Source organism: Pseudoalteromonas phenolica (genome assembly GCF_044788725.1).
GTDB lineage: Bacteria > Pseudomonadota > Gammaproteobacteria > Enterobacterales > Alteromonadaceae > Pseudoalteromonas > Pseudoalteromonas phenolica_C.
The window spans coordinates 1,671,755-1,729,425 of sequence record NZ_CP173161.1 but is presented as its reverse complement, the minus strand read 5'-3'; the positions used below and the strand labels follow the sequence as shown (position 1 = coordinate 1,729,425).

At 39.6% G+C, this 57,671-nt stretch carries 51 protein-coding genes and 4 tRNA genes (2 of these 55 running past the window's edge); 21 read left to right on the top strand and 34 right to left on the bottom strand.

Going from position 1 to position 57,671, the window contains the following annotated elements; translation table 11 throughout:
* On the top strand, positions 1-319 hold the 3' portion of the coding sequence (locus ACH784_RS07945; protein ID WP_404395224.1) for a SufE family protein. Its footprint begins 86 nt before the window's first position; 319 of the gene's 405 nt are visible here — the last part of the coding sequence; its start codon lies beyond the left edge, outside the window; the stop codon is at positions 317-319.
* On the opposite strand, the gene tcdA is transcribed toward ACH784_RS07945, so the two are convergent.
* The 7 genes from tcdA to ACH784_RS07910 form a co-directional block, all read right to left on the bottom strand.
* Entirely contained in the window at positions 316-1,113 is a 798-nt protein-coding gene (gene tcdA / locus ACH784_RS07940) for a tRNA cyclic N6-threonylcarbamoyladenosine(37) synthase TcdA (protein WP_404394849.1), read from the bottom strand. The two genes, ACH784_RS07945 and tcdA, sit on opposite strands and share 4 nt — an antisense overlap.
* Before the next feature lies 1 nt (position 1,114).
* Complete coding sequence (locus ACH784_RS07935; protein ID WP_404394848.1) at positions 1,115-1,774, bottom strand: pseudouridine synthase; 660 nt, start codon at positions 1,772-1,774, stop codon at positions 1,115-1,117.
* Entirely contained in the window at positions 1,767-2,525 is a 759-nt protein-coding gene (gene kdsB / locus ACH784_RS07930; protein WP_404394847.1) for a 3-deoxy-manno-octulosonate cytidylyltransferase, read from the bottom strand. Before kdsB ends, ACH784_RS07935 begins: the two co-directional genes overlap by 8 nt.
* Complete coding sequence (locus tag ACH784_RS07925) at positions 2,513-2,710, bottom strand: Trm112 family protein (protein WP_130253800.1); 198 nt, start codon at positions 2,708-2,710, stop codon at positions 2,513-2,515. The genes kdsB and ACH784_RS07925 overlap by 13 nt, the downstream gene beginning before the upstream one ends.
* Positions 2,700-3,680 (bottom strand): tetraacyldisaccharide 4'-kinase, encoded by a 981-nt coding sequence (gene lpxK, locus ACH784_RS07920; RefSeq protein WP_404394844.1) that lies wholly within the window; start codon positions 3,678-3,680, stop codon positions 2,700-2,702. Before lpxK ends, ACH784_RS07925 begins: the two co-directional genes overlap by 11 nt.
* Before the next feature lie 2 nt (positions 3,681-3,682).
* The gene (msbA, locus tag ACH784_RS07915; RefSeq protein ID WP_404394843.1) at positions 3,683-5,431 is read right to left on the bottom strand and encodes a lipid A export permease/ATP-binding protein MsbA; all 1,749 of its coding nucleotides are present in this window, start codon (positions 5,429-5,431) and stop codon (positions 3,683-3,685) included.
* Positions 5,432-5,552: 121 nt separating this feature from the next.
* Positions 5,553-7,787 (bottom strand): DNA internalization-related competence protein ComEC/Rec2, encoded by a 2,235-nt coding sequence (locus ACH784_RS07910; protein ID WP_404395222.1) that lies wholly within the window; start codon positions 7,785-7,787, stop codon positions 5,553-5,555.
* A 27-nt stretch (positions 7,788-7,814) separates the two neighbouring features.
* Between ACH784_RS07910 and ACH784_RS07905 the strand changes: the two genes are divergently transcribed.
* Entirely contained in the window at positions 7,815-8,321 is a 507-nt protein-coding gene (locus ACH784_RS07905) for a DUF2062 domain-containing protein (RefSeq protein ID WP_404394841.1), read from the top strand.
* Between the two features lie 57 nt (positions 8,322-8,378).
* On the opposite strand, the gene ACH784_RS07900 is transcribed toward ACH784_RS07905, so the two are convergent.
* From ACH784_RS07900 to ACH784_RS07800, 21 genes are all read right to left on the bottom strand, one after another.
* The gene (locus ACH784_RS07900; protein WP_404394840.1) at positions 8,379-10,106 is read right to left on the bottom strand and encodes a DUF3466 family protein; all 1,728 of its coding nucleotides are present in this window, start codon (positions 10,104-10,106) and stop codon (positions 8,379-8,381) included.
* An 11-nt stretch (positions 10,107-10,117) separates the two neighbouring features.
* Complete coding sequence (locus tag ACH784_RS07895) at positions 10,118-12,028, bottom strand: ABC transporter ATP-binding protein (protein WP_404394838.1); 1,911 nt, start codon at positions 12,026-12,028, stop codon at positions 10,118-10,120.
* 1 nt (position 12,029) lies between these two features.
* Positions 12,030-12,257 carry a glutaredoxin family protein gene (locus ACH784_RS07890; RefSeq protein WP_404394836.1) on the bottom strand — a complete coding sequence of 76 codons (228 nt, stop codon included), beginning with the start codon at positions 12,255-12,257 and terminating at the stop codon, positions 12,030-12,032.
* Positions 12,250-14,361 carry a bifunctional 23S rRNA (guanine(2069)-N(7))-methyltransferase RlmK/23S rRNA (guanine(2445)-N(2))-methyltransferase RlmL gene (rlmKL, locus tag ACH784_RS07885; protein ID WP_404394834.1) on the bottom strand — a complete coding sequence of 704 codons (2,112 nt, stop codon included), beginning with the start codon at positions 14,359-14,361 and terminating at the stop codon, positions 12,250-12,252. The genes ACH784_RS07890 and rlmKL overlap by 8 nt, the downstream gene beginning before the upstream one ends.
* A gap of 68 nt (positions 14,362-14,429) precedes the next feature.
* The gene (locus tag ACH784_RS07880; RefSeq protein WP_404394832.1) at positions 14,430-14,957 is read right to left on the bottom strand and encodes a cell division protein ZapC domain-containing protein; all 528 of its coding nucleotides are present in this window, start codon (positions 14,955-14,957) and stop codon (positions 14,430-14,432) included.
* Positions 14,958-15,079: 122 nt separating this feature from the next.
* Positions 15,080-16,090: a quinone-dependent dihydroorotate dehydrogenase gene (gene pyrD, locus ACH784_RS07875; protein WP_404394831.1), complete on the bottom strand. Its 1,011-nt coding sequence runs from the start codon at positions 16,088-16,090 to the stop codon at positions 15,080-15,082.
* Between the two features lie 80 nt (positions 16,091-16,170).
* Positions 16,171-21,009 (bottom strand): NAD-glutamate dehydrogenase, encoded by a 4,839-nt coding sequence (locus tag ACH784_RS07870; protein ID WP_404394829.1) that lies wholly within the window; start codon positions 21,007-21,009, stop codon positions 16,171-16,173.
* A 200-nt stretch (positions 21,010-21,209) separates the two neighbouring features.
* On the bottom strand, positions 21,210-23,540 hold the full coding sequence (locus ACH784_RS07865) for an RND family transporter (protein ID WP_404394828.1): 2,331 nt from the start codon (positions 23,538-23,540) through the stop codon (positions 21,210-21,212).
* Positions 23,540-24,538 carry a WD40/YVTN/BNR-like repeat-containing protein gene (locus ACH784_RS07860; protein WP_404394826.1) on the bottom strand — a complete coding sequence of 333 codons (999 nt, stop codon included), beginning with the start codon at positions 24,536-24,538 and terminating at the stop codon, positions 23,540-23,542. The genes ACH784_RS07865 and ACH784_RS07860 overlap by 1 nt, the downstream gene beginning before the upstream one ends.
* Positions 24,539-24,638: 100 nt before the next feature.
* A complete protein-coding gene (locus ACH784_RS07855) occupies positions 24,639-26,006 on the bottom strand; it encodes a DUF1329 domain-containing protein (RefSeq protein ID WP_404394824.1) in 1,368 nt (455 codons plus the stop codon).
* A gap of 11 nt (positions 26,007-26,017) precedes the next feature.
* Positions 26,018-28,129, bottom strand: a complete 2,112-nt coding sequence (locus ACH784_RS07850) for a DUF1302 domain-containing protein (protein ID WP_404394823.1) — start codon at positions 28,127-28,129, stop codon at positions 26,018-26,020.
* Positions 28,130-28,446: 317 nt separating this feature from the next.
* Positions 28,447-28,668, bottom strand: coding sequence for a DUF2835 domain-containing protein (locus ACH784_RS07845; RefSeq protein WP_404394821.1), 222 nt, complete (start codon positions 28,666-28,668; stop codon positions 28,447-28,449).
* Positions 28,669-31,266 carry an aminopeptidase N gene (pepN, locus tag ACH784_RS07840; protein ID WP_404394820.1) on the bottom strand — a complete coding sequence of 866 codons (2,598 nt, stop codon included), beginning with the start codon at positions 31,264-31,266 and terminating at the stop codon, positions 28,669-28,671. It abuts the gene before it with no gap.
* A gap of 41 nt (positions 31,267-31,307) precedes the next feature.
* Entirely contained in the window at positions 31,308-32,768 is a 1,461-nt protein-coding gene (gene nhaC / locus ACH784_RS07835; protein WP_404394818.1) for a Na+/H+ antiporter NhaC, read from the bottom strand.
* 279 nt (positions 32,769-33,047) lie between these two features.
* Positions 33,048-35,084 carry a carboxy terminal-processing peptidase gene (gene prc, locus ACH784_RS07830; RefSeq protein WP_404394817.1) on the bottom strand — a complete coding sequence of 679 codons (2,037 nt, stop codon included), beginning with the start codon at positions 35,082-35,084 and terminating at the stop codon, positions 33,048-33,050.
* Between the two features lie 10 nt (positions 35,085-35,094).
* Positions 35,095-35,748, bottom strand: coding sequence for an RNA chaperone ProQ (gene proQ, locus ACH784_RS07825; RefSeq protein WP_404394816.1), 654 nt, complete (start codon positions 35,746-35,748; stop codon positions 35,095-35,097).
* A gap of 14 nt (positions 35,749-35,762) precedes the next feature.
* Complete coding sequence (locus ACH784_RS07820) at positions 35,763-36,041, bottom strand: hypothetical protein (RefSeq protein WP_404394815.1); 279 nt, start codon at positions 36,039-36,041, stop codon at positions 35,763-35,765.
* Positions 36,041-36,499 (bottom strand): GAF domain-containing protein, encoded by a 459-nt coding sequence (locus ACH784_RS07815; RefSeq protein ID WP_404394814.1) that lies wholly within the window; start codon positions 36,497-36,499, stop codon positions 36,041-36,043. The genes ACH784_RS07820 and ACH784_RS07815 overlap by 1 nt, the downstream gene beginning before the upstream one ends.
* A gap of 130 nt (positions 36,500-36,629) precedes the next feature.
* On the bottom strand, positions 36,630-37,004 hold the full coding sequence (locus tag ACH784_RS07810) for a hypothetical protein (RefSeq protein ID WP_404394812.1): 375 nt from the start codon (positions 37,002-37,004) through the stop codon (positions 36,630-36,632).
* Positions 37,005-37,160: 156 nt separating this feature from the next.
* Positions 37,161-37,251, bottom strand: a tRNA-Ser gene (locus ACH784_RS07805).
* 40 nt (positions 37,252-37,291) lie between these two features.
* Positions 37,292-37,382, bottom strand: a tRNA-Ser gene (locus ACH784_RS07800).
* Between the two features lie 264 nt (positions 37,383-37,646).
* On the opposite strand from ACH784_RS07800, the gene ACH784_RS07795 reads away from it, so the two are divergent.
* From ACH784_RS07795 to ACH784_RS07775, 5 genes are read left to right on the top strand one after another with little or no spacing between them, the layout of a single operon-like run.
* Positions 37,647-38,315, top strand: coding sequence for a Bax inhibitor-1/YccA family protein (locus ACH784_RS07795; protein WP_404394810.1), 669 nt, complete (start codon positions 37,647-37,649; stop codon positions 38,313-38,315).
* Between the two features lie 54 nt (positions 38,316-38,369).
* Complete coding sequence (tusD, locus tag ACH784_RS07790) at positions 38,370-38,723, top strand: sulfurtransferase complex subunit TusD (protein ID WP_404394808.1); 354 nt, start codon at positions 38,370-38,372, stop codon at positions 38,721-38,723.
* On the top strand, positions 38,720-39,079 hold the full coding sequence (tusC, locus tag ACH784_RS07785; RefSeq protein WP_404394807.1) for a sulfurtransferase complex subunit TusC: 360 nt from the start codon (positions 38,720-38,722) through the stop codon (positions 39,077-39,079). The genes tusD and tusC overlap by 4 nt, the downstream gene beginning before the upstream one ends.
* The gene (locus ACH784_RS07780) at positions 39,076-39,342 is read left to right on the top strand and encodes a hypothetical protein (RefSeq protein WP_404394806.1); all 267 of its coding nucleotides are present in this window, start codon (positions 39,076-39,078) and stop codon (positions 39,340-39,342) included. The genes tusC and ACH784_RS07780 overlap by 4 nt, the downstream gene beginning before the upstream one ends.
* Before the next feature lies 1 nt (position 39,343).
* On the top strand, positions 39,344-39,673 hold the full coding sequence (locus tag ACH784_RS07775) for a TusE/DsrC/DsvC family sulfur relay protein (protein ID WP_404394804.1): 330 nt from the start codon (positions 39,344-39,346) through the stop codon (positions 39,671-39,673).
* A gap of 60 nt (positions 39,674-39,733) precedes the next feature.
* On the opposite strand, the gene ACH784_RS07770 is transcribed toward ACH784_RS07775, so the two are convergent.
* Positions 39,734-40,972 carry an amidohydrolase family protein gene (locus ACH784_RS07770; RefSeq protein WP_404394803.1) on the bottom strand — a complete coding sequence of 413 codons (1,239 nt, stop codon included), beginning with the start codon at positions 40,970-40,972 and terminating at the stop codon, positions 39,734-39,736.
* Between the two features lie 9 nt (positions 40,973-40,981).
* Complete coding sequence (locus ACH784_RS07765) at positions 40,982-42,364, bottom strand: amidohydrolase (protein WP_404394801.1); 1,383 nt, start codon at positions 42,362-42,364, stop codon at positions 40,982-40,984.
* 439 nt (positions 42,365-42,803) lie between these two features.
* Between ACH784_RS07765 and ACH784_RS07760 the strand changes: the two genes are divergently transcribed.
* Positions 42,804-43,166: a DUF3718 domain-containing protein gene (locus ACH784_RS07760; RefSeq protein ID WP_404394799.1), complete on the top strand. Its 363-nt coding sequence runs from the start codon at positions 42,804-42,806 to the stop codon at positions 43,164-43,166.
* An 80-nt stretch (positions 43,167-43,246) separates the two neighbouring features.
* Here ACH784_RS07760 and ACH784_RS07755 read toward each other — a convergent pair whose 3' ends face one another.
* Positions 43,247-43,942, bottom strand: a complete 696-nt coding sequence (locus ACH784_RS07755) for a DUF445 domain-containing protein (RefSeq protein WP_404394798.1) — start codon at positions 43,940-43,942, stop codon at positions 43,247-43,249.
* Positions 43,943-44,099: 157 nt separating this feature from the next.
* Here ACH784_RS07755 and ACH784_RS07750 point away from each other — a divergent pair, with 157 nt between their 5' ends.
* A complete protein-coding gene (locus ACH784_RS07750) occupies positions 44,100-44,957 on the top strand; it encodes a fructosamine kinase family protein (RefSeq protein WP_404394796.1) in 858 nt (285 codons plus the stop codon).
* A gap of 82 nt (positions 44,958-45,039) precedes the next feature.
* Complete coding sequence (locus ACH784_RS07745) at positions 45,040-45,243, top strand: CPXCG motif-containing cysteine-rich protein (protein ID WP_404394794.1); 204 nt, start codon at positions 45,040-45,042, stop codon at positions 45,241-45,243.
* A gap of 25 nt (positions 45,244-45,268) precedes the next feature.
* Here the strand turns inward: ACH784_RS07745 and ACH784_RS07740 are convergent, their stop codons facing one another.
* Entirely contained in the window at positions 45,269-45,898 is a 630-nt protein-coding gene (locus ACH784_RS07740; RefSeq protein WP_404394792.1) for a riboflavin synthase subunit alpha, read from the bottom strand.
* A gap of 136 nt (positions 45,899-46,034) precedes the next feature.
* Between ACH784_RS07740 and ACH784_RS07735 the strand changes: the two genes are divergently transcribed.
* From ACH784_RS07735 to ACH784_RS07720, 4 genes are all read left to right on the top strand, one after another.
* The gene (locus tag ACH784_RS07735; protein ID WP_404395221.1) at positions 46,035-47,384 is read left to right on the top strand and encodes an MATE family efflux transporter; all 1,350 of its coding nucleotides are present in this window, start codon (positions 46,035-46,037) and stop codon (positions 47,382-47,384) included.
* On the top strand, positions 47,362-48,363 hold the full coding sequence (locus ACH784_RS07730) for a DUF3080 family protein (RefSeq protein WP_404394791.1): 1,002 nt from the start codon (positions 47,362-47,364) through the stop codon (positions 48,361-48,363). Before ACH784_RS07735 ends, ACH784_RS07730 begins: the two co-directional genes overlap by 23 nt.
* A gap of 102 nt (positions 48,364-48,465) precedes the next feature.
* Positions 48,466-48,542 (top strand) — tRNA-Val (locus ACH784_RS07725).
* An 18-nt stretch (positions 48,543-48,560) separates the two neighbouring features.
* Positions 48,561-48,637: transfer RNA gene (locus tag ACH784_RS07720), tRNA-Val, on the top strand.
* 10 nt (positions 48,638-48,647) lie between these two features.
* Here the strand turns inward: ACH784_RS07720 and ACH784_RS07715 are convergent.
* Both ACH784_RS07715 and msrA read right to left on the bottom strand, forming a co-directional pair.
* Complete coding sequence (locus ACH784_RS07715; RefSeq protein WP_404394789.1) at positions 48,648-49,337, bottom strand: YoaK family protein; 690 nt, start codon at positions 49,335-49,337, stop codon at positions 48,648-48,650.
* Positions 49,338-49,427: 90 nt separating this feature from the next.
* Positions 49,428-50,621 carry a peptide-methionine (S)-S-oxide reductase MsrA gene (msrA, locus tag ACH784_RS07710; RefSeq protein WP_404395220.1) on the bottom strand — a complete coding sequence of 398 codons (1,194 nt, stop codon included), beginning with the start codon at positions 50,619-50,621 and terminating at the stop codon, positions 49,428-49,430.
* 220 nt (positions 50,622-50,841) lie between these two features.
* Here msrA and ACH784_RS07705 point away from each other — a divergent pair, with 220 nt between their 5' ends.
* The 7 genes from ACH784_RS07705 to asnB all read left to right on the top strand — a co-directional run.
* Positions 50,842-52,356: a leucyl aminopeptidase gene (locus ACH784_RS07705; RefSeq protein WP_404394787.1), complete on the top strand. Its 1,515-nt coding sequence runs from the start codon at positions 50,842-50,844 to the stop codon at positions 52,354-52,356.
* Positions 52,357-52,497: 141 nt separating this feature from the next.
* Positions 52,498-53,145 carry a 5-oxoprolinase subunit PxpB gene (pxpB, locus tag ACH784_RS07700; protein WP_404394785.1) on the top strand — a complete coding sequence of 216 codons (648 nt, stop codon included), beginning with the start codon at positions 52,498-52,500 and terminating at the stop codon, positions 53,143-53,145.
* Positions 53,145-54,080, top strand: coding sequence for a biotin-dependent carboxyltransferase family protein (locus tag ACH784_RS07695; RefSeq protein WP_404394783.1), 936 nt, complete (start codon positions 53,145-53,147; stop codon positions 54,078-54,080). The genes pxpB and ACH784_RS07695 overlap by 1 nt, the downstream gene beginning before the upstream one ends.
* A gap of 4 nt (positions 54,081-54,084) precedes the next feature.
* Positions 54,085-54,813, top strand: a complete 729-nt coding sequence (locus ACH784_RS07690) for a DUF969 domain-containing protein (RefSeq protein ID WP_404394782.1) — start codon at positions 54,085-54,087, stop codon at positions 54,811-54,813.
* On the top strand, positions 54,810-55,832 hold the full coding sequence (locus ACH784_RS07685) for a DUF979 domain-containing protein (RefSeq protein ID WP_404394780.1): 1,023 nt from the start codon (positions 54,810-54,812) through the stop codon (positions 55,830-55,832). The genes ACH784_RS07690 and ACH784_RS07685 overlap by 4 nt, the downstream gene beginning before the upstream one ends.
* The gene (gene pcp, locus ACH784_RS07680; protein ID WP_404394778.1) at positions 55,825-56,508 is read left to right on the top strand and encodes a pyroglutamyl-peptidase I; all 684 of its coding nucleotides are present in this window, start codon (positions 55,825-55,827) and stop codon (positions 56,506-56,508) included. Before ACH784_RS07685 ends, pcp begins: the two co-directional genes overlap by 8 nt.
* A 218-nt stretch (positions 56,509-56,726) precedes the next feature.
* Positions 56,727-57,671, top strand: partial view of an asparagine synthase B gene (gene asnB / locus ACH784_RS07675; protein WP_404394776.1) — the 5' portion only. Its footprint extends 717 nt past the window's final position; 945 of the gene's 1,662 nt are visible here — the first part of the coding sequence; its start codon is at positions 56,727-56,729; its stop codon lies off the right edge, out of view.

The window sequence follows — 57,671 nt, the reverse complement described above, 5'->3', positions numbered from 1 at the left end:
CCTACCAGAAATGCCTGAGCTACTGAAAACAGATGATGTTTTGATTAAAGGCTGTGAAAGCAAGGTTTGGCTAAGAGTTGAGTTAAGTGATGATCAAATACTAGTGTTGATTGGTGATTCGGACACGCGTATTGTCAAAGGTCTGATGGGTCTAATTATGATTATGCACCAAGGCAAAACGCCAGAGCAAAGCGTAAAAATTAATGCCTATGACGAGTTTGAGCAGTTGGGCTTGATCAAGCATTTAAGTCCATCAAGAGGCAATGGTATCAAAGCCATTGCTGATACCATTCATGAACGAGTAAAACAGTGGCTTTAAGCCGCCACTGTTTTTTTCTTTTTCTCTAGATATTTTTTTATCGCTTTTGATGAAGCGAAAAAGCCAAAACTGGCTGTGACCATAGTGGCAGAGCCAAACCCTGTCGCGCAGTCCATATTCTTTGCACCCTCAGAGCCCTGCTTCGCTAAACAAACTTCACCATCAGCTGTGGGATAAGCCAATTGCTCAGTTGAATATACACAGTCTACAGCAAACTTGCGCTTAGGATTCGTGGTGAAGTTATACTTTTTACGCAATAAGTAACGAACTTTAGCCAGTAACGGATCTTGTGTCGTTTTTGCCACATCACCATATAAAATCTGGCTTGGATCGATTTGGCCACCTGCACCACCTGTTGTAATAACTGGGATCTTGTTTCTTTTACAATGTGCGATCAACGCTGCTTTTTCATTTACCGCGTCAATACAGTCAATAACATAATCAAAGCCAGTAATATATTCACGAATATTCTCTAGCGTTAAGAAATCATCTATGAGTTGAACATCGCACTCTGGATTAATTTGTTTAATGCGGGTGGCCATAGCTTCGATTTTTTGCTCACCCACAGACTCAGTTAATGCATGGATCTGTCTATTAATATTAGTCACACAAATATCATCCATATCAATCAGCGTGATTTTACCAACGCCTGTGCGCGCTAGAGACTCAGCAACCCAGCTACCAACACCACCAATGCCAATGACACAAAAATGTGCTTCACCTAGCCAAGTTAAAGCTTGTGCACCATATAAACGGCCAATACCACCAAATCGTAATTGTTGCTCTTCTGTCATATTACCAATCTAAATTCAAAGGTGCTTTCCATTGCTGAAAAGCATCTGATGTTACGAGTTTACTAAACTCTTTACCTGGATCAGGCAAATAAGAAAAATATTTATCTTGTCCTTGCCATTGAAAAGACAAAGCAAAGGCATGTAAATATACCCTATCGGAAGACGAGCCAGTATATGCTGTATCGCCCAATATTGGGCTTGAAATGCTTTTCATCGCGACTCGCAGCTGGTGTGTTTTACCTGAATACGGCTTCAATATCACCCCTCTCAAACCTTCACCGAGACTAGTTGAGTAAAACCGCGTGACCGCAGGGTTCTTTGATGTTTTCTCAAGCTTATAGGTACCGCGCCTTGACGCTGACATATCACCTTTTATCCAGCCTTGTTTCTTCTTCGGCTTGCCTTCAGTGATAGCGAGATAAAATTTATCCACCAATCGATTCGAAAACAACTCTGTTAACGTAGCTGCTGCTTGGCTAGATTTTCCTAAAACAATTAGACCTGAAGTGACTTTATCTAGCCTATGAACTGGATAGAATTTGCATGCTTGCTGTGCTTCTAAAAGCGCAACAAAACCTGCACCTTGCTCAGAGTGAAAACTAAGTCCAGCAGGTTTTGCCGCTACGATAAAATCCGCTTCGTCAGAAATAACTTTAAGCATTGCCACTCAGAATATTATTAACTCGAGCCAAGTCTTCAGGGGTATCAACACCTGCAAAAACAGGTTTACACGCTTTGGTGATTTTTATTTGATAACCGTGGTACAAAACACGCAACTGCTCAAGTGACTCTTGAACTTCTAATGGCGAGACAGCAAGATTAAGATACTCAGAGATAAAACCCGCTCTGTAAGCGTAGATACCAACATGTCTTTGAAAATGCTGCAAAGGAATGGCTTCTTTTTTCGCTAACATGCTGTCTCTTTGAAACGGTATTGATGCACGAGAAAAGTATAAGGCATTGTTATTCACATCTTGAACAACCTTTACCGCATTCGGGTTGTAAACCTCTTCTTCGTCTGCAATATCCACGCTAAGTGTCGCCATTGGCGCTGTAGAGTTAAATAAGAGCTCTGCAACTTGGTCGATATTTTCAGCTTCTAAAAGCGGTTCATCGCCCTGAACATTGACGATGATTGTATCTTTATCTAGTGATAATTTTTCAACCACTTCAGACAAACGCTCAGTACCTGACTGATGGTCTTCTCTAGTCATCAATACATTGTCTGTAAAGTTTTTTGCGCTTTCAAACACGGCTTGATGATCTGTAGCGATATAAACCGCAGCAGCTTTTGATTTGCACGCTTGTTCATAAACTCTTTGGATCATTGGTTTACCACAGATATCGGCCAAAGGTTTGCCTGGTAAACGAGTCGACGCGTAACGCGCAGGAATAACGACTACGAATTCCACTGCTCTACCTCATCAGCAGAAAGCTCACGCGCTTCATTTTCTAATAGCACTGGAATATCATCATTTATAGGGTATGCAAGCTTAGCCGCGGTGCTGATCAACTCTTTATTTTCTGCATCGTACTGTAACTTTCCTTTTGTTACCGGACACGCGATGATCTCAAGTAATTTTCTATCAAATGCCATGTGTAATACCCTTTTCTTTTAATAATTGATTAATCTGTTCAATCAATTCTTTGGTTGGTGTGGCGTCTACTTTTAAGTAATACCAATTATTTTTAGCAAACTGCTGACATTTTACGGCATCTTTTTCCGTCATAAATACAGCGTTTGATTCTGTGTCTGTAAAGTCTTGCTCAGTATATGCATGATGATCACGGTAATGCTTACATTCAACAAGCTTTTTACCGAGTGCTTCAAGGCTTTTTTCAAATCGCTGCGGAGAACCAATAGCACTGACTGCAACCCCTTCACTCGGTGTATTCTCAGCGAACGCTTTATTTTTTACGCTATAGAAACCTGAAGCCGCTAATTGATATGAGAAGTGACTATCACCGCCATTCTCTATTGCTAAATCAACAGTGTTAATACGCGAAGGTAATTCTCGTAATGGCCCCGCAGGAATTAAAAAACCGTTACCAAAGCGTCTTTTCGAGTCGATAATACAAAACTCAATGGCTCTTGGCATTTTATAATGCTGCATACCATCATCAGAAACAATCACATCTACTTTGTATTTTTCTTTAAGTATTTTGTAACTCGCTTCTCTATCTGAACCTATCACTAACGGGCATTGCAAGCGATTATAAATTAAGAAGGGTTCATCACCGGCTTCTTCTACACTTGATGTACTTGATAACTCATATGGGTATACAGGTGCTTTAGCGCCATACCCACGGCTGATCACACCGACTGTGAGCCCCATACTCTCTAAATGCGGTACTAGCCATAATACAAATGGAGTTTTACCATTGCCGCCAATACCTATATTGCCAACCACTATAATTGGAATATCAGCCTCAAATGATTTTACAATACCGAGTTTAAACAGCAGTTTTCTAAAACTTGATAGCAGAAAAAAAAGGCCACTTAATGGCGCGAGCAGCCAAGTGATCAGTGATTTTTTTTTATACCAAGATGATTCTATATAGCTCATACTTATTCGCCATATTGCATTTGGCAAAGCGCAGCATAGGTGCCTTTTTGAGCAAGTAAAGATTTATGATCGCCCTGCTCAATCACTTTGCCTTTATCAAGTACATAAATACAATCAGCGTTTTCTATCGTCGATAATCTATGAGCGATAACAATAGACGTTTTTTCTTTCATTAGTTCATCAAGGGCTGCTTGAATTAAACGCTCAGACTCAGTATCGAGTGCTGAAGTTGCTTCGTCTAGAATTAAAATCGGTGCATCTTTAACGATTGCGCGTGCAATTGCAATACGTTGTCTTTGACCACCAGACAACATCACCCCATTTTCACCTACCACTGTTTTAAGACCTTGCGGTAAGTCTTTTACAAACTCCCAAACATGGGCTTTTTTGGCTATTTCGGTGATTTCTTGTTCGGTCAAAACTCTATCAGCACCATAGCAAATATTGTTTGCTAGCGTATCGTTGAACAACACTACTTGCTGCGAAACAATCGCAAATTGAGCTCTCAGATCTTTAAGCGGGTAATCTGAAATATTGTGATCATCTAATAAGATTTCACCATCTTTAAAATCGTAGAAACGAGGCAGTAGAGATGACAGTGTCGATTTACCAGAGCCTGAACGACCAACTAACGCGATATTTTCACCTGCTTTTATCTTTAACGACAAGTTGCTTAAAACTGGCTCATCCTTCGTAGGGTAAGTAAAGGTAATGTTGTTAACTTCGATATTACCTTGCGCTTTTTCAAGCGCGCGTGTGCCCGTATCTTTTTCAATGTCTAAATCTAAAATTTCAAAGATGCTCTGCGCCGCAGTTATACCACGTTGCAATTCAACATTCACATTCGCCAGTTGTTTGAGTGGCTTTAACATCATCATCATCGATGATAAAAGAACCACAAATGTGCCAGAAGTAATGGTATCGATAACACTTGGCATCGCAATAATGGCTAAAATTAATGCCATCGCCCCCGCGGCTAAAAACTGAATAACAGAGACACTAATTGCCCGTGTTGCATCCATTTTCACTCGTTGCTGACGGTTTTGATTATTTACTTGGGCGAAATTGGCAATTTCTTTATCTTGACCGCCATAGCCATGAATGACTTTATGGCCTGCCAACATTTGTTCTGAGCCCCGTGTTACCCCACCCATCGCGTCTTGAATATTTTTTGATATTTTCCTAAAACGCTTTGCGACCACAGCCACAATAACAGCAACAATAGGAATAACGGTTAAAAATATTGACGATAGCTTCCAGTTCGCTTCGAACATAACGTACAGTAAGAAAACGACAAACGCGCCTTCTCTTATAATAACCTGTAGAGCTCGAGTAATCGCTTGTTGAACTTGTTCCGTGTCAAATGTGATCTTAGATATCAGTTCACCATTAGAGTGCTGATCATGAAATGAAACTGGTAAAAACAGCATATGCTCAAATAATTGTTGTCTTAGTTTTTGCACTACCCTTGAGCCCACATAGCTCAAACAATAAGAAGCCATGTAATTAAATACACCGCGACCTAGCACAAGCACAATTACAACCACGGGGGCCCAAGTTAATACTTCTGTATTTCTTGATGTTAAACCATCATCAATAAACGGCTGCATTAAGCGAATGAACTGGGCATCCATCGCCGCGTAACCAAGCATACCAATGACTGAGAATATGGCTGCTAATTTGAAATCATAGGTATATGAAAAAAGACGTTTATAAATTTGCTTTGCATTATGCTTGGCACTGGTTTGCATGGAAGCTCTCAACTACTTAAAAAACCTTGCTATTGTACTGTTCAATAGCACAAAACTAAATGCTCTACTGTAAATAACATGAGCTTAAGATAATTTTACGTTCCGATAAGAATTTTAAGTACTAAAAACCTGTGTGATGCTTTAGCCAAAAAAGGTTCTCTTCACGCAAACGTTTAATATGGTATCCATCTTGATAAAACTCAATGGTGATCTGCCCAGATAATGCTGTATCAATTAACTTTATTTGCCTAGAAGCATATCTATCTATTACTTCGCTATGAGGCAAACTCCATGCTGAGTAGTAATTTCTTGAGACTATGCCGTATGTAGGTTTTACGGCCTCCAAAAAAGAAGAGCTTGAGGATGTTTTACTCCCGTGGTGAGGAACTAAAAGAATGTCTGAATGTAATAGCTCATCATACTCGTGAACAAGTCGCTGTTCAGCATCTATTTCAACATCTCCAGTTAATAAAACCGAGCCGCCCTTTCCTTGCAATTTAACAACGCATGAATTGTTATTATCGGATTGCATATCATCTATCGGCCAAATAGTTTCTATGCTCACATTACCTAAAGAGATGGACTTTAATTGGCAAAAGCTAAATGGTTGTTGATTATGAAATATTGCTAAAGAACCAAAGTTATCAAATTGCTTGAGCTCATCAATGCCTCCTGCGTGGTCTTTGTCAGGGTGACTTATGATTGTATATTTTAGATTTAAATCTCTCGCTTTAATTTCAGGCAATACCACACGCTCAAATAATGAATAGTAGTTAAAATATTTCGCCCCAAGATCATAGAGAAACGCTTGCTTATCAGATGTGACAAGTACTGAAGTTCCATGACCTACATCAAAGAAGTCAACTTGCCACAAAGGCCGTGGCACTAGAAAGTATGATGCTAATGTTATGGTGGGGATCAAAAGAAAACGCCGTAAAAATGACGAAAATAACATAGCAATGCAGAAATAAATCAATACCACCAATATTGAAGGTAATTGAGGGCCTGCTAGCCAAGCCACATCTAAATAATTTTGAGTGACATATTGAAATGCAAAGAATAATAAGTCATCCACATAAAGAAAATCAGTATTTGGAAACAATCCGGCGAGCAAAATACAGGCTATGAGATAAGGAAAAATAACAAAACTTAATAATGGGATCAGCACGAGATTTACAACTAAACCTGCAATACTTACTCCTTGAAAATACATCAGGCTTAAAGGGGCAAGCGTTATCATTAATGAAAGTTGAATTAAACAAAGTCTTAAAAAAGAGTTAGATAAAAGCCTGTTTGAAGCAGTCCATTTAAGTACAAGCACAACGGTTGTAAAACCCACAAAGGATAAAAACAAACCTGGGTCTAATATTGAAAATGGATCAATCAATAAAATTGCCGACAATGTATAAGTTAAAGTTTGTGGCAAGCTCACTTTTTTATGTAAAAAGTAAATAAGCGAATAAATTGCTGCCATAAACCAAGCACGCAACGCAGAAACCGGAAACTCACACAGATAAATATATATGAACGCAATAAATAAGCTGAATGCGCAGTAAAAGTAATTTAAGTTAAGTCCTTGCAGTGTAATATTGGCCTTTATTTTTAATAAAAACCAAACGATGATCTTTGCTAGAGAAAAACATAACAAAAAAACGATTCCTACATGCATACCTGAGATAGCCAATATATGGCCAATTCCCAGCTGGATTACCTGATTTTTAGTTTCAGCTAATACTTTAGATTTATCCCCTGTCGACAAGCCATAATATAACCAACCTAGATTTTTATTTTCGAAAACCTTTACCAGTTCTTGTTTATAAGATTGACGAAGTTCTAGGGAAGATTTTTCATGCTTTATTACTTCTATCACTTTCCCCTTGAAATGTAGTTTGTTTCTAAAAGCATACTTTTCGACATCAAAACTATGACGGTTCATTCTTGAACGAAATTTTCTAAGCTTTACCTTTAGGACTAATAAATCGCCTGTTTCAAATATGTATTGGTCATCGTCTTTTGATAATTGAGCATGCACTGTCTGATAAAATGGTACTGATTTGCCGTCTAATTCATGAATTTCAATAAGAGATAATGAATTTGGAGGATTTGAAATGACCTTTGCCACTTTTGCCGTAATTTCTGCAGGCCCATTATCAATGGTGTTTTCAAACTGATAACTATAAAAAAGCGAAAAATGTATTGTTACGACGAAAATAGCAAAAATAAACGCTAACAATAGATTTAAAATGGGCTTAAAATAGCAACACAATACGATGAGGAATATCAGTGAGCTGTAGAACTGCCAAGTGTTAAAGTAAAATACCGCTTGAACACAGCCGTACAGAAATCCCCAGCACATCAACAATGAAGTATATGGTTGCTTGTTATGCCAAAAAAAACGATCCAAAAGTTCTTACCCGATCACAACAAGGTTAAACAACAAAAGTCTTTGAAGATTTTTGGCAGTTTGCTCCACGATGCAAACCTTTGGCATCTAAATCGTCGCTCTGCTAGAGGCGCTTTTTCAGTCGGTTTATTCTTTGCATTCATCCCTGTTCCTTTTCAGATGGTACTTGCTGCAGCCTGTGCAATTCCTTTTCGTGTCAATCTGCCTTTATCTGTGGCACTTGTTTGGTTAACTAACCCTTTAACAATGCCGCCAATTTTTTACTGCTCTTATAGAGTAGGTGTGTTCGCTTTAGGTCAAGAAACCCAACCTTTCCACTTTGAAGCAAGCTGGGAGTGGTTAGTTGAAAGTCTTTCAACTATTGGACCTGCTTTTATGGTTGGCTCTTTAATATGCGCCTCAATCGCGGCATTAATTGGTTATTTTGGTATTGATTGGCTATGGCGTCATTCAGTTAATAAGGCTTGGAATGCGAGAGGCCAATAAATTGCTTGTTAAATTATAGACATAAAAAAAGCCCTTTCGGGCTTTTTTTATGTCTAGTTATACCGTTTTTCTTCTTCTCATCCATAGTAATGGAAGAGCTAATAAAGATAAGAAACTGAAACTGGCTGATTGTCTCTCGTAAACTTCTGCTTCCGGAGGTGTACATTCATCGGGCGTGCCTCCTGCAATTGGCGTAAGAAGAACAGGAACAGTAACTGCTTCTAACTCAACCTCGCCATCTGAATCTTTCATCACCTGACCAAGTCTGTCTTTACGTTCAACTGTTTTAGTCGCAATCGCATAGATTTTACCAGAGTCAGTAATTTTTGTAGCTTCAGCTATGGTATAAGGGAAAGCTTCACCATTGTCTGCTTTACAAGGAAGCAAATCATTAATATTAGTCACTTTGTCATCACCAATATTAAAAATAAACGCTTCATTCTTAGGTACAGAGGTATTTTTTTCTATCTCACCTTGCCCTACAACTTGTCCTTCGTTGTTTATATCTCTAACCGTTGTCTCAGAACCATTAAAAAACGCAGGGATTTCGTTGTAACTACTTGTATTAATGTCATAGTAGAAGCCAACTTTTTTGCGAACCACTGAGCCATACTGTTCATAATAGTTTCCGATTACGACATTATTATCATTGATATCTATGGCTTTACTGCCTTGAATATAAGTCTCATGTTGATGGATTCTAACAAATTTACCATCCTTATAATAACCAGCCTGTGGATAAGAGTATTTATTATCTCCCTCTTCATTCCTAGCGTCAGAGTAGCCGACAGCAATACCATTTTTGTTTGTTGCTAATGCTAGAGAGTTGAATGCATCTTTTTCATCTTCTTGTCTAGTGATACCTAAACCAAGTTTTGACTTATTGATAACATTAAAATTGGCATCTAATTCCCACTGGTACGCTTCAGTATTATAAAAATTACCTCTTAAGTAATTCCATACACACACACTTACCGGCTCATCAACTCCATCACAGTTCTCATCATAGTTAGTTTGACGGTTTTCAGGAACCGAAATACTACTACTCCCAACAGCGATATAGTTACCAGAATCTAATTTCACAATATCTGTTGCGATTGAATAACCACCGTAAGTAGAAAACTCTGGCTCAAGAATTACACGTTCGCCATTAGGCGAGATAACAAGACCACGTGAAGGCCATTCTCTTACAAAAACGGTTTTATCTTCTTCACCTTCTTTAGAAAAAATCTCTTTCTTGTAAGGTGCTGAGCCCCAACCTGCTATTACAGAGTCTTCAGTGATAGCTGTTAAGTAATTTGCTACAGAACGAGAATATGTACCAGAAAAATCTGTTATCTCATCAAATAATACTAATTCATCTGCTGAAGTTGCAGAAATCTTTAGACCAATCCTGTCGTTGAGTTTCTGAAATTCGTATCTAGAATCCCTACCAGCAATATAGCTAAGCATAAAAGCTTTTGCATCCGCATTTGTGTCCGACACACCATTTTTAATATCCTCAAGAGTAAAAGTGACTTCTTGATTAATTAATTTCTGGGCATCAACATATCTATTGTAAGAATCAATAAGTGAACCATCTTCAAAATCTAAATAAGTTACATCAATAGGAATATCAAATAAGTAACTTGCAGCGCCAATAATGTCACCGGCTTCATTTACATCAGAAATAAATGTATTTTTACTATTCTGATGGCGTGGCAACTCAGTTAATTGGTAAGTAGCAGCAAAAGCAGTGCCACTTAATAGCGACAAAATGCTTGCGGCTAATATTGTTCTTTTCATTTTAATCCTTACTACTGATTCTGTAATTCTTCTAACTCTTCCCAGCGGGCATAAGCGGTTTCAAGCTCAGACTCTGTTTCAGCTAATTGGTTCAATGCAGCTTGCGTTTCCTGTTGAGGGCGCTTAAAAAACTCAGGGTCGTTGACTAGAGCTTGTTGTTCTTCAAGTGCAAGTTCAAGGGCTTCTACTTTACTAGGCAGTTGTTCTAATTCAAGTTTTAATTTGTAACTTAACTTGCTACTTTTGTTATTAGACTTTTCTTTTTTTACTTCTTTTGCAGCCGTTACAACTTGCTGCTTTTCTAATTGTTTTCTCTTTTCATCAAGCTCGGCTTTATACTCTTGATAGTCTGTATAACCACCAACAATATCAATCACTTCACCATCACCTGAAAACGCCCAAACGCTATTACAGGTGTTATCGATAAATTCTCGGTCGTGACTCACAATCAGGATCGTGCCTTGATACTGGTTTATAATGTCTTCTAACAGTTCGAGCGTTTCAATATCCAAGTCATTGGTCGGTTCATCCAAAACAAGGACATTGGAAGGTTTCAAGAATAGCTTTGCTAATAACAAACGATTTTTCTCGCCACCTGACAGTGCTTTAACTGGCGTTCTAGCTCGAGCTGGCGGAAATAAGAAGTCTTGAAGATAACCCAGCACATGTCGGCTACGACCGCCCATCATGACTTCTTGCTTGCCTTCTGCAACATTATCTTGAACCGTTGCCTCTTCGTCTAACTTCTCTCGATATTGATCAAAATAAGCAACTTCAAGGTTTACGCCCTGTTTGACACTGCCTGATACAGCTTCAAGTTGACCGAATAGCAATTTAAGTAAAGTTGTTTTACCAACACCATTTGGTCCAATTAAACCGACTCTATCCCCGCGCATAACAAGGGTAGAAAAATCATTGACGATAGGTTTATCTTTAAAAGCATGCTTCAAGTTTTTAGCTTCAAACACAAGCTTACCAGAGCGATCTGCTGTTTCGATGTTGAAGTCAGCTTTACCAACTTGTTCAACTCGCTGTTTTCGCTCTACACGCAGTGCTTTTAATGCTCTAACACGGCCCTCATTACGAGTACGACGAGCTTTAATACCTTGTCTGATCCAGGCTTCTTCTTCAGCCAACTTTTTATCAAATAGTGCATTTTGCGCTTCTTCAACTTTCAAGTCATGCGCTTTTTGCTCAAGGTATTTTTCGTAGTTACCAGGGTAAGAATTTAACTTACCTCGATCTAAATCTAGGATACGTGTTGCAATACTGCGGATAAATGCCCTATCGTGCGAAATAAATACAATACCGCCTTTGAAATCTTTTAAAAACTGCTCAAGCCAAATAACACTGTTCATATCCAAGTGGTTCGTTGGTTCATCAAGTAGCAGTAAGTCAGGTTCACTCACAAGTGCTTTTGCCAGGGCAACCTTTCTTAACCAACCACCAGATAGCTTTTCTAATCGCATATCAGGAGTCAGCTCTAACTGTGCTAAAACCAACTTTATTCGGCTTTCAAAGCGCCAACCATCTTGGGCTTCAATACGAGAAGATAGTTTCTCAAACTTATTTAACACAGACTCAGAATAATCTGTTTGCATTTGCTCACTGACATGGTGGTATTCAATCAGTAAATTAGCAATGTCAGGAATACCATTCGCGACATAATCAAAAACCGAACCTTCAGCACCTTTTGGTGGATCTTGCTCTAGTCGAGAGACTTTTAAATCACCAACTTGGTTAACTTCACCATCGTCTAGTTGAACTTGTCCATCAAGTACTTTGAGTAAAGTTGATTTACCTGCGCCGTTACGACCAACAATACAAACGCGCTCACCGGCTTCAATAACAGCATCGGCATTATCTAATAATGGGTGTGTACCAAAAGCTAACTGTGCTTTTGCAATTCTGATTAAATCCATCTTAGTTTATAAACTCTTTTAATTTTTGCTCGTCGAATGGCCAACCTAGCTCTTGGTTGTTTTTATTTGCCACAACAGGAATTGTGAACTGATATTTTTCTACCAACTCTGGCTCGTCGACAATATCTCTTAAAATTATTTGCTCAGACTGTAACTGAGCATTCAATAACGCAAGGGCTTGCTCACATAAATGGCAACCCTCGGTGTGATAAAGGGTAAACTTATCCATGTGTGATCAACCAACTATTATGGATCTGTTTGTTACGTTTAAAGTCAGGTGATAACGTCTTATCAGAAATATTCACAGCCTTCAGACCTAAACCCATTAAAGCGACTTCATCCATTTTAAATCCACGCTTATTGTTCGAGAATAATAAAGTGCCTTTCGGGCTTAGAATTTTTTTCACCCACTCCATCAATTTGATGTGATCTCGCTGCACATCAAACTCTGCTTTCATACGCTTCGAGTTAGAGAAGGTCGGTGGATCTAAAAAGATCAAATCATATTGACCTTGTGCGTGTTCTAGCCATTTTAAGCAATCTGCTTGTTCAAATCTAAAGCGAGGGTTTTTGAGATTGTTTAGTGCAAAGTTTTCTTCAGCCCACTTTAAATAGGTTTTTGACATATCAACAGTTGTGACCGATTTGGCTCCACCCACTGCAGCATGAACTGACGCACTACCTGTGTAAGAGAATAAGTTCAATACACGTTGACCCTTTGCATTTTGCTGAATGTAGCGACGTGCCAGACGATGATCTAAAAATAAACCTGTATCTAAATAATCGAACAAGTTTACTTTAAACTTCGCACCAAACTCTTCAACAACATCAACCCGATTTTGCTTATCAAAACTGTTGTATTGCGAGTCTCCTTTTTGCTTTTTACGAACCTTAACGGCAATATTCTCAGCTGGAATATTAAGTTGTTCTGACGTTAAGGTGATCACATCCTGAAGGCGTTTTTGCGCAACCGTATCATCAATTTCTTTAGGCGCTGCATACTCAAAGATAACAGCTGAGTCGTTATATATATCAACAGCAACATTGTATTCAGGAATATCAGCATCATATAAACGATATGCGTTGATGCCCTCTTTTTTTATCCAAGACTTAAGCGCGTTTTTGTTTTTCTTTAAACGGTTTCCAAAAGCTGAAGAACCTTCAAAGTTAAGTCCTGTTTTTTCTTGGCTCTGACTCACCTGTTTTTCGTTTACGTCGTAAAGATACAGCGCAACGTCTAATGGACCATTTTTAAATTTATAGGTTTTTGATTTAGCTAACTTGAGAAGTTTGAAAAGGCTTTCATCTGTACCAAGAAGTGCAAGTTGCCAATTTTGGAAGTACTTTTTAAACCCTAGACCCATATTTCTGTATAGATTTATAAGTTCAGCCATCGCACCTAAACGTTCACCATAAGGTAAGTTACTTAATACAACCCCAGAACGCTTGGCAACTTGAGACAATTTATTCGCATCTTTAACACTAAAGTCAATGAGGTTTTCAACGCCAGCTCTACGCGCATTTTGCTGCGCGACATTGATCACTCTCTCATCGAAATCAGAGCCCATGATCCATAGGTTGTTTTCTGTTACTTCACTTTTTAAAGCCTGTTTGATTTCGTCAAATTTTGCAGGTCTGAAGCTTGGCAAGTTTTGGAATGCAAATTTACGATTAATATTTGCAGGCACCTTGTTTGCCATGCCAACTGCTTCAATCAGTAAAGTGCCAGAACCACAACATGGATCAAATAGAGGCTGGCTTACATCATTCAACCAGCCACTTCGCTTAACCAATGCAGCCGCTAAGTTTTCGCGAATAGGTGCTTTACCCTGCCGAGTTCTATAACCTCTGTCTGATAATCGGGGGCCAGAATAGTCGAGATAAAGCATACAGTGGCTTTTATGTAATTTAGCAACAATACGAATATTTGGTTCAGCTTTATCTACGTTCGGACGTTGCTCAAATAAGTCGTTGAAGTAATCAACTACGGCATCTTTAATCACTAAGCCTGAGAATTGAGTATTTTTTAAAGCCTGGTTTGTGCCATTGAATTCAATCGCAAATGTTTGTTTAGGGCCAAAAAACTCTTGCCAAGGCTGGAAACGTGCAAATTTATATAAATCTTCTTTGGTGTTTATTTCAGAATTTTCTTCTAAAAGCAGCATGACACGTGTTGCAAAACGTGTGATTAAACAAAATCGTTGTGCTTGACTGTTATCCGCCTCAAACTTTACCGAACCAACAGACTGTTTGATAACCTCTAAGCCTTGCTCTTTGATTTCATCTACTAATAAATTTTCAATACCAATTGAAGTAAGTGCGATAAATTGCAATGTTTTAACCCTATATACTTTAATGGTCGAAAGTATATCACAGGTTGTTTGTTGCTTGCCTTGTTGAGTTAAGCTGTTTTGGTAATTTTGTCAGCTAACATGAGAGGTTGAATACGATTATTTAAAACGCGAATTGCTTGAAATGGCTCTAAACTGAGATGTTCATCCAGTTTAAATTCAGCATTTAAACTGATACACAGTGAGCTTTCAGCGTCACACTCAACGATAAAAAATTCACCGGTTTGCTCAGATGAACTAAGCGCTATAATGGCTTCAGTTCTGTCAGCATTTCCCCTGTACTCACTAAAAAACCAGCTCTTAGCAAGCATGGGTTTTAAATGAAATTTAGCTGCAGTAGCATTTAAAGCGATCTGACAACATTGGGCGTCTGTCCATACGTTGAAGTTTTGCAGATAAGAATAGACGTTCTGATAGTACTCAGCATCATCAATGCAGAAATTTGGATTTGACTCTGAATCACCAGTAAGCTGGTAAAGGCGATAAGGCGTGCATAACTGTAACTCATCGCCTAAGTCGATGAGTAGTCGATTCCTTTCATGACAACGTAACCACTGCCATTCTTTAGAAGCCTGCACTGTAAAATCTCCTGCCTACTAGCCATATCTAGATAGAGACAGGAGTATAACGAAAAATAACGAATGTTAAAATTCTTTATAAGAACAATTTTTAAAGGATCATTTAGTTATATAACTGATCATTATAAAGCATCAACAATGCGCTTAACTAATTGCGGCCCTTCGTAGATAAATCCTGTATATACTTGAACTAAATCTGCACCCGCATTAAGTTTTTCTTTGGCAGAATCTGCCGAATCGATCCCGCCGACACCGATGATCGGAAGTTTTCCTTCAGTGATCCTTTTCAATTCGTTAACAACAAAGGTCGATTTTTCACGAACTGGACGACCTGACAAACCACCCATTTCATCAGCATACTGTAAACCTTTAACCGCTTCTCGCTCAAGCGTCGTGTTTGTCGCTATCACGCCGTCAATACGATTCTTCATAAGTGACTCTGCAATTTGTTGTACTTGAACTGCATCGACATCTGGCGCAATCTTTACCAACATAGGCACTGATTTATCATGTTTCGCGATTAAATCAACCTGTTCATTCTTAAGACTTTGTAGTAAGTCGTCTAGCGCATCACCATATTGTAGATCTCGAAGACCTGGCGTGTTAGGTGAAGAAATATTTACCGTAATGTAAGTAGCATGCTCAAATACTTTTCTCATGCAATGGATGTAGTCGTCTTTACCCTTTTCATTCGGTGTATCTTTATTCTTACCAATATTAATACCTAAAACACCTGTGTAATTCGACGCTTTTACATTGTTAACAAGGTTATCGACACCTTTATTATTAAAACCCATACGATTAATAACAGCATGTGCTTCAGGTAGTCTGAAAATTCGAGGTTTATCATTACCAGCTTGAGGACGAGGTGTAACCGTACCTACTTCAATAAATCCAAAACCCATTTGACCAAATGCATCAATACATTCAGCATTTTTGTCTAATCCAGCAGCGAGACCAACTGGGTTTTTGAAATCTATACCAAGAAAGTTAACAGGTTTATCTGCAACAGATTGCGACCAAGCCATACTGAGCGGCGTATTGGCAAAACGACGGAGGTTACCCAATGCAAAATCATGGGCCCACTCGGCATCTCGACCGAACATATAGCGACGCGCTAGTTCATAGAACATGAAAACTCCTTAGTAATCGTAAAAAAAATCTGGGCAAAAAAATACCCCAGCAAAGCTGAGGTATTTTAGCGGTTTATAAATTATTTGGAAGTGTCACAGTTGTGGCTAAGTAACATTAATTCACGTAGCGCAACTGAAATCTTCGCAAAGTCATGACTCTGAGAAGTCTTAAACTCTTGAAGCATATGCTGCCAACGAGTAAGTAATACTGATTGACTTTCCATCCAAGATTCAACTAACTCATTCACATCAGCTGTTTCGTCTTGCTGGCTATTCATAACAACTTCAGATAATGAACGTTGTTGCCAATCAAGCTCTTCACGATAAGAAGCTCTTGCAAGCGCTTGCCAATGGTTAGTAACAGGTTGAGCTGTAATTTGGTCAAGGAACCAGTGTAAGCCCATTTTTGCACCTAACTTAAAGTAGGTGTTAGAAACCATTTCAATCGCTTTTGAAGAGTTATGAGCAACTTCAGCTAAATCCATTACTGAGAATAGGCTAGATAGAGACACGATACGTGTAGCAATTTCAGAAGGTACACCTTGATCAATTAACTTATCCGCATTCTTAGCTATTGATTCCGCTTCATCAGCAACTAGGTAGTCGCTTAGATTTGCACTAACATCTTTAAAGGTCGGCGAGAAGAACTCAATCGTTTGCTCAATTGTCATCGCTTTATTACGGTGACGTAAGAACCAACGCGTAGCTCGACGAACTGTACGGCGAAGCTGGTACAACATTTCAGTCTGAACTTCTGCAGAGATTTGGTTGTCTAGTGACGCAATTGCGCTCCAAGTGCTCTTCATTTCGAAGATAGCGCTTGCAATTGAGTAACATAATGCAATTTCGCTGTCCGATGCACCTGTTTCTTCGTTCATACGAACCATAAAGTTAAGACCCATGTCGTTAACAATATTGTTCGCAAGCTTCGTTGCGATGATTTCTTTGCGCAGTGGGTGGTTGTCCATTGCAGCATTGAACTTCTCACGAAGTGGAACAGGGAAAGAGTTGACTAAAAGTTGACGATAGTATGGGTTTTCCGATACTTCATCAGTCACTAGAGACTCTTTTAATACCATCTTAGAATAAGATACAAGTACAGACAGCTCTGGACGTGTTAAGTCCTGACCAGCAGCTGCACGTTCTGCCAACTCTTCATCTGTTGGTAAGAATTCAATTGCTCTGTCTAACTTACCTTCTTTTTCTAAAGCGTGGATGAAGCGGATCTTTTCTTTAAGTGTCGCAGGTCCCTTAGACTTAGTGATTGAAAGCGTATGAGTTTGACGATAACAATCTGCAAGTACTAATTCAGATACTTCATCAGTCATTGAGTAAAGTAATTCATCGCGCTGTTTCTTAGTTAAATTACCTTCAGCAACTAAACCATTCAGCAAGATTTTAATATTAACTTCGTTATCCGAACACGCAACACCACCAACATTATCAATAAAGTCAGTGTTGATTCGACCACCTTTAGCAGCAAACTCAATACGACCTAATTGAGTCGCGCCTAAGTTACCACCTTCACCAAAGATCTTAGCGCCTAGCTGTGAGCCGTTGATACGTAAAGCATCATTAGCACGGTCACCAACATCAGCGTCTGTTTCAGATTTAGCTTTAATGTAAGTACCGATACCACCATTCCAAAGAAGGTCAGAAGGCATCATTAATAATGCTTTGATCAGTTCATTTGGTGTCATGCTTGCTTTTTTAGTGCCAAGCATTTTCTTAATTTCTGGTGTTAATGTAATTGACTTAGCAGCACGAGAGAATACACCACCACCCTCAGAAATTAACGACTTATCATAATCTTCCCAACTTGAACGAGGCAGTGCAAATAGTCTTTCGCGCTCAGGGTAAGATGTTTCAGCTACTGGGTTCGGGTCGATAAAGATGTGCATATGGTTAAACGCAGCTTGTAGACGAATATGCTTTGATAACAACATACCGTTACCAAAAACGTCACCAGCCATATCACCAATTGCTACTGCTGTGAAATCAGTTGTTTGACAGTCAATGCCCATTTCTCTGAAATGACGCTTAACAGATTCCCAAGCACCTTTTGCAGTGATACCCATTTTCTTGTGGTCATAACCAATTGAACCACCAGAAGCGAACGCATCACCAAGCCAGAAGTTGTATTCTTCAGCAATACCGTTTGCGATATCTGAGAATGTTGCGGTACCTTTGTCAGCTGCAACAACCAAATACGGGTCATCTTCATCATGACGTACTACATCAACAGGAGGAACGATGTCACCGTGTACGATGTTATCTGTGATGTCTAAAAGACCACGAATAAATAGCTTGTAACATTCCTGACCTTCTTTGAAGAAAGCTTCTCTTTCTGTTGGAAGTTGCTTACATACGAAGCCACCTTTCGAACCAACAGGCACGATAACCGTGTTTTTAACTTGTTGTGCTTTTACAAGACCCAGTACTTCAGTACGGAAATCTTCGCGACGGTCAGACCAACGTAAACCACCACGTGCAACTTTACCACCACGAAGGTGCACACCTTCTACGCGCGGCGAGTAAACAAAGATTTCGAATGCCGGTAATGGTAAAGGCATTTCTGGAATTGCTTTAGGCTGAACTTTAAACGAGATGTACGACTTATTTGTACCATCAGCTTCTTTTTGGAAGAAGTTTGTACGTAACGTAGCATTAATCATGTCTACGTATAAACGAATAATACGGTCATCATCTAAGTTTGCTACGTTTTCTAAATCTTCGTGGATGCTCGCCACTAGTTTATCAAGCGTTTTTTGTGCTGCAGGCTTAACCGGAGAAAACTTCTTAATGAAAAGCTCAACAATCTTTGCCGCGATTTGAGGGTAATGCTCAAACGTATTCTCGATATAAGCTTGTGAGAATGTTACACCAATTTGACGCATATATTTTGCGTAAGCACGAAGAATAGATGCTTCGCGGCCTTTTAGACCACCCATTAATACTAAGCGGTTAAAACCATCGTTTTCTAGGCGGTTGTTCCATACATTTGTTAGTGCCGCACGGAAGCGCGCTGATACCTGGTTGAAATCAGAGATATCTTTGTTGCTTAGCAACATAGAGAAATCCATGATCCAGTTAACTTGACCATCGCTAGTCTTAACTGCATATGGGGTTTCACCAATGACACGTAAACCAAAGTTTTCAAGCATTGGCATTACATCAGAAAGGTGAATTGGCTCATCCTTATGGAATAAGCTTAAACGAACGATATTTGAATTCGCTTCTTCTTGAGGACGATAGAAAAGCATTTCAAGCTTTCTCTCTTCGTCTAAAGTCTCAAGCTTTTCAATATCAACTACAGCTGCAGAAGGTAATACTTGGTCTTTATATGCTGATGGGAAGGCATTAGCGTATTTACGGTTTAACTCGTTACCGCGAGATTCGCCATTACTTTCTAATAGCGCAGCTTGAAGCTTATCTTCCCAAGTGCGGGCTGCTTCAATTAAATTGTTTTCGATATCTTTCACATTAAATTCGATATTATTATCAGCTACACGAACAATATAGTGCGTGCGTGCTAACGTAGATTCTGAGAAGTAGGTGGTAAATTCAACTTTGTCTGTTGAATTAAATGAACGGGCTAGTAATTGCTGTGTTTCTCTACGAAGCGCTGTGTTGTATCGTTCACGTGGTACATAAACCATACAAGATAAGAAACGACCATACACGTCTTTACGAATAAACAGACGACACATGTTACGCTCTTGAACTTGCAAGACACCAGTCGCAACTTCTAATAGTTCAGATTCACGAGCTTGAACTAGTTCATCACGCGGATATGTTTCAAGAATATTTAATACCGCTTTATAAGCATGTGTACCTTTAGCAAAGTCACAAGCTTCCATGATGCGATTAATCTTACTCTTCAAGATTGGCACATCTGCGGCGCTATTGTTATAGAAACTTGATGAGAACAGACCAATGAATCGGTCTTCGCCTACTACATTACCATTTTCATCAAAACGCTTAATACCAACATAATCTACATATGCTGGCCTATGAACTCGAGATAACGAATTTGTTTTAGTTAGAATTAATAAGTTATTACTGCGAGCTTCTTTACGTGCAACTTCAGGTAATTCAGACAACAAACGACTGTTACCATCATCAGCATTTTTCATTAAACCTAAAGAAGTACCTGCAACCGGCTTTAACTCATAATCCCCTTGCACTGGGTTTAAGTCGTATTGGCGGTAGCCCATGAAAGTGAAGTTATCTTTAACTAGCCACTCAAGGAATTCAACAGCTTCGGTTACTTCATCTTTAGTACAACCAAAGTTTCTTGATGGTAGCTCTTTGCTTACCGAAACAAGCTTATCTCTGATTGGTAACCAATCTGCAACTGCCAGTGACACATCTTTAAGAACCGATACCAGCTCTTTTGTCAGCGAGTCAATAGCATTGCTATCAGTCTGGCGATCGATTTCAATGAAGAATACAGTCTTTGTAGAATTAGATTCTTGCTCAGCTTTTAAGTTAGAAATCGCTGAGATCTGACCATTATCATCGCGCTTTATTTTCAACGGACTGTGTAACAGTAGGTGAGATACGATGTTCAGTCTGTTCATAGCCATACGAACGGAATCAACCAAAAACGGCATATCATTGGCGATGATTTCAACGATTGTATGTGATGATTGCCATCCGTTTTTAGAAACCTCTGGGTTGAACACTCTAATTACTGCTTCGTCAGAAGTATTTTTTTCGAGCGCATTCCAAAGGCTGAGTGCTGCACCGTATAGGTCACTGTCGTTACGTTTTGCCAGATCCTCTTTAGACATATTGCTGTACAAGGCTTTGGCAAAAGTTTCAACGAGTGACACATTGTCTGCATGAACTTTGTTTTGGATCAACTTACATACGTTATCTAAGATAACAGATGCTGGACCTTCATTTTGTGTCATATGTGTTCCTTAATCTATACCACCTTGAACGGTAGATTATTTGTACAGCCATTTATTAGCGTGGAGTCAGGTGAATTCTAACCTTTCTGACGCTAATAAACAGCTTTTTCGACGAAAACATTTCAAGCTTTTCAGCCATTTGCTCATCTATTCACAAATAATAGATATAAATAGGCAATCCTTGCCATTTTACAGCACATTTATTCACAATTTTTTTTCTGGTCGGGCCACAACAGTGTACCAATTGCTGGTAACAATAACACTGCACCAAGCATGTTGACTAGGAACATAAAGGTTAGAAGAATACCCATATCAACCTGGAATTTGAGCGCTGAGAATATCCAAGTACTTACACCTATTGCGAGAGTAATACCAGTGAATAACACCGCACTACCACGCTCTGCTAGAGCGTTTCTGTACGCTATAGACAAAGGTACATTCTGCTTCAGTTGCGTCATCATAGAAGAAAGAATATAAATGCCATAATCAACGCCAATACCGACCCCTAATGCGATCACAGGTAGTGTTGACACTGTTAAGCCAATCTCTAATTTAACCATTAACGCTTGTGCTAACGTTGATACTATGTAGAGTGGTAAAACTACAGCAATCGTTGCTTTAACACTTCTAAAGCTCAATAAACATAAAATGATTACGGCACCGTAAACATAAATCATCATTGGGATCTGAGCTTCTGCAACCGATTCGTTGGTAGCAGCCATTACCCCAATTGGGCCTGAAGCCAATTTAAATTTAACCGCATCTGTGTTTTCAATCGCAGCAAACTCTTTAATTTGCGCAACCACATAATCAATGGTTTCAGCTTTATGATCTTCCATAAAGATTACGATAGGCATAACAGAGCAATCACCGTTTAATAAACCAGTACTCGTTTCTACACGGGATGTTGCTTGGACTAAAGACGCGCTATTTCTAGGTAGAGTTTGCCACTTCAAATTACCTTCGTTGTAACCAGCATTCACTGATTGCGCAACTGAACTCAAGGAAACAGCAGATTGAACCCCTTTTAAGTTTTCAATTCGCCATTGGAAACGACTTACGCGCTCCATAGTATCAAATTCTGTACAAGCTGCTGGGTAAGCTTCTACAAGTACCTTTAAGATATCTGACGAAATCGTATATCTATCATTTATTAAGAAAGTGTCTTGATTGTATCTTGCTGTTTCGTGAAGCGCAGGTGCACCAGCATGTAGATCACCTATCTTCATATTGTTTGATTGCCAGTAGCCGAAAACAAACAGCAAAATAGACACGAAAATAATGATTTTGGCTTTCTTAGGATCTGTTGCCGATACTAAGCTTTCTCGCATTGCAGTAAATAACCTATGCGACGTTGTATCACCATCATCAACACGATGTATCTTTGAAGAATTAAAGTATGAGGCAAGGACTGGTAATAATAATAAGTTAGTGAAAATAATCACTGCCACACCTAAACTTGCAGTAATAGCAAGCTCACGAATAATACCGATATCAATGGCTAGCAATGTTAAAAAGCCAACAGTATCCGATAATAATGCAATACCACCAGGAATAAGCAACGCTTTAAAGCTTGCTTGTGCTGCAACTTTACTTGAAACCCCCTCAGATACTTTCTTACCAATGGCATTGATCATCTGCACACCGTGACTCACACCGATTGCAAACACCAAGAACGGTACTAAGATCGACATTGGGTCTAAACCAAAACCCAAAGTAGAAAGTAAGCCCATTTGCCAAATTACAGCGATCAGAGAGCAAAGAATAGGAAGTAAGGTTAGTTTGAAGCTCTTACAAAACAACCAAACCATGATAAATGTAAACACGATTGCAATAACGAAGAATAAAACTACGCCTTTTGCACCGTCTGCGATATCACCCGCCATTTTAGCGAAGCCGATAATATGAATGCTAACATTATCATTCTCTAGAGGCTTTCGGATTTCATCTTCAAGCTTTTTAGCAAATGCTAGTGTATCTAACTTTTCCTGTGTTTGCGGATCTGTCTCTAATAATTGCGCAGTAACCATGGCACAGCTGTAGTCACTGGCGATCATACGCCCTACTACATTGGCTTTTTCAATGTTTTGTTTTACAACTGCTAAACCTTTTTCTGTTGGCGCAAAATTAGCAGGAATTATAGGTCCACCGGCGAAACCGTCTTCAACAACTTCTACAAAGCGCGCACTCGGGGAAAAGATTGAATTAACTAACGGTCTATTTACACCAGGAATAAAGTAAAGTTGATCGTGTACTGATTTCAGTGTTGAGAAAAATGGTTCATTGAAAATGTCGCCATTTGCATCACACACTGAAATTAAAATACTGTTGGCACCACCAAACTGCTTTTCATGCTTCAAATACACTTTCATGTATTCATGCTGTAATGGAATGTTTTTTGTAAATGCGGCATCAAGCTGAATATGAGTAGCTTTGTAACCTAAAAAAATCGTTGCGAAAATAAAAGCCAAGACCATAAATAGTCTATGTCGGAAAACAACGTATTCGAATTTGTTTAAAAATGCTTGCATTACTTGCTCTCTCCCCAAGTAATTAGCCCTTTTTCCGTTGCCATAATTACTTTATTCTTAAAAACGGTCGCAGATAAAATTGCATGACCCGATGGCAATTGCTCTGTTGTCACTTTATTGCCATCAAACGTATGCACCATGCCAGAGTTAGCAAATAACAGGGCTTTGTTTTTAAGTGGCAAAATAGTGTTTATAGTTGCTGTTTGCGGTATATCAATTTCGTAGAATTCTTCGCTGTTTGTTGTTTTATAAAATGCATTTCCACGCAAACCTGCAACAACTGTTTTGTCTTGAGCCATTTTTGCGACAGAAAAAAATGAGCCTGGATAAAACTCATCAAACTTCTGCCAAGTTAAACCTTGGTCTGTACTTTGAGCGACTAACCCCATTTCACCAACGAGATAAAACGCGTTATCAGTAATCAATAAGCGGTTAAAATGAGGAAGTATGAATTTAATTTCATCTTCATAGGCTTCAGGATCATCTTGTTTTAAGTCTGCTAAATATTCTTTGTCATCTGGGTGCACAAAATCACTAATAAAATGAGACTGCCATGTTGCTCCTGCATCAGTTGTTTTATAAAACATGCCATATGCACCAATTGCAAATCCCACTGTTTCATCAATAAATTCGATATCCAAACAAGGTTTGCCCTTCTCTGGAAGGTATTGTTGAAGCTGCCAAGTTTTACCATTATCAGTACTGTGAACTATGGTTGCGTCATGGCCACAAGCCCATGCAGCGTTTTCAGATTTAACTGTAACGGCAGTTAATAGTGACTGCACAGGTGTCTGTGCTTGAGCCCAGTTTTGACCATCTTCTGAGGTGACTATGGTGCCAAATTTACCTACTGCGATCACATTGTTGTCGATACTATCAATATCTGTAAATAAAGTAGTGGTTGGTTTAGCGACTTGCAACGCAGCTGGCGCAGAAGAAAATGCCCCATGAGAGGAGACTGCCGCCATTAAGCAAAACGCGTACTGATTAAATTTCATGCTGAATACTCGAACATCTGTTGTCGAAGACAAATAAGTATTGTCTTGAAAGTTGAACAAAGTGGCTGGGTGACAGCCACTTTTAAATTTTACTAGAAGATTAACGCTTACCTTCGCGACGAAGTGCACTTTGCGTAAACTCATTGTCGTTGAATGACTGAGTGAAGTCATACATTGACTCTTCGTTATCTAAACCAATAGCAAGGTAACGACGAGAGTTAAGATCATGGTAAACATCTAAAGTACTCCAATGCGTTGGTACATCGTAGTAGTTTAGGCCGTGAGCCATAGCAACACGATACATCTGATCACGGTTATCATAAATATCTGTTACATGGATCTGCCAGCTATCTTCATCAATATAGAAAACACGCTTTTTGTAGATGTGGCGAGTGCCTTCTTTCAAGTTTGCTTCAACAACCCACACACGGTGCTTTTCATAGCGAACATGTTCAGGGTTAACGTGACCGGCATGAAGAATGTCATCATACTTCAGCTTATCGCTGTGAAGCTTATAGCTGTTGTATGGGATATACATTTCTTTTTTACCTTTTAGCGTCCAGTTATAACGGTTCGGTGAACCATTAAACATATCAAAGTCATCCGTTGTACGAAGACTGTCTGACGCTGTTCCAGGTGCATCATAGGCTACGTTTGGCGCACGACGAACACGACGTTGACCTGTGTTATAAGTCCAAGCCTGACGAGGTGTTAAAATTTGGTCCATTGTTTCATGAACAAGTAGCGCAGTACCTGCTAGGCGAGCAGGCTCTGTTACCTTTTGCTTGAACTTAAATAATACATTTGATTCTTGCAACGCTTCTGGCGTCGCTTCAGGATCTGAGTATTTAACTAAAAGTTGCTCATCGAAACCAATAATATTGTACGAACCTGAAGCTGTCGGCATAGCCTGACCGCCAAATCGAGCGATAGACAGACCACGATAACGCAATAAGTGGTTCCAAATCGCCTCTAGTCCGTTTTCTGGCACAGGGAATGGAATACCAATTGCTGTATTCTTAATACCATTACCACCTTCAATAAGCTCAGCTGTTTGCGCATACTTTTTAGTCGCGTCATAAACAAATTGAGGATAAGCAGCACTACGACGAGTTGGATAGATGTTCATTTTGAATGTATCTGGATACGTTTCAAAAAGTGCAATTTGACCCGGACTTAATAAATCCTTGTGTTTAGCAAGGTTATTTTTATCGATTGTAAGAATAACTTTGTCATCAGCAAAAGGATCAATGTGGTGAGAACCAGGTTGGAAACCCGCTGGCGGCTTAGTAATACCACCTGTCCACGCAGGAATTGAACCATCTGCATTACCGGCTTTCTCAGCACCGATTGGGGTTAAGTCAGCGCCTAGTCTTCCTGTCTGCTCAGCAGTCATTTTTGCTGATGCTATTGGTGCAGCCATCATTGTTATTATTGTTGCTGCAATCATGCTTGGTTTTTTAAACATATAACAAGCCCTTAAATTGAATACTTAATATTGAAAGAGACAAAATCACGGTCTGCAAAGGTATTAGTTGCACCACCACCCCAGAATGTGTTGTAGCTAAAGTCAAATGACCAAGCATTCTGGTATGTGAAGTTCATAGTCATACCGAGTGATTTTCTATCTTCTACGAATAGGTACATAGGATCTGGCGTTGTACCATTAACGTCATGTGAGAACACAAAACGTGGAGAGAAGTTAATACCCGCAAATAAGTTATTGTACTCGCCTTTAGCAATTAGACGATAACCCCATGAAGATGCTGTTGGGAACGGGTTTGTTTCAGGTCCGTTTGATAAAGCTGTATGAAGTAAATCGTATTCAGCACCTTTTTCAAGTAGTGGACCATAACCTTCAATCGTGCCACTACGGCCAGTACCAGCAACGTTCAAACGTAATTCGTCGTAGCTAGGCATATCTTTAATTGTCACAGCACCAACTTCACCTACAACCGCCCAACTATCGGCACCTAGAGATGGGCCAAATAAATGCGTTGCTGTAAATTGAAGCTGCATAGAATCACGAAGAATATAACCTTGAGCTACTTCGCCTGGTTCAACATAACTTACTTGGTCTTTTGTGCTTAACTGAGATAGGCTGCTAAAGTCTTCTCGTAATCCAGCTGCCGCCAATTGTTCAGCCATACCTGCATACAATAACTCTACGTCATCTATTTGAAGAGGCTCGTCTTGACGATAAGAAAATTCACCAGAGAAAGCTGTTTCACCAATCGCTGTGTTGAAACTTAAGCCGTAGAGCTTGATGTCTTCAGGGTAAGTGATTGTCGCCTGAGTGAAAGCATTAAGGTTGGTTACATTATTTTCATCAATTGGGTTTGCAGCAATATAAGCTAAATCTTGTGCAATCGCATCAGCTTTGAAATTAGATGCCTTACCTGAAATAAGAGGACGACGGCTATGGTAATTAATGTAGTATAGCGCGAACTCTGTATCATTCAGCTCAGGTGCAAACATACCAAGTCGGATACCGTATTGACCTGCATCTTTTGGCTCGCTTTTACCATTTAAGCCTTTACCCTTTAGGGCAACTTTAGTTGGGTAAGCCATATACATAGATGCAGCTGTTTTAGCGACAAGCTCTTGAGTTGGCTCAATGCCTTGCGCAATCAGTGCAGCTGTTGCATCTGTATATAGGTTATTGAGTGATTCAGTAAGATGATGCAAATCAATATCAGGGTTAGATGTAAAACCTAATTGTACGTTTTGCATATACCCGTTTTCAGAAGCAAAATCATTTGTTGAGAAATAACTACCTGAAGCAGGAAGACGAGTTTCATGCCATTGATATTGATAAAAACCCTCAAGCGTTACATTTTCGGTGATACCTAGTGACGCCCAAAACATACCAACAGGAATAAACGCTTCTTTAAGCTCTGAACCTGGTGCTCTTAAACGATCAATATCTACTGGGTTTACGTTAATACCGTGAGAAATCAAAGTACTCTCACCCCAGTTAACAACTTGCTGACCAACACGAACTGATAGAGGATTCTGACCATCATTTAAATCGAAATCAGCCCACACAAAAGCATCTAACAAACGTACATCAGAGCATACTTGCTCTTTCGTTTTTTTATCGGCACAAGGATCAACTTTTTGACCAGAAACAGGATTCGTGTAAGCGAAATCGCCATCTTCCATCGCAAAATCTTTAAAATACATAAAGCGAGAGAAAATACCCCAGTTATCTTTCGTGATACTTAGGTCATGTGTGCCTTTAATTAGCTGAGAAAAAGTGTCTCCAGAATCAAAGTTCAGATTACCGGCGTCACCATTGTTAGAATATGCACCTGGTTGAGCCCAAACTTGTGCAGAACCGAATTTAGTATTTCCAAGACCAGCATTATAACCACTCCAATCAAACCTAGGATGGTTACTCTTACCAATGTATTGGAAGTCACGGTCTTCTACACGAATGCTTTGACCATAAGAAAATGTCGAGTCGAAAGTGATATCAAAATCACCGACCTGGAAACTTGCCGCTGAAACATTTGCACTTGTTACAGCAACGGTGGCCGCTAAGCCGAGCATTATTTTGTTTGGAACAAAGAGCGCTCTTTTAATCATTATGCGTTCCCCCTATGCGGGTTATTTTAATCAAGTTGTTGTTTTTATATTGAAGTAACATTAGAAGTGAACATGTAAAAACTCAAATTCACCCAACCAAAAGTTACTATTTTTTTGTTCTGGACACGACTTTACCCTTGGTAAGACGTCTTACCAGATAATTTATAACACGTAATTCTGCTTTATAACAAATCCTATTCTGAAAAATTGTGACGATTTAATTCGCTGAAGATTAAACAAATAATAATTTATTCCCGAAATCAGGTAACTTGTTGACCGTAAGTTGTCTAAGTCAAGAATGTAGCTTGATGACTAAATTAAGCTACTTTCTCTAAAGATAAGAAGCTATTTGTCTCTGTTAAACAGAGTCTAAAACGGCCTCTTATGCCAAGAGAGCTCACAAACCGTCTTATGTGGTTCGCTGGAAAACGAATGCTTTTACCATTATCAGCGACGACTTGAATGAACTCAAAGTCGCCACGATAGTAAGCCATACATTCGTCATAGCTTAAGTTAAGATAAAAGTAATACTCACTCATTTAAGCGTTTAATGCCTTATCTACTTTCTCAAAAAGATCATCACTGAGGTTATTAATTTCAGCAATGCGCTGAAGTTGTGCTTTTATTAAAGCTTGGCGCTGCTCATCATAGCGCTTCCATGACATAAACGGCGTTACCATACGAGACGCATTCTGCGGGTTTATATGATTCAGCTCTATGAGTAAATCAGCGAGTAACTCATAACCTTTTCCGTCAATACGATGAAATTGAGCAGGATTACTGCGTGCAAACTGCCCTACTAAAGCTCTAACTCTATTTGGATTTCCTTTATCAAAACACGGATGGGCATATAAAGATTTAATTAATTGAATTGCCTCATCATTATCTGTCGTAGCCTGAAGTGCAAACCACTTATCCATAACAAGTGGGTCATGACGCCAGTTCGCATCAAATTCATTGATTAGCTGTTCAGAAAGTGTGTGGTTAGCACTTTTTGCCGCCTTTAACGCTGCTAGTTTCAATGTCATGTTTTCAGATTTGCTATTTTCATTAAGCCATTTAGAAACTTCATCATCTGACACTTTAGCGAGATAAAATAAAGCCGTTGACTTCAAACTTCTTGCAGCGACAGCATATGAACTGATCTCCCCCATTTCATGGCTTTCTGAATATGCTTTCTTCAGTTCAGGACATAATTGCGTCGCAATTTGTTGTTCAAACTGTTTATACACTTCGACTAGCTCTGCAACTGGGATCTGTTTAAATTCAGCACTTACAGTATCAAAATTTGGCAACCTGATAAGTTCTGAAATAAGCGCTTTATCAGTTTCCACCTCATTTAAAATACTCTTTAATGCAGCGATGAGGTGCTCAGAAAGATTAACACTTCCGGTGTTAGTTAAACTCAATACTGCCTGTTTAATTTCTTTAGTAAAAGCACGTTGTGCAACTTCCCAACGAGTAAAATCACTAGAAGCATGTTTAAGAATATGGATAAGCTCATCCATTTGATAATCATATTCAACAATGCATGGCGCAGAAAAGTTTTCTAGCAGAACTGGGGTTGGTTGGCTTTTGATATTTTCAAAAGTAAATTCTGACTTAAATTCTTTCAACTCAAGCACTGATTGAACTTGCTTACCGTCTAAAATTAATGGCAAGGTGCAACCATTTTCATCAAGTAACTCAATGGCAAATGGAATATGTAACGGCTGTAGAATTGGATCGCATGCCGCGTGTACCTGCTCTAGACTGATGGTAAACGTTTCATCTTCAACATTATAATTTGTTAAAACTTTAATTGTTGGTGTGCCATATTGGCTATACCAACGCTTAAATTGTTCTAAGCACTTGCCACTCGCATCACTCATTGCAGCTACAAAGTCATCACAAGTCACCGCTTGACCATCATGACGCTCAAAATAAAGCTTCATGCCTTTTTGGAAATTCGCCTCACCTAATAAGGTGTGCATCATTCGGATGACTTCTGCGCCCTTGTTATAGACAGTGACCGTATAAAAGTTATTCATTTCAATAACTTTTTCTGGACGTATTGGGTGAGCCATTGGCCCTGCATCTTCTGCAAACTGATGCGTCCTCATTGCCATAACAGCATCAATTCGATTCAACGCACGAGAGCCAAGGTCACTGCTAAATTCTTGATCTCTGAATACCGTTAAACCTTCTTTCAAAGACAACTGAAACCAATCGCGGCAAGTCACGCGGTTTCCTGTCCAGTTATGAAAGTATTCGTGGCCAACAATAGATTCGATAGTGTGATAATCACGATCGGTTGCCGTTTGCTGATTTGCTAACACACATGCGCTATTAAAAACATTTAAGCCTTTATTTTCCATCGCGCCCATGTTGAAGAAATCGACTGCCACTATCATGTAAATATCTAAGTCGTATTCAAGATTAAATCGAGTTTCATCCCATTTCATGGCATTTTTTAATGATGCCATTGCATGAGGCGTTTTATTTAAATTGCCTTTATCAACGAAAATCTCTAAAGATACTTCGCGGCCATTTTTAGTTGTAAACGTATCCTTCTGTACATCGAAGTCACCGGCAACTAAAGCAAAAAGGTAACTCGGCTTTTTATGAGGATCTTGCCACTTTGCAAAATGGCGACCGTCAGGCAATGTCCCTTCAGCTACTTTATTACCATTAGATAATAAATAAGGAATGTTTTTCTCTGCGGTAATTGTTACTAGATAATCTGTTAAAACATCTGGACGGTCTAAAAAGTAAGTGATTTTCCTGAAGCCTTCAGCTTCACATTGAGTACAATATGCCCCCTCTGACAAATACAGACCTTCAAGAGAGGTGTTAGTACTTGGTGAAATACGATTTTCAATTTCAAGGGTAAATTTTTCAGGTAAATTTGAAATCGTTAACCTTGTTTGGTCTTGCACATAATCGCTATATGGCTGGCCGTTCACTTTAACAGACTCTAACTCTAGCTCCACACCATCTAGCGTTAATACTGTCTCTGCATTATTTGCTTTATAGCTTGCTCTTGCCGTCACCTTAGTATCAGTTGGGTGAAGTTCAACGTCTAATTCAAAATTACTTACAGTGTGAGATGGCGCTGAGTAATCTTTTAAATATTTTGCTTGTGGCTTGCTTTGCATAACGTTTCCTTAAAAAAATAGCCCTGAAACAGGGCTAATAATTATGCTTGTTCTTTTTCCAAGTGTTTCGGCTCAATTTTAAGTATTTTTATACCTATGTACGCATAGATTATAGCCAATACTGGGTTAATAAGGTTGAAGAAAGCATATACTGCGTAATCTAAAGGGTTGATCATCAAAACACTCTGCATATATGCACCACATGTGTTCCATGGGATCAATGGACTAGTAATCGTACCGCCGTCTTCTAAAGTTCTTGATAAATTCACGCTTTTTAGACCGCGTTTCTTATATTCTTCTTTAAACATTCGGCCCGGTACAACAATGGCAATATACTGATCTGCTGCAACTAAATTAGTACCGATACAGGTTGCGATTGTTGAGGCAATAAGAGAACCTGTACTGCGAGCAATTTTAAGAATGCTGCGAACAAACACTTCAAGTAAGCCCGTTTTCTCCATAATTGCACCAAACATCAATGCTGTCATAACTAGCCAAGTCGTTGTTAGCATGCCAGCCATGCCGCCCCCACTTAACAAGTCATCCATTGTTCCATCACCAGTTTTAATAGCAAAACCATCGTAGAATGTAGCCCAAACCAGTTTAAAGTAGCCCACTAGCTGCCCCTGAGAAGCATCGACTTGAGAAGCCAATAAATCAGATTGGAAAATAAGTGCCCAAACAGCTCCGATTACTGCACCAATTGAAATAGCAGGAAATGCTGGCATTTTTTTATAAGCAAGCACAAGTAACACAATAAGAGGAACAAGCATCATTGGGCTAATATTAAAATTGGCTTGTAAGATTGATACAATCTCGTCGATGCGGCCAATGTCACTTGAAACATCAGCACTGAAACCCATAAAAATAAATATAATCATAGCGATTACAAAGCTAGGCACAGTCGTCCACAACATATGTTGTATATGGTCAAAAAGGTCACTGCCTGCAACCGCTGGTGCTAGGTTAGTTGTTTCTGATAATGGGCTTAACTTATCCCCAAAGTATGCGCCAGATATTACTGCACCTGCTGTTACAACTTGATCTAAGCCAAGGCCAGTCGCAACCCCTAACAATGCAACACCTATCGTTGCAGCCGTTGTCCACGAAGAGCCAATACTCATAGCCACAATGCCACAAATTAGACAACTTGCTGCGTAAAACCATTGTGGGTTGATAATCTGTAAACCATAGTATATTAAAGTTGGGACCGTGCCTGATAACAACCATGTGCCAATTAAAGCACCAACCATTAATAAGATGAGGATTGCACCAAGAGAAAGTGTGATCCCTTTGATCATTGCTTCTTCTAATAAACGCCACGTATAGCCATTTTTTAGTCCAACTAAAGCAGCTGTAAAAGTAGCAAAAAGGAGTGCTATTTGATTTGGACCTGATGAAGAGTTATCACCATAAAGATACACTGCAGAGCCTAATAGACACACCAATACAAAAATTGGGATAAATGCATCAAGAAAGGATGCTTGTTTTTGTTCTTTCAACTTGGTTCTCCCGGCAAGGTGGACCTTGCTCTAATTAATATTAAGTGACTAAGTTTAGTCTTTGTTTTTATTTGTAACTACACGGGTGAATATTTGCTGAAGCACTGAAATATAGATTCAGTGTTTTAGCAAAAGCTCCTGAACGTTCGTGTTTATTACTCTTTGATTTTAATTTTTAGACGCAGAAATAAATTACGTACTTATTCCAATAATAACAAAACATATTGTTTAAGGTAATAAAAAAGGCGCCGTAGCGCCTTTTGTTGCATATAATTTGTGTTATTTCTGCAAATTATTTTTAGCTAGACGGCCATACTGAATTAAATCTTGAGTAATTAATGCCGCTTCTTCTAAGTATGGGTCTAATTCAGAGATTATTTCTGGCACATCATCTAGATCTTTGACTGCCTCTAATCCAAGACGTTTCAATCTTTCATTCGTTCGAGCAAGTGAGCGTTGTTCACTTTCTTCACGGTCTTTTAATCTCTGAGATTCAACCAAAGAAATAAAGTTCTTATCCTTTTCTGAATTATATCTTTCGATATCTGCTAATACATAGTTAAATTCAGGTTCTGATGCAACTCGGGCTGTATGCTTTTCATTTAAGTAAGTTACCAGAGGACTTAAATTATCCAAGCTCTTATATTTGGCCTGATTAATCTTATCCCAAGGTAATGCATTGTCTTCTTGGCTTTCACCCCATTCTTCAGGATCAATCGCTGAAGGTAATAAGATGTCAGGCACAACACCTTTATGCTGTGTACTACCACCATTAATGCGATAAAACTTAGCAATGGTATAAGTTACACTGCCCAATTGATTGCTGAATAAATCGTAGTTTTTAGCCAGTGGTCTGTGTTGTTGAACAGTACCTTTACCAAAGGTTTGTTCACCAATCACAACACCACGACCATAATCTTGGATAGCAGCAGCAAAAATTTCAGATGCAGAGGCACTATAACGATCAACTAATACCGTGATTGGACCATCATAAAAAGTAATACCGTCTCTGTCTTTTTGCGCTTCGACTCGATTATAAGCAGTATGTATTTGAACAACTGGGCCTTGGTCAATAAATAAACCAGTTAATTGAGTTGCTTCATATAGTGAACCACCGCCGTTTTGACGAAGGTCGATGACAATACCATCAACGTTTTGTTCTTTAAGCTTAGTCAGCTCAACTTTGACATCTTTTGATAAATTGTTGTAGAAGCTTGGGATTTCAATCACCCCAATTTTCGACGTTAAATCTGAGTATTTAGCTTCGAATACGTCAGACTTAGCTGCTCTATCTTCTAGTTTGATCTTATCTCGAACAATTTCAACCACTTTAGGTGTGCCATGGGTATCTGAGCCTTTTAAATATTGCAGGCGTACTTTGGTGCCTTTTGGCCCTTTAATGAGATCTACAACATTATCTAAACGCCAGCCGATAACATCGACAAATTCTTCACCTTCTTGCGCCACACCCACAATTTTGTCGTCTGGTTTAATCTTTTCAGACTTATCAGCTGGCCCACCTGGCACAAGTGAACGGATAACCGTGTAGTCTTCATCATAACCAAGCACAGCGCCAATACCTTCTAATTCAAGATCCATGTCCATCTTGAACTGCTCTGCTCTGCGTGGCGATAAATAAGATGTATGCGCTTCAATGCTTCGTGCAAACGCATTCATAACAACCTGAAATGCATCTTCACTGTCTGTTTGACTTAAACGTTTTAACGCATTGTTATAACGCTTAGTCAGTAATTCTTTAATTTCAGGCCATGCTTTGCCTGTTAATTTTAAACGTAACGCATCAGATTTAACGCGTTGACGCCAATACTCATTCAACTCATCTTGCGTTTTAGCAAACTCAGCTTCTTCTCTGTCATAGTAGAATGCATCTTCTTTATCAAATGTCATTTCTTTATCAAGAAGTGAAATCGCATACTGAAAACGCTCGAAACGACGTTGCAAGCTTAAGTTGAATAAATCATAAGCAAAATCGAGCTTGCCAGACATAAGGGCATCATCGAACTGCTTTTTATTCACTTCATAACGCGCAATATCAGACTGAAGAAAGATAGACTTGCTGTAATCTAGCGATTCAACATATCTATCAAAAATTTGTTCTGATAGCGCGTCATTAAAGCTAAATCGTTTGTAATGCTGACGAGTAAATAAGTTAGTCACCCTTTTGCTTGCAGTTGTATGCTGAGCCTCTTGCTTTAATACGGGAATATCCTTCGCTGTGACAGTATCAACTGTAGCAAAAGAAGCACTAGAGATGAGTGCAGCGACAACGGGAATGAGCGAAAACTTTTTACTCATACACTACTCCTTAAACGATAAATAAGCTGTCAGCTTTTGTTTTAACTTGCATACCTGTTACTAGTTCTACATGAACTTCGTCTTTGTTTACTTCAGTAATAGTTGCATTAACAAGTGCCTGACCAAGTTTAACTTTTACTTTGTTATTAACCTTGACTTCAGAAGCTGGCAAAGGTTCAACTTTTCCTGAGCTACGTTTTGCTTGCTGAGCTGCAGGCTTCTTGTTAACTCTAGCGCCTTTGTCGTTAGAACGTGACTGACCATGCGGTTTCTTTTTGTAAGATTTTGTGTCACCGTCTTGCTGACGAGGACGTTGTGGCTTTTTACGCTTAGCCATTTTCGCACGGCTTTCTTCAAGTGCTTTTTGAGCATGTTCGATGTGCTCTTGTTCCACTTTTTCAGCATCATTACCATCTAGGTCTACGCGGAATTCGTTTTTAGTAACGGCTTCTAAATAACGCCAGTTAGAAGTGTATTTACGAAGTGCTTGACGAACTTGTGTTTTACTCACAACCTCTGAGCCTTCAATACGTTCAGCAACGTCTTTAAAAATACCTACTTTTAACGGCTTGATACCGTCTTTTTTCTTGAAGCAGTTTGGAAATTCTGTGAATAAGAACTCCAGTACTTCATTAATGTCTTTTAGCTTGTTTGTGGTTTCCATGTTTAACCTATTTGTTATACCTGTTCATCTAATGATGAATGAATATAGTGAGTAACCCAATCTGTTAACTCTTCAAACTCAGCGTCTATTAACGCTAAATCACCACGAAGATGTTCCCAAATACCGTTAATCAAATTGTCGATTGTTTCACAATCTAAGTCATCAGGTAGCATATCCCATGCAAAATGAATAAGCTCATTTAGGGTTTCTGCAACCTGCTCTTCTTCTCCTTCCCAATCACCAACATCATGAATGGCAAAAAGATAATCTTGCACATTTAAAAGGTCTTTCACTAAAGTGTCGCCTCAAAAATTTTAACGATTTGTTCAAGACCTGTTTGGTCACTTACATCAAAACGAGAATGCAACGGGCTATCAATATCTAGCACAGCGAATATTTCGCCATTTTTGAAAACTGGCACAACAATTTCTGAGTTTGAAGCTGCGTCACAAGCGATATGACCAGCAAAAGCATGTACATCTTCAACAAGCTGTGTTTGTAGCGTTTGTGCTGCTGTACCACATACCCCTTTACCAACTGGAATACGGATACAAGCAGGGTTGCCTTGGAAAGGACCTAACACTAACTCTTCAGGGGTATCGATCAAATAAAAACCGGCCCAGTTAACGTTGTCTAAAGATGTAAAAAGCAAAGCACTTAGATTTGCCATATTAGCGATTGCGTTTTTTTCGTCGCTGATCAAGCCTTCGGCCTGCTTGGCCAAAGATTGATAGAAGTCTGTTTTTTGCATTCGACCCATCAAAATTAAATGTTCAAATGCTTAAGGTACTCTTTAGCGGTAAGAATTAAAACCTTTTCAAACGAAAAACTGTTAATAAACTGAAAATCTGGACTTTAATTGCTTAGATTTCACTCAAGCTCTAATTAAAACGTCGCAAGCCATACAAAAATAATCCTGCAGCAAGCGCCGCCATTATCGTATTTACCAAAAACACCATGCCTGCTGAAGCTGAAAAAATAAAGCTAAACAACGCCCCGCCTAGCATCCCTAAAGTCAAAATACCTGAATACTGCACTTTGTTATATTTATACATAAGCATATATCCAGGCACTACAAGCAAAGCCATAGATAACCCGACAATATGTGCATTAGCAATAGCGCTCATTAGCAAAGAAAAAAACATCTTTGCCCCACCGCTTTCAACTGTGAGCGCATAATAAATGCCTAAAGTAACCCCTACAATCACTGGTGCTAACAATGACATTGCCACACTTTTAGCTAATTGCTGTTTCATACATTCTCTGCCTTATTTTTATTGTATGAATTAGAGAGTGTATGAAAACACACAAATAACCAGTGGACTTTAGTCGAAGCTCTATTCAAGTGAGTGAATGAAAGGCAAAAAAAAAAGCCGCTAGTTATCTAGCGGCTTACTTATTCTTGGAATAAGTGGCGGAGAGATAGGGATTTGAACCCTAGATACGCTATTAACGTATGCCGGTTTTCAAGACCGGTGCTTTCAACCACTCAGCCATCTCTCCGAAGTCGGAACTTTTCGATTACTCAAAAAGTCAAAATTAGTGGCGGAGAGATAGGGATTTGAACCCTAGATACGCTATTAACGTATGCCGGTTTTCAAGACCGGTGCTTTCAACCACTCAGCCATCTCTCCGCAGCGGGGCGAATAATAGGGAAAGCTGAGGCAGTTGTGAAGCTTTTTTTTCAACTTTTTGTTTAACCGAGCAAAAAAGACACATAACGTGTATTATTTCGACAAAAACACTATTTAGGCATATGTCAGTCAGGTTTTTATTGTGGTTTACCCAAAAAAAACCGATCGGGTATTTAATTAACTATAATTGCCCACATTTATAAGACTTGATACTCTTAGGTAGTTCATTTATCGGAACATTTGTTTCATTTAAGGAGTTTAACCATGGCATTCAATCATTCGTACGGCGCCGCTAAACCGGTAATGTCGACAATTGAAACTAACAAGGTTTTAAAAAATACTTATTTCCTACTGGCTATGACACTGGCATTTAGTTCTGTCACTGCCGCAATTTCAATGACAATGGCATTACCACGCTTCACAGGCTTGATTTGCTCGTTGATTGGTTTTGGTTTGATCTTCATTATTCAGAAAAAAGCAAACTCATCATCAGCAATCGGTCTTGTGTTCCTTTTCACTGGTATTATGGGTTTCGGTCTAGGTCCTCTACTTGCTCATTATGCAGCAATGCCAAATGGCGGCCTATTAATTACTCAAGCCCTTGGTTCAACAGCACTGATTTTCTTCGGTCTTTCAGCGTATGCATTAACAACTAAAAAAGACTTCTCATTTATGGGCGGGTTTTTAACAGTTGGTTTAATCGTGGTTGTAATCTCGAGCTTAGTGAACCTTTTCATTGGTAGCTCAGTCGCGTTTATGGCGATTAACGCTGCTGTAGTATTGCTGATGTCAGGTATGATTTTATTCGATACTAGCCGTATCATAAACGGCGGTGAGACAAACTATGTAATGGCTACGGTAAGTCTTTACCTAAACATCTACAACCTGTTTGTATCACTACTTCAACTTCTTGGCATGTCAAATGATGACTAAGTCATAAGTTTTGTTAAAATAAGCCCCATCTGGGGCTTTTTTTATGAGAAAAATTTGCGCAATTTCGTCTTGTCACTGCATTCGGGTGTAGATGACCACCACAATGTATTTCTTTTAAAACGGTTTGTTGATGCTGCTCAGCAAGTAGGTCATCAGATCGATTGTATTTTTTTGTATCAAGATGGTGTGTATCACGCCAACCAAAATATTCAACTTGCTAGTGACGAGTTCCCTCTTGGTGATACTTGGCAATCACTGCATGATTTAAATATTCCAATTCTGCTATGTGTCACAGCAGCTGAAAAACGTGGAATTGATATTGAAAACACTGGAAACTTTAAGGTAGCCGGTTTGGCTGAATTTTCGATGTTGGCAGCAAAAGCTGATAAATGGGTGCAATTTAAATGAAGAATATCCTAGTCATCAGCAATAAAGCCCCTTTCGATAAAATGCATATTCGCGAATCATTAGACACGTGCTTGATTTTCGCTGCTATTGAGCAAAACATAAGTTGGTTATTTAAAGATGATGCTGTTTTTGCTTTAAAAGCCGGCTACAACCTTTCAAATTCAGGTCTAAAAGACTTTTTTAAGACCCTTAAGACGCTCGAAATTTACGACGTTGAACAAGTCTATGTGTGTACTGAAAGCCTTAAAAAGTATGCGCTGACTCCCGATGATTTAAGTATCGAGATCACCCCACTCTCTATAGAAGAGCAGCAATCACTAATTAGTAAGCAAAATCATACGGTGGTTTTATCATGAGTACTTTGCATATTTTCTCAAAACCACTCCGTAACTATAGCGCTACGACAATTGAGCTGATACAAAATGACGCTAACCAGGTTTTATTAACCGGCGATGCCTGCTTTGATTGGCGCACGTTTACGTCACTACATGTAAAGAATGTATATTTATTAAAAACATGTGTTGAGCTTCGAAATATTGAAACTTCAGACGCTGTTAACTTAGTTGACGACTCAACATGGGTCGAGCTAATCACCACCAACAACACAGTAAATTGGTAATATGATTGAATTTAATAACATCCAAATAGAGACAGATAAACAAGGTTACTTACTTGACCATACACAGTGGAGTGAAGGGTTAGCCCCAGTTATTGCAGCTGAAGAAAATATCGAATTATCAGATGCACATTGGGAAGTCGTGCGTTTTGTAAGAGACTTTTATGAAGAGTACAACACCAGCCCTGCAATTCGTATGCTCGTGAAAGCCATGGCCAAAGCGCTTGGCGAAGATAAAGGCAATAGTATGTATTTATATAAACTATTCCCAAAAGGTCCGGCTAAACAAGCCACCAAAATAGCAGGTCTACCAAAACCTGCTCGTTGTATTTAATTTTTTAAAAATTTAGCTATAAAAAAGGGCTGATAATCAGCCCTTTCTTATCTGCACACCTTACTTAGTATATGCACGTGGCATATCAGAAGGTGTATTGTAACGATCACGTAACTTGTCGTGGCGTGAATCATTTGTATTCACTTTTTCGCCGTTGATCCACATTGATTCAATACTTGTGCTGAATTCAAATGGATCTGCGCTCCAAAGTACTAAATCAGCGCGTTGACCTTTAGCTACTTTACCTGCATTCAGACCAAATACATCTGCAATATTGCTTGTTACAGCTTTTAATGCACCGTCATGGCTCATGCCATTTGCAACAGCAATACCTGCATCAAAGCGAAGCTGATAGACATTGTGGCTTGAGTCTGAACCCACTGCTAATAGAACTTTAACACCCGCTTTTTCAAGCTCACCAGCCGTTTCTAGACTTGCGTGAAGCGAATCAAAGTCACTAGGTAAATTACTAACGGCGCTTAAGATAACCGGCGTTTTGCTTTCAGAGATCTGAGCTTTAACTAAAGGTGCATCTTCAGCATTCCAAAGTACTAAATTTAAGCCAAACTGCTTTTTGACCTTTAACAACTCTAAAATGTCTGATGCACGAGATACCTTAGTGATCACAGGTAGCTCGCCTTTAAGTACTTTTGTTAGTACCTGTTCTTCTTTACTAGGCTCGTCTTTCTTGTCATCTTTTTTGTCTTTTTTAGCTAGCTTCTTTTGTTGACCTTCAAGTTTGTCAACCAGCTGCTTTAAAGACACTGCACGAGAACCGCTTCTCTTTGCACCTAAACGCACAATTAACGCAGTTTCAGTTGCTGTAACGCTTTCAAACTCACCACTTAAGTCTGTTACAAAGCTTAAGCCAGAAAAAACGCTTTCACCACCACGAGGAACAACAATGTTTTGTGTAATACCGCCTTTACGCGCATAAGGGATCAATGATGAACGAGGGTTAAATGCTGTGCTTGCATCAAACATTTCTGAAGCTTTTTTATCGTAGCCATCGTTTGAGCGAGATACTGCACCCACTTCAACCAAGCCAACTTGGTTCATTGAACCAATGAAACCAGGCGTTAAGATTTTATCTTGCGCATCGATTGTCACATCAGCTGATACTGATGATGGGTTAATCGCAATGATTTTACCGTCTTCGATTAATACTGTGGCGTCTTTAAGTACACCTTTATCGGTCATCGTATGAACTGTGGCATTTGTAATTGCCGTAACTTGTGCAAATGCTGCTGAGCTCGCAAGTAAAGCACCTGTTACTAAAGATAAATTAAACTTTTTCATGGTTTACTCCTATCGCTGACCTAGCATAAAGTCACTGACTGCTTGATACTTTTCATCGTTGCGGTCATATACTTTTGCGCCATCAACGTAAACTTCTTCTGCTTTACTGTATACGCTGAACGGGTTTTTATCCCAAATAACAACATCGGCTTGTTTGCCCGCTTCAAGTGAACCTGTTTTATCAGCTACGCCCAGAGATTTAGCTGCGTTATAAGTGATCCACTTAATCGCATCTTGTTCTTTCAGGTTAAAGCCACTTTGATTCGCTGTATACATTACCTTTGCAGCCTCTTGGTTTAAGCGCTGAATAGTTGTATCAGAATCCGAGTGTACAACGGCACATGAATTTTTAACCGCATCTACGATAGCAACATTTTCTTGAACCATATCGTATGCTTCCATTTTGAAGCCCCACCAATCTGGCCAAAGTGCAGCACAGCTACCGTTTTCAGCAAGTAAATCGGCGATTTTATAAGCTTCAATACCGTGGTGGAAAGTACCTGCGTGATAACCAAACTCTTTTGATAAGTCGATCATCATTGCCATTTCTTCAGCTTTATAGCAGTGGTTATGAATTAAAATTTCACCATCTAAAACGCCACGTAGTGTGTCATTTTTAATATCACGTTCTGGTGCAGTTGGGTTCAAACCCGCTTTAAATTCAGCTTCGTACTGCTCCCAAGCTGCTTTATATTCTGTCGCCTCGATCCATGCTTGACGGTAACCTGCCATATTACCCATACGCGTGTATGGCGCTACACCTTTGCTACCGTATACACGTTTCGGGTTTTCACCACACGCCATTTTTAAACCATATGGAGCTTCAGGGAATTTCATGCCTTGCATTGTATGTGCTGGCACATTTTTTAGGGTCACACCTCGACCACCAAACAAATTCGCTGAGCCAGGCAGGATTTGTAAAGTGGTTATGCCACCTTCACGCGCACGGTTAAAGCCAGGATCTTGAGGCCACACTGAATGCTCAACCCAAACCTGTGCTGTATTTGGGCTTATCATTTCATTACCATCTTGGTGTGATTCAACTGATGGACTAGGATATGCACCTAAATGTGAATGAACATCAATAATACCAGGTGTTACCCACTTACCCTGTGCATTAACAGTTGAGTCTGCCTGCACTGATAAGTCTTTACCAACTGTTTGAATTTTACCGTCAACGATAAAAACGTCAGCATCATCTAAGCGCTCACCAGTACCTGTTAATACTGTTGCATTCGTAATTAAGACTGAATTTGAAGATACCGGCTTGTAAGTACTTGGGTATGGATTTTTTTCGATTGATACATGCTCTTTTTGCGGGCCTTTATCCTGACATCCAGATAAAGCTGCAGCAAGTGCGAGTACAACCGTAGACATTGCAAATTTTTGCATAGGGTTATCTCAGTTTGTTGATTTTAGTTTGTCGTCATTAGGTTACGATGTGTTTACCAATAACTGCAATGATTTACGATGAAATATTGCATTTTTACGGCGCACAACAACTTCCCTAAAGTAAAAGGTTTAAAGGTTGAGTTGTAAGAATTACCGAAAAGTATGTCGCAAATGACACATTTTGCCATTTGGAGTTACAAATAAATATTTTCAGATAATACAAAGTGTGCTTTTTGAAAACACCATGTTAACAATGAAAATATTTAAAATAAATTCTTTTTCTCGACACACTTTCCTTAGTTTAACTCATTATTAATCAAGTAGTTAAAATTAATATTACTGAACACACATTTCATTACATCTTGTCGATTTTGATTTACAGCATTCTTTATGTGTTACAGCAATACTTAACCTGTATCTCATAAACAAATGGAGCAAAATGATGAATACGTTAACTACACTAGGTGCAACACTTCTTCTAGCAACCTCTACTTTTGCAGCTAATGCAAATGCAACCGAATTTATGGCAGCAGACAATACTATCGGCACTCAATTGTGTATGGCTGTAGCTAAAGACAATAGACGAGTACTTAATAACACGATGGAAAAAATCCGTATCAGCAAATATACAATGACCAAAAAGCTTACATGCAATGACTTAAGTGTTGAAAATTTCGCAGCGACTTATGGATTGGTTCAAAGTGCAAGGCATCTGAATCTTGATATGAATACATCGACAAGTATCCGTGACTTAGCCGCTAAGAATCGCAGTGATGTGCTCGTGGTGTCTGGTTCTAAATAATCACAGGTAGCAACACATGTTTTACAAATATTATGCGTCAAATTATATGATTTGACGCATTCTCAAAAACTTTTATACCGTTACTTCCCCAGTAACTCAGCCACTAAACCAAATAATCCGCCGAATACCCCACCCCACACGACTAACCAGCCTAAATGGGTTCTGATCATATTTTGAATGATGTCTTTAACCATAATTGGCGTTAACTCAGCCAAGCGACCATCGACTGCCTTTTCGATTGTAGAAAAAATTTTATCTGAACCACCATGAGAAAACAGTTCTTCTTTTAGCATTTGCTTAAACTTATCTTCTTCGGTAATTTCAATAATCGCCCCTTGCATTTTATCGACAAAAGATTCTCGCATAGGTTCAAGCGCTTCTTTGCCTCCGAACATGCCTAGCATTGGTCCAAACTGAGACCCTTCGATCACAGTGACTAATTTATCAAATGCCGGACTTAAATCGACTTTCTCAATTACCGGCTTCAGATCCACTTCGCCTTGGCTTTCTAGTACTGACTCAATTTTTTCTTTAGTAAAAAACTGTTCAAGAATAAGTGAACGTATAGACGCTTTAAACTCTTTGAACTTGAGTGTGATCACACCACTGCCATATAAGAAAGGCACTTTTTCGAACAACATATGAATTGCAATCAAGTTGGTCATGGCTCCCGATAAAGCAAAGATACCAACAGAAAACAAGATTGGCTGAGGAAATAAATACCCAGCTAATACCAGCAAAAATGCAATGATGTTTGTAATGTAACTCTTATTCATTGGTCCTCCGATGTGAAACCAACGAATTGTATCTAGGCTATGCGGCAAAATATAGATTCGAAGCGTAATTTTGGTGATATTTTTGTTTGCTTTTATTGAGTTATTCGAAATTTAAACCATAGTTTTAATATCCGATGTGAAAAAGCTGAGCTGTCTTATGTGGCAATGTGTCAAACAACAGGTGTCTGCGGCCATCCACGCACCGTTTGAATTAACTCACAAACATCCTTTAAACACCCATTCTGCTTTCAAACACTACAAAATTTCTGACGCTAGTCAGAGTTTTTTAGTCAAAGTCGCCCCCATAGCCCAGTTCGAATTATTCGAAGCAGAAGCAAATGCCAGATACATTCTTACCAGAGATTCTGATTTCATAATTGCGGACACCATTACTTTAGGTAAGTCTAAAGAATTTGCATTTATGGTATTAGAGTTTTTAGAAGACATTAATAGTAAAGATGATTGGTATTTATGTGGTGAAACATTGGCAAAAATGCACATTCGATGCGAACAAGAAATGTTTGGTTGCGATGAAGATAATTATGTTATTGGGCAACCTCAACCTAACCACTGGCACAAAAAATGGCATATATTCTTTGCTGAAGAGCGCTTGGGATTCCAACTGCAATTATTAGCTGAACAAAACACTAAGCTCGTTGATATTGATGAGTTTGTGCAAGTCATTAAACCTCATATACCACATCATGTATCGCCATCATTACTTCATGGCCACTTTTGGAAAGGAAATATTCGTTTTTATCACGGTAAACCTATGCTGCTAGATCCGGCTAGTTACTATGGAGATAAATTTGTAGATATCGCCACCGCAGAATTATTCGCGACACTGCCTGACGGGTTTTATGCGGGCTACCAGTCAATCACCTCGATTGAGCTCACACCTTTACTCAGAGATATTTACCAGCTCTACCCTTTGTTATTAATGGCAAATCGCTTTGCTGGAGATTACATAAACCAATCAAAAGACAAAATAAAACATATACTTGAGCAATTATAGAATATTGAAAATTTAACAATAATGTAATTATCATGACAGCTGCTATATTTAAATTACATTCATTGATTTTATGGAGGCTTCTATGAAGTCTTTATATCAACAACGTATTAGCTGTCCACATTGTGGCCATTATATTTTCGTGAGCTTAGATGCCAGTGATGGCGATCAAGATATGTATGAAGATTGTGCGGCTTGCTGTAACCCTATCCACCTAAACATGCATATCGATTACGCGCAGAATAAGTTAGAGCTTCATATCGACAGCGATGACGAGCAGATTTTCTAAATCGGCTCGTTATGCTGTTAAAGAATTATTGAACGTGCTTGCGCATATAGTTCTCAACAGTATTTACAATAGTATACGTTTGTTGATCAACTTCGATATTTAGCTTGTCGCCTTCTTGAGCCATACCGAGATTAGTAATTGCCAAGGTTTCAGGGATAAGGTGCAACCAAAACCCTGTATCTGTCATTTCACCAACAGTTAAGCTGGCACCGTTAATACAGACAAACCCCTTGTAAACAATGTATTTTAACCACTGTTTAGGAAGGCATAGTAATATTTTACAGTTACTCTCTTGGACTACTATCTTTTCAATTTCTGCAGTGCAATGAATATGTCCCGAAACAATATGGCCGCCTAACTCAGTCCCAAAAGTCACCGAACGCTCTAAATTAACGAACATGCCACGTTTTAAATTACCCAGATTGGTTAACTTCAACGTTTCTTCAATAACGTCAAAACTAACTTGGCCTACAACGTCTTGGGGGTTAACTTCATAACTTACCACTGTTAGACAGCAACCATTGATGGCAATGCTCGCTCCTAAATCTAAGTGTTGAAGATATTCTGATCCAACTGACAAAACCAGTCTTAACACTCCACCATTTAAGTTGGTCGAAATTACACTCGCTTTTGTCTGAATAATGCCTGTAAACATGAATGCTCCTAAATAGTCGAAGCCTAATAATACAGTATGAACATTCTCGGGTTAACCAACCTTTTTGGTTATTTATCGTTTTTGATAGCATGCAAGTCACAACAGGATTAGAATGAGGTTTTTTGCTGTCGTACCTATGAAATTTAGCCTTTGGGAAGCAAAACGCCTTCTTCAATTAGCCATACCGGTTTTCTTTGCACAAATTATTTTAGTGCTCATGTCTGTGGTAGATACCATGATGGCGGGTCAAGTCAGCGCCAATGATCTTGCTGCGCTCTCTATAGCCACAGGTGTATTAAACCCTGTTATTTTTTCTCTTCAGGGCATTTTACTTGCCCTAACAAGCGTTGTGGCTCACTGCCACGGTGCCAAAGACAAAAAAGGCATAAAGCATTATTTTCAGCAAAGCTTATTCTTAGTTGCTGTTTTAAGTGCTCTGGTGTTTTTTTTTCCTCTCATCACGCCATTTATTTTTGCAAAACTCGGCGCTAAAGCAGAAATAGTGAATACCTCACAAGCTTACATCGAATATGTAAAGTGGGGGGTTTTAGGCTTTTTAGTGTTTAATGTTTATCGAAACGTCTCTGAGGGCGTAGGCTTAACCAAAGTAACTTTCTACATCAGTATTATTGGTTTAATGGTCAATATTATCGCCAACTACATTTTCATCTACGGTAAGTTAGGCATGCCAGCGTTAGGGGCCGCAGGTTGTGGTGTAGCTACCAGCTTAGTTGCCTGTGCAATGGCCTTAAGCCAAATAATTTACAGTTTTAATAGTAAAAAATTAAAAGGTCGCTGGTTAGTAAGCCGTTTTGAGAAGCCCAATTTTAAATCCATGTTTTATTTAACCAAGCTTGGCTTTCCTATTTCAATGGCCACTTTTTTTGAAGTAACGCTATTTGCTTGCATTCCCTTATTTATTGCCGATTTGGGGGCTATTATGGTTTCAGGCCATCAAATTGCAGCAAGTGTCACAGCGGTTTTATTTATGATGCCATTGAGCCTTTCTATGGCCATTGCAATCAGAATTGGGAATTTATCTGGTCAGCAAGCCTATACTCAATTAAAAACGGCCATATTTACAAGTTTTTGTCTGGCAGCGATGATCGCTTTTTTCGTTGCACTCGTTACATTTATATTTAGAGAGCCTGTTACGTATCTATACACCCAAAACGAACAAGTAGCACAACTGGCAATGGGGATCATCATCTTAGCTTGTTTTTATCAGTTACCAGATGCCCTTCAAGTTGCTGCCAGCGGTGTACTCAGAGGCCTTAAACATACTCAGCCTATTATGGGTATCACTTTTGTCTCTTATTGGTTAATTGGCTTCGCCTTAGGGTATGTGCTGGCAAAAACAAATTGGCTGGTTGCACCTATGGGCGCGAAAGGGTTTTGGATAGGTATTATTTTGGGTTTATCAGTTGCGGCTTGTTTATTGTTACTTAGCGTGAGGAATCGTCTTGCACAAATGGTTACTGATTAGCAGCCTTTGCTTATTGTCAGCCTGTAGTGACAATGTTGCTGATATTAACGAGGAATATAAAACAAGGCTGAGTGCGGTGATAAACACCCCACCAGCCGAACCTAAGCTTGAAAACGTGAACTTTCCAAAAGTTCACCTTTCAGAGTCTAAACATCATATTTCTATTCTAGAGCTTGGTTCGCTAGCACATTGTAAATTATCAACCTTAGTCGCCAAGCGAAACAATCAGCTAGGGAAAACCCAAGTGCCAAGTGAACGGTTTAAATATCAAATACGCTTTATCACTCTAGCTAATGAATGTTTAACTGATCCCCTCACCACTGACGAAAGCTTAAAACAAACTTTGGCAGCAGCCGTGTTAGAAAAGCAACAAACTCTAAGCGACGACTTTGAGTACATGCTGTTCAACGAGTCTGAACTAAAAGGGTTACTACAATTAACGAGCTACTATTTACCTGTCGATAACAAAGCTTACAGTAGTTTCAGCGCTTTAGAAGCAATCACGCTCCTCACTTCTATTTCTGAAAAAATCCACCGTGAAGCATATTCAGATATCGAACCTAATTCGCTGACTGATGCCCTTGAAAAACTACACCAAAACCAGTTCATTAAACGCTTACTTTCAAGTGCTCGATTCCAAATTGCCTACAATCAACAACTCACACAATGGCTGTCGCAATTTGATTACACCGCCAAGGTTTGCCAAGCTGGTAAAAATAAGAATGAAGCTCAGATTTTAAATGCTGTATTTAATAAATTTTATCTTAATCGTATTCAAGGTTATCAGGCTGATTTAACGGGTCAGCTTGAAAAAGCTTCCCCTTTATTGTTTTTACTTTGGAAAAACCATAAAAAAATTGCAGGTTTGGTCGATGTGCAGAGCCAGAGCTCATTATTAAATCGGCTTAAACAAACCAGTAAAGAGCACGTCGTTTGGTGGCAAAACTTTTATAAAGCGTGTGATATTAAGCCAGTATGAGCAAAAAAAACGCAAACAAACAAAATTTTAGCTTCAATGCTTGAACATTTTTTTTACGCGCTATATATTAGCCGCCGTTGTTTAGGAACTTCCTAACATTGTACAACCGTAGCTCAGTTGGTTAGAGCACTACCTTGACATGGTAGGGGTCGGTGGTTCGAATCCACTCGGTTGTACCAACAACACTTCTATTTAGTACAACCGTAGCTCAGTTGGTTAGAGCACTACCTTGACATGGTAGGGGTCGGTGGTTCGAATCCACTCGGTTGTACCAACTCTATAAATTATCTTTTTTGAATCTCTTTTTCATTTTCTCTATCACGTTTCAGATTATAAACTTTATAGCTTATTGCTAAAACTAAACAGCTCAACGCTGGTACGTATAACGATCGGTAATCGAACTGCGCATACATAACAGCACCTAACACACCACCTAAAATAAAGCCTAATATAATACATAGAAATAGTTTTAGCTTTCGAGCATCTAATGGCTCCCCTCTTAGAAATGAGCCAAACATAATACCTAAGTCAGTGAAAATACCTGTTATATGTGTTGTACGAATAATCGCATTGCTATACGTAGTTGCCATCGCATTTTGTAACCCGCATGCTGCAGACGCAAAAAAATGCCCGTAAGGTTTTCCGTGTGTGAGCAAATAAGTTGTGATAATCAGTAACCCAAATTCGATAACTAAGGCAGTGTCATAATGACGGCCTAATTTGAGCGTAGGCGCATGAAGTAACCAGCCTGAAATTGTCGAGCCAATCAGAAACGATAGTAAAACACCTAATAATATCAGGCTGTTGTCTAAAGGTGCGTTAATCAAACTTGTGCCAAAAAGGGTTGCAGTACCAGAAAGATGTGATACCGATTGATGATCAAACCCCAATAAGCCGACCGCATTTACGTAACCAGCTATCATAGCCAAAATAAATGCCCCAAACTCAACCCATCTTGGTAATTGTGTTATCAACTTTTAAACCCACAAGTTAATGTTATGATGGGTTTAATATTAAACTATTAAAGTTTTATTCAGTATTGCAAATAGGTATTAAGCTTTCACCTAGTGTTTTTTAAACTCTAACACCGTCGCATTAATACAATACCTATCTTGTCCTCTCGGTCCTTCCCCTTTAAAAACATGACCCAGATGAATACCGCTTGACTTAGAACGTATTTCAATTCGTTTCATACCAAAGCTATTATCGTCATGGTAAGTGACGCTGTCTTTTACAGGACGAGTAAACGACAACCACCCGGTGCCTGAGTTAAATCGCTTAGAGGTTTCAAACAATGGTGCACCGCTGAGTTTATCAATAAACACGCCCTCACCTGTTTTCTTGAACAGGTCATATTCTTTACAAAACGGTCTGTCGGTGCCTTTTTGAAAAGCAACGTCGTAGGCTTCTGATTCACCCAATTTAAATGCACCCAGCGCTTGATAAAAGTCTTCTCGATTCATATAACCTTGAAAGCCTGCGACTTCTTTACCATTTTCAAAGAATAGAATGGTAGGAGTTGCCCAAGTTGCAGAACGAACCACTAAACCGTCAAGTTGATCTGCATAGCGATAAGTTAATGGAATTGTGCCTTGATAGTCGTTTAGTACGGTAGATTTAAGTTTTTCACAATATGGGCAGTAATTGCGAGAATCAATGATCACCACTTGCTTGCCCACCAGCAGAGAGCTGTTATCAACTTTAAGTGGTTTTGTTTGCTTAAACGTCACACCAGTAGAATGATCAGGGCAGTAACCATTTGGGTTTTTAGCAATGTAATTTTGATGATATTCTTCGGCACGATAAAACTGCTCAAGTGGTTTCACTTGGGTCTTTATTTCTCCATACCCTGCCTTGCTTAATAAATTCTGAAATTCAGCTTTTACATTATTGATCACTGCGAGTTGCCCAGGTGTGTTATACAAAATAGTAGAACGGTACTGAGTGCCGATATCGTTACCTTGGCGATTTTCTTGAGTCGGATCGTGTCTTTCAAAAAAATGTTCAAGCAGCGCTCTGGTGCTTAACACATTGGCGTTGTAGGTCACTTTAACCACTTCGGCATAATTATTTTCATCAAAACGGCGTTTACGCTTTATGATTTCTTTATAACTTGCCTTAAAACCACGACCATCAGCATAACCAGACTCAGCGTCTAGCACTCCTTCTAACTGCTCATAGCCTTTTTCAGCTCCCCAGAAACATCCTGAGCCCAGCACCAATGTTTGAATGTGAGAAGTTGCATTGTCTTTATCCATTGCATTTGAAAACAGAGGAAAAAATAGCAACGCAAACAAAATCGTAATTATTACTTTCATTTAATTGACCTAAAATGTGCTTGAAACTTATTAACTATGACCTTGTGGGTATGAATTTACTTTCATCCACCGTTTAAACTCGTAAATTGAACGACATTGAGTGTCTTTATTTTCGAATTTAATGTAAAAAGCCAACAAATTATTTATCTAGGAATGTACTATGAAATTTGTTTCACAGATCAGTGCAATCGCGTTAGCAGTTTCTGCATCTAGCGCATTTGCAGCAGACTTCAATTTCAACTCTAAATTAAGCAAGGGTGATGCGCTTGTTGTTTTCCAAGCTGGCGAAGCAGCAACACAATTTGATTTCTTAGATAGAGATACCAAAAAACAAATTAACCGCGCTATCAAAACAGCTGAATTCAAAGGTGCTTACGGTAAAACTTTAGAAGTAATCGCACCAGTTGATAGCGATTACGACCGTATTTTAGTGGTTGGTTTAGGTGAAGAAGACAAACTTGACTCAGCAAAAATGGCTAAGCTTGGTGCTAATTTACACGCTAAACTTGAAGGTAAAAAAGTAAATAAAGCGACAATCGCGTTTGAAGATGTTAAAGGCGCAGCGAGCAACGCTGACCTTGCAGCACAACTTGCACACGGTGCAAACTTACGTGATTACACGTTTGAGCTATACAAAAAAGAGCCAAACAAATTTAATGTAACTTACAACATCGATGTAGCTGATAAAAAAGCAACAGCGAAAGCATACCAGCAACTAGCAAACATCGAAAAAGGTGTATTTTTAGCACGTGATCTAACGTCTGAAGTACCAACTGAAATGACGCCTGTTCATTTTGCTAAAGCTGCAAAAGAGCTTGAGCAATACGGTGTTAAAGTAACAGTATTAGAGCCTGCAAAACTTAAAGAGCTTGGCATGGGCGCACTTGAAGGTGTTGGCCGTGGCTCTAAAGACGGTTCACGTCTAGTTGTTGCACACTATGAAGGTAATAACAGCACGCCAATCGCACTTGTTGGTAAAGGTATTACATTCGATTCAGGTGGTTACAGCATCAAAACTGGGTCATCTATCAACCGCATGAAATCTGACATGGCCGGTGCTGCAGCGGTACTTGGTACTGTTAAAGCAATGGCACTAAGCAAAGCAGATGTAAACGTAGTTGCGGTTATGGGTATGGCTGCCAACATGGTTTCAGAAAACTCAATCGCACCAGGTGATGTACTTCGCACTGCTGAAGGTTTAAGCGTTGAAGTATTAAACACTGACGCTGAAGGTCGTTTAGTACTGAGCGACGCTATGTGGTACGCACGTGAATACTACAAGCCAGAGATCATGATTGATGTTGCAACACTTACAGGTTCTAAGATCCGTGCAGTAGGTAACCGTTACTCTGCGATCTTCTCTGATGACGAAACGCTAGTTGACCAAATCACTGTTGCTGGTAAGCAAGTAAACGAGCCGGTATGGCGTTTACCATTAGGCTACAAAGACATGCTTAAGTCGCCAATTGCTGACATTACTAACATTGGTTCTGGTGGTCCAGGTGCAACAACTGCAGCATCATTCCTACAACACTTTGCTGGTGACACACGTTGGTTACACATCGATATCGCGGGTAACGCGTTAACTAACTCTGCAAAAGATGAAATCCCTGCAGGTGGCACAGGTTACGGTGTTCGTATGCTAAGTAACTGGCTTTTAACTAACAAGCAGTAATAACTGCTGCAGTTAAAACAGTTAATCTAAAAGCCACATCCATTTATAGATGTGGCTTTTTTGTATTGGCTTGTCGCTAAGGTACTCAATACTTGCCTGTTATGACACAATAAGAAAATAAATATAATAATCGGAACAATCATGATCTGCGTGCAATGCTATCAACTTAGTGAACAAGCATTAGTTCTATCAATTAACGGATTAATTACTCAGGAGGTACGACAAAAAATCTTTGCGATCGCACAAACCGCAAATAATACCAATGAATTTTTTGACATAGTTCCAGCCAACTCATCTATTACCTTCTACCTCAATGACTTTACTCTAGCTGATTATTGGATAGAACAACTAATCACCCTATGGGAAAAGAGTGAACCTGAAGCATTCACCCCTAAAACACATCTAATCGATACCTTCTATGGCGGTGAATTTGGGCCTGACTTAAATGAAGTGTCTGAGCTTACTGATTTAAACCAAAAGCAAGTCATCGAATTGCATGCGTCAACAGAGTATCAGGTCGGATTTTTAGGCTTTTTACCTGGATTTGGTTATTTAGAATCGCTCCCGGAGCAACTTAGGTTGCCTCGAAAAGCCACGCCAAGAGCACATGTACCTGCACTCAGTGTTGCAATAGCAGAATCTCTTACTGCTATTTACCCGTCTAGCTCCCCCGGAGGTTGGCACCTAATAGGCAGATGCGAGCTGCCTTTATTTGACCCTCATGCTGATTCGCCTAGCTTGTTAGCACCCGGTGACATTGTCAGGTTTATTCCAAAGGAGCACCGCTGATGCTAAAAGTGATCAAACCCGGCGTTTTCAGTAGCATTCAAGATTTAGGTCGTCACGGGCATCGTCATTTAGGTGTCTCGAAATCTGGCGTACTCGATCCAATCGCATTTAAAGCAGGCAATGCACTACTGGGAAATAAAGAAACTGCTGCTTGTATAGAAATTACTGTTGGTTTGGCTGAATTTGAATTTACTAAGCCATGTAATTTTGCCATCACTGGGGGCAACCTGAATGCAAAACTCAATTCAAAAGCCCTCTACCCAGGATGGCGTTACCATGCAAAAGCGGGCGACATCATTAAATTTGCCAGTCACCCAGATTTTTTACGCGCCTATTTATGTGTAGAAAATGGTTTTTATGTACCGAAAGTAATGAACTCTCGCAGTACCGACTGCCAAGCAAAATTTGGCGGTTTTGAAGGAAACGCGCTGCAAAAAGGTGATTGTATCCCCTTCTCTGAAACCTTAGTTCCTTGCTTAGAGCTGGCCATAAAACCTTCTGACTATACAAACGTGGTAAGAGTACTCAAAGGCCCACATTGTGATATCTTGCCAGAGGGATATTTAGAACAGCTTTTATCGCAAACATGGACAGTCAGCGAGCTGAGTAATCGTATGGGTGTCCGTTTAGAACGCTCCTCATTGTTAACGCACCAAAAAAGCATTGATTCGCAAGGTGTTCACCCCGGGGTTATTCAATTACCGCCAACAGGCACCCCGATTGTTTTGCTCAATGACTGCCAAACAACAGGTGGCTACCCAATTATTGCGACTGTGATCCAAGCAGACTTGCGTCACTTTAGCCAATTAGCGCCAACAAAACTTTGTCGCTTTGAGCTGGTAGATTTTGATGTGGCTAACACCGCATTGCAAAATCTAGAACAAGAAATAACGCGATTCAAAATCGCAAAACAACAATTAGAAAATAAGAAGTAACATCATGTTTGATTTAAACTATATGCCGCTTATCGGCATTCTAGTGGTCGTGGTTGGCTTTGCCTTAAAGTTCAACCCACTACTGGTTGTGACTGCGGCAGGCCTTGCCACAGGTATTGCCGTGGACATGGACTTTATCGCCTTAATCGAAACCTTTGGCGAAAAGTTTATGAACTCCCGCCAACTCGCTAGCTTTTTACTTATCTTGCCAGTAATAGCAATTCTGGAACGCTACGGTCTGCAGCAGCGCGCAAAAACTTGGATTGCTAACATTAAAGGCGCTACGACCACCCGCATTTTAAGCATGTATTTTGTGGTACGTGAATGCTCTGCGGCTCTAGGCCTTTTGAGCCTAGCTGGCCAAGCGCAAACCGTTCGCCCATTACTTGCCCCTATGGCATTAGGTGCCGCCGCAAATACGCATGGTGATTTGCCTAAACCAATCAAAGATTTAATTAGCGCTCATGCCGCGGCTTGCGACAACATTGCGGTGTTTTTTGGTGAGGATATTTTTATCGCATTCGGTGCAGTTCTGCTGATGGACGCGTTCTTAAAAGAAAATGGCATTGCGGGCATTGAGCCTCTGCACATTGGTCTTTGGGCTATTCCAACTGCCATCGCCGCTTTAATCGTGCATCTAGTCAGACTTGCTCGTTTAGAAGCACGTATTCTAAATATGATAGCCGAGCATAAATCTAAAAATGTGTTAAATGCTGAGGAGGCAATATCATGAGCGCCCCAGTAAATGACAACACAGTAAATAGCACAGCGATTATTTCGATTGAAAACATTTATCTTTTAATTGGCTTTGTTGTGATGTTTTTGGTGGTAAAAACCATACAAGACAAACAGCATCCCAAAAAATACACCACTGCATTATTTTGGTTCTTGTTTGGTAATGTATTTTTATTTGGTGATCTCTCAATTAAATTAATTGGCGTGTCGCTTACCTATCAGTGGGTTGGCTTTAGTGTTATTGCCATCGCCTTACTTGCAGGGCTTGGCAAAGTCTCAATGGGCTCTTACCACCAGCCATCAGAAGAGCAACTCGAAAGTGATGCCAAACGACTAGGCAATAAGTTGTTTATACCTGCGGTTTTAATTCCTGTGGTTACAGTAATTTGTACCTTGCTTTTAAGTAATTTGAACATTGCTGAGGTGTATTTATTTGACCAAAAACATGTAACGCTTGCTTCACTCACCCTCGCATGTGGTGTTGCACTGATTGTTGCTTGGCGTTTTACCTCAGGCTCGCCTTTCCAAGCACTCTCTGAATCGCGTCGTTTGGTTGATTCAATTGGCTGGGCGGCTATTTTACCGCAAATGCTCGCCATGTTAGGTGGTGTATTTATCGTGGCTAATACCGGCACGGCTATTCAAGACCTTGTGAAGCTATTTATTTCGCCAGACAACCGCTTTATGTTAGTGGTGTTGTACTGTGTTGGTATGGCGCTATTTACCATGATCATGGGTAATGCGTTTGCGGCTTTCCCTGTAATGACTGCGGGTGTCGCTCTGCCGTTTTTAATTGAAGGGCATGGTGCTGCAGCAGCGCCACTTGTTGCCATAGGTATGTATTCTGGTTACTGCGGTACGCTGATGACGCCAATGGCTGCGAACTTTAATATTGTGCCTGCCGCACTGCTTGATTTAAAAGACAAATATCAAGTTATCAAAGTGCAGATCCCAACGGCCATTGCATTACTCATTATCAATATTTTCTTAATGTACGGAGTGATCTTTAATGACTAAACAAACCAAGACCGAATTAAAGACCGTGCTCCTGACGGGTTTTGAACCCTTTGGTGGCGAAAGTATTAACCCATCATGGCAAGCGGTAAAACAATTACATGGTCAAAGCATTAATGACCACCAGGTTGAATGTGTCGAGCTGCCCTGCGAGTTCGGGCGCTCCCTTGAGCACTTATATCTAGCGATAGAAAAACATCAGCCAAGCTTAGTGTTGTGCATTGGTCAAGCAGGTGGCCGCTCTCATGTTTCGATAGAACGTATCGCCATTAATATTGATGATGCGCGCATTGCTGACAATGCGGGGAATCAGCCAATCGATACAACCATTATTGATGATGCACCTGCGGCATATTTTGCCAAGCTGCCTATCAAAACCATGTTTAAAGGCTTAATAGAAGCAGGCATTCCAGCAGAAGTGTCTAATACAGCAGGAACTTATGTGTGTAACCATGTGATGTTTGGCTTACTGCATTATATAGCGCGCCATTTTGGTAAGAATGACAAATCAATCCGAGGTGGCTTTATCCATATTCCATTTTTGCCAGAGCAAGCTGTGCACCACGGTGGTGCACCAAGCATGAGTCAAACAACAGTTGTTGATGCACTCAAGCTATTGATAAAAAATGGACTTTCAAGCGACCCTGATCTCAAAGTAGCCGCTGGCACCACACATTAATCACAGCAATTCACCCTCTTTTTCATATTGGTGCAATAGTGCTTTGCTATTGCACCAGTATTGACATAAAAAATTCATTTTAAGCCTAATTATCTATGTGACTTAACTAAAATTTTCTGTTAGTTATAGAGGCTGTAGCTGCGCAATTTTACAATTCTTTAATTATGCCTGACAAAACAGGCAATGCGCAGACAGCAATTAACAGGAATGAGGTAATTATGTGTTCTATTTTTGGAGTACTAGAACTTAAGACAGATCCCGCTCAATTGCGAACACAAGCAATTGAGATGTCGAAAAAACTGCGACATCGAGGCCCAGATTGGTCAGGTGTCTATTCATCAGACAAAGCCATTTTAGTCCATGAGCGCTTAGCAATCGTTGGCGTTTCAAGTGGTGCGCAACCACTATACAACCCTGATAAAACCCATATTCTTGCAGTCAATGGTGAAATCTATAACCACAAAGAACTTGCTGCAAATTTAACCACTGACTTTGAATTTCAAACCGAGTCAGACTGCGAAGTCATCTTGGCGCTTTATAAGCAAAAAGGCCCTGAATTTTTAGACGATTTAAATGGTATTTTCGCTTTCTGCTTATACGACGAAGAAAACGACGCCTATTTAATTGGTCGTGATCACATCGGTATTATTCCACTTTATACGGGTCGCGATCAGCACGGCAACTTTTATGTTGCTAGTGAAATGAAAGCGCTAACACCGATTTGTACCAGCATTGAAGAGTTTCCTCCGGGCCATTATCTATATTCAAAAGAAGGCACGCTACATAGCTATTATCAACGTGATTGGCAGTCATTTGATGCGGTAAAAGACAACCCAGCCAGTGCTGAAGAAGTAAAAGACGCTCTTGAAGCTGCGGTTAAACGCCAACTCATGTGTGACGTGCCTTATGGCGTATTACTGTCTGGCGGCTTAGATTCATCGGTTATTTCAGCCATAACCCAAAAGTTTGCCGCAAAACGTATTGAAGACAACGATGAGTCAGATGCATGGTGGCCTAAACTACACTCTTTTTCTATCGGTCTTGAAGGCTCACCTGATTTAGCCGCTGCGCAAAAAGTTGCAGATGAAATTGGTACTGTACACCACCCTATTCACTTTACCGTTCAACAGGGCTTAGATGCGCTACGTGAAGTGATCTATCAC

Bases quoted from the DNA above. Each gene is read 5' to 3' on its own strand.
- tcdA (WP_404394849.1), bottom strand. From the start codon at position 1,113: ATGACAGAAGAGCAACAATTACGATTTGGTGGTATTGGCCGTTTATAT.
- ACH784_RS07935 (WP_404394848.1), bottom strand. From the start codon at position 1,774: ATGCTTAAAGTTATTTCTGACGAAGCGGATTTTATCGTAGCGGCAAAA.
- ACH784_RS07925 (WP_130253800.1), bottom strand. From the start codon at position 2,710: ATGGCATTTGATAGAAAATTACTTGAGATCATCGCGTGTCCGGTAACA.
- lpxK (WP_404394844.1), bottom strand. From the start codon at position 3,680: ATGAGCTATATAGAATCATCTTGGTATAAAAAAAAATCACTGATCACT.
- msbA (WP_404394843.1), bottom strand. From the start codon at position 5,431: ATGCAAACCAGTGCCAAGCATAATGCAAAGCAAATTTATAAACGTCTT.
- ACH784_RS07910 (WP_404395222.1), bottom strand. From the start codon at position 7,787: ATGTGCTGGGGATTTCTGTACGGCTGTGTTCAAGCGGTATTTTACTTT.
- ACH784_RS07905 (WP_404394841.1), top strand. From the start codon at position 7,815: ATGCCAAAAAAAACGATCCAAAAGTTCTTACCCGATCACAACAAGGTT.
- ACH784_RS07900 (WP_404394840.1), bottom strand. From the start codon at position 10,106: ATGAAAAGAACAATATTAGCCGCAAGCATTTTGTCGCTATTAAGTGGC.
- ACH784_RS07895 (WP_404394838.1), bottom strand. From the start codon at position 12,028: ATGGATTTAATCAGAATTGCAAAAGCACAGTTAGCTTTTGGTACACAC.
- ACH784_RS07890 (WP_404394836.1), bottom strand. From the start codon at position 12,257: ATGGATAAGTTTACCCTTTATCACACCGAGGGTTGCCATTTATGTGAG.
- pyrD (WP_404394831.1), bottom strand. From the start codon at position 16,090: ATGTTCTATGAACTAGCGCGTCGCTATATGTTCGGTCGAGATGCCGAG.
- ACH784_RS07870 (WP_404394829.1), bottom strand. From the start codon at position 21,009: ATGACACAAAATGAAGGTCCAGCATCTGTTATCTTAGATAACGTATGT.
- ACH784_RS07865 (WP_404394828.1), bottom strand. From the start codon at position 23,540: ATGCAAGCATTTTTAAACAAATTCGAATACGTTGTTTTCCGACATAGA.
- ACH784_RS07860 (WP_404394826.1), bottom strand. From the start codon at position 24,538: ATGAAATTTAATCAGTACGCGTTTTGCTTAATGGCGGCAGTCTCCTCT.
- ACH784_RS07855 (WP_404394824.1), bottom strand. From the start codon at position 26,006: ATGTTTAAAAAACCAAGCATGATTGCAGCAACAATAATAACAATGATG.
- ACH784_RS07850 (WP_404394823.1), bottom strand. From the start codon at position 28,129: ATGATTAAAAGAGCGCTCTTTGTTCCAAACAAAATAATGCTCGGCTTA.
- ACH784_RS07845 (WP_404394821.1), bottom strand. From the start codon at position 28,668: ATGAGTGAGTATTACTTTTATCTTAACTTAAGCTATGACGAATGTATG.
- pepN (WP_404394820.1), bottom strand. From the start codon at position 31,266: ATGCAAAGCAAGCCACAAGCAAAATATTTAAAAGATTACTCAGCGCCA.
- prc (WP_404394817.1), bottom strand. From the start codon at position 35,084: ATGAGTAAAAAGTTTTCGCTCATTCCCGTTGTCGCTGCACTCATCTCT.
- proQ (WP_404394816.1), bottom strand. From the start codon at position 35,748: ATGGAAACCACAAACAAGCTAAAAGACATTAATGAAGTACTGGAGTTC.
- ACH784_RS07815 (WP_404394814.1), bottom strand. From the start codon at position 36,499: ATGCAAAAAACAGACTTCTATCAATCTTTGGCCAAGCAGGCCGAAGGC.
- ACH784_RS07810 (WP_404394812.1), bottom strand. From the start codon at position 37,004: ATGAAACAGCAATTAGCTAAAAGTGTGGCAATGTCATTGTTAGCACCA.
- ACH784_RS07795 (WP_404394810.1), top strand. From the start codon at position 37,647: ATGGCATTCAATCATTCGTACGGCGCCGCTAAACCGGTAATGTCGACA.
- tusC (WP_404394807.1), top strand. From the start codon at position 38,720: ATGAAGAATATCCTAGTCATCAGCAATAAAGCCCCTTTCGATAAAATG.
- ACH784_RS07780 (WP_404394806.1), top strand. From the start codon at position 39,076: ATGAGTACTTTGCATATTTTCTCAAAACCACTCCGTAACTATAGCGCT.
- ACH784_RS07775 (WP_404394804.1), top strand. From the start codon at position 39,344: ATGATTGAATTTAATAACATCCAAATAGAGACAGATAAACAAGGTTAC.
- ACH784_RS07770 (WP_404394803.1), bottom strand. From the start codon at position 40,972: ATGAAAAAGTTTAATTTATCTTTAGTAACAGGTGCTTTACTTGCGAGC.
- ACH784_RS07765 (WP_404394801.1), bottom strand. From the start codon at position 42,364: ATGCAAAAATTTGCAATGTCTACGGTTGTACTCGCACTTGCTGCAGCT.
- ACH784_RS07760 (WP_404394799.1), top strand. From the start codon at position 42,804: ATGATGAATACGTTAACTACACTAGGTGCAACACTTCTTCTAGCAACC.
- ACH784_RS07755 (WP_404394798.1), bottom strand. From the start codon at position 43,942: ATGAATAAGAGTTACATTACAAACATCATTGCATTTTTGCTGGTATTA.
- ACH784_RS07750 (WP_404394796.1), top strand. From the start codon at position 44,100: ATGTGGCAATGTGTCAAACAACAGGTGTCTGCGGCCATCCACGCACCG.
- ACH784_RS07745 (WP_404394794.1), top strand. From the start codon at position 45,040: ATGAAGTCTTTATATCAACAACGTATTAGCTGTCCACATTGTGGCCAT.
- ACH784_RS07740 (WP_404394792.1), bottom strand. From the start codon at position 45,898: ATGTTTACAGGCATTATTCAGACAAAAGCGAGTGTAATTTCGACCAAC.
- ACH784_RS07735 (WP_404395221.1), top strand. From the start codon at position 46,035: ATGAAATTTAGCCTTTGGGAAGCAAAACGCCTTCTTCAATTAGCCATA.
- msrA (WP_404395220.1), bottom strand. From the start codon at position 50,621: ATGGATAAAGACAATGCAACTTCTCACATTCAAACATTGGTGCTGGGC.
- ACH784_RS07705 (WP_404394787.1), top strand. From the start codon at position 50,842: ATGAAATTTGTTTCACAGATCAGTGCAATCGCGTTAGCAGTTTCTGCA.
- pxpB (WP_404394785.1), top strand. From the start codon at position 52,498: ATGATCTGCGTGCAATGCTATCAACTTAGTGAACAAGCATTAGTTCTA.
- ACH784_RS07695 (WP_404394783.1), top strand. From the start codon at position 53,145: ATGCTAAAAGTGATCAAACCCGGCGTTTTCAGTAGCATTCAAGATTTA.
- ACH784_RS07690 (WP_404394782.1), top strand. From the start codon at position 54,085: ATGTTTGATTTAAACTATATGCCGCTTATCGGCATTCTAGTGGTCGTG.
- ACH784_RS07685 (WP_404394780.1), top strand. From the start codon at position 54,810: ATGAGCGCCCCAGTAAATGACAACACAGTAAATAGCACAGCGATTATT.
- pcp (WP_404394778.1), top strand. From the start codon at position 55,825: ATGACTAAACAAACCAAGACCGAATTAAAGACCGTGCTCCTGACGGGT.